Consider the following 56,439-nt stretch of genomic DNA (forward strand, 5'->3'; position numbering starts at 1 on the left):
GTTAACCGCCGGGGGCATGCCCCCGGCTTTTTTTATCTGGAGGATGAATGACTGTCACGGACATCGTACTGGTTTTATTTATTGTTGCCCTTCTGGCTTACGCGATCTATGACGAGTTCATCATGCCCCGCCGCCACGGCGAGACGCTGCTCTCCCTTCCCCTTCTGCGACGCGGACGCGTGGATGCGTTTATCTTCGCGGGTCTGATCGTCATTCTGATTTACAATAACGTTACCAGCCATGGTGCAATATTAACCACATGGTTATTATGTGCGCTGGCATTAATGGCGATTTATCTGTTCTGGATCCGCACGCCAAAAATCATTTTTAAATCCCGTGGGTTTTTCTTCGCCAATGTCTGGATAGAATATAACCGTATTAAAGAGATGAATTTATCCGAAGACGGTGTGCTGGTGATGCAATTAGAACAGCGCCGCCTGCTTATTCGGGTGAAGAATATTGACGACCTGGAAAAGATATACCACTTACTTGTTAAAACTCAGTGAGTTAGATATATAGCATCGGCTATATTCTGTGTCTGATTCGCACACGAAATATAGCCTGAGCTATATCCCCACCGTTAATTTGATCGCTTTTTTTAACGTTATTTTCACGCTTAAAGACAAATGAAAATCGTTATCAATCATCAGTCTAAATAATGCTTCTTCATTGTTGTTTTATATTCTCAAAATATGTTAAGGTTGCGCCCGTCGTTGGGGAGTAGCCGATTTCCTGTGCGCAGGAAATGTGCGTGTCAACATACTCGTTGAAAAACGTGGCACGTACGGATCGCTATCAGCACATTTTCTGTGCAGTGCGATCAGGCGAGACCATAGATACATCAACTGCTGTTTACTGGGGGCAGTGATGTGTCATATGGATATCCCCGGTCTGGACGCTGTTATGAATATCTCCGCTACGATCCTTCTCGCTTTTGGCATGTCCATGGACGCGTTTGCTGCTTCCATCGGAAAAGGCGCCACGCTTCACAAACCTAAATTCTCAGAAGCCCTGCGTACCGGTCTCATTTTTGGCGCTATCGAAACGCTGACTCCGCTTATCGGCTGGGGCCTGGGCATGCTCGCAAGCCAGTTTATATTAGAGTGGAACCACTGGATTGCATTTGTCCTGCTGGTATTTCTCGGCGGTCGAATGGTGATTGAAGGTTTTCGCGGCAGTGATGATGACGCTGAGGAGCCCCAGCACCGCCACGGATTCTGGCTGCTGGTCACGACGGCCATCGCCACCAGCCTGGATGCGATGGCCGTCGGCGTCGGTCTGGCATTCCTGCAGGTCAATATTATCGCCACCGCGCTGGCCATTGGCTGTGCCACGCTGATTATGTCCACGCTGGGCATGATGGTCGGACGGTTTATCGGCCCGCTGCTGGGTAAACGCGCCGAGATCCTGGGGGGGATTGTGTTAATTGGCATTGGCGCCCAGATCCTCTGGGCACACTTCGCTGGTTAATCTTCGCGCTGCCAGATGTGGATACTGAAATCCGTCTGGCAGCGGAATGTGGACTGCGCCGCTAGCGTTTCCCACACCTCCGGTTTTGCCCGCCACGCGAACGGCGTCATCTGCAACAGCGCGCTGGCCTCATCCCCCGTCAGCGTCATCTCATACGCGACGGTTTGCGCCTGCTTCAGGGCAAAACCGGCCAGCTGTTCTGAATGGGGAGCATGCAGACGCACCTCATCGTAGATTAGCCCCTTCAGCTCCATCAGATGACGCGGTCCTGGCGTCACGGTAACCACCCATCCGCCAGGCTTCACTACGCGCGCAAGTTCCTCGGCCTTACAGGGCGCGTAAATGCGGACAACCGCGTCCATGCTGGCATCGTCAAACGGCAGCCGGTGGCTGGACGCCACACAGAACGTCACGTCAGCGTAACGCTTTGCCGCCGCGCGAATCGCCACTTTCGAGACATCCAGACCGAAGGTCTGCGCGCCCTTCTCACGTGCAATCTCCGCAAACCGTGCGGTGTAGTACCCTTCCCCGCAGCCGATATCGAGCAGGGCGGTTGCTGAGCCAGCGAGGATGTCATTCAGTGTATGTGCGACCGTCTCACGCAGCGGCAGATAATGCCCGGCATCAAGAAACGCACGGCGCGCCTGCATCATCTCTGCGCTGTCGCCTGGATCGCGGGAGCGCTTGTGCTGCACCGGCAGAAGATTAACGTAGCCTTCTTTCGCCATATCAAACTGATGCCCCTGCGGACAGGTATAACTTTTATCTGAACGCGTCAGGACCGCGTGGCAAAGGGGACAACTGAAGGACATGGTGACTCCGGAGCATAATCAAAGGGCGAAGTGTACCGCTATTCGCCCTGGTTATAAACGCCCGGTTAGCGCATAACGATCAGGTGATCGGAGCCCGCCGGTAAGCCGTCAGGTTTCACATTTTCCAGACGTAGCACGTTACCCATAATCTCGCTGAACACGGGAGCAGAGACGGCCCCCCCATAGTATGCCCCGTTTTGCGGGTCGTTAATCACCACCACCAGGGCAAAGCGCGGATCGCTGGCAGGAGCAACGCCCGCGGTGTAGGCGACGTATTTATCGACATATTTTCCGCTATCATCAATTTTCTTTGCCGTACCGGTTTTCACCGCTACCCTGTAATCGCGCACGGCGGCCTTCACCCCGCCGCCGCCGGGTAGCGCGACGCTCTCCATCATATGCTCTACCTCATGCGCAATCTCTTCTGGCATAACGCGGTGGCCCATAACGGGGGGATCAATACGGGTAATGGAAAGAGGACGCTCAAGCCCGAAGCCTCCAATGGTGGCGTAGACGTGCGCCAGCTGCAGCGGCGTGACCATCAGCCCGTAGCCGAAAGCAAAGGTCGCGCGGTCGAGCTGGCTCCAGTATTTACGCTGCGGCAACAGTCCCGCGCTCTCCCCCGTCAGGCCAAGCTCGGTTGGGGTGCCAAAACCAAAGTTTCGATAGGTATCGAGAAGATGCTGGACCGGCATTGCCAGGGAGAGGCGGGACACGCCTGTGTCGCTCGATTTTTGCAGAATGCCGGTCATGCTCAGTTCGGGATAGTAACCGACGTCGCGGATACGATGCCCGTCAAGGGTGTACGGGTGCGTGTCAATCACGCTGTCCGGCTTGACCAGCCCCTGCTGCAGGGCGGTCATCAGCACCAGCGGTTTGACGGTCGAACCAGGTTCGAACGTATCGCTGATCGCACGATTGCGAAAATCGTTTATTGTCGCCCCTTCCCGGTTATTGGGGTTGAAATCCGGATAGCTGGCCATAGCGAGTATTTCCCCGGTGGGGATATTAATTAATACGGAGGCGCCTGACTCGGCCTTATTCCAGACCACGGCATTATCGAGTGCATCTTCGGTGATGGTTTGCAGCCGCTCGTCAATACTCAACTGGATGTTATGCGCCGGTACGGGGGCAACTTCTGTCAGGTTTTCAACCACGCGACCATAGCGGTCTTCCCTCACCTGCCGCACCCCTGCCTTGCCCGTCAGTTGCGTATTGAAGCTCTTCTCTACACCTTCAATGCCCTGCCCGTCGATGTTGGTGAAACCAATCAGGTTCGCGGCCACATGGCCGGCCGGATAAAAACGGCGGGACTCATCGCGTAAATTAATGCCGGGCAAATTCAATTTGTCGATCCACTTTGCCTGCGCGGGATCCACCTGGCGGGCCAGGTAAATGAAACGCCCCTGGGGATTGGCGTTGATGCGTGCCGAGAGGGTATCCAGCGAGAGATGCAGCGCGTTCGCTAACGCCTGCCAGCGTTCATCAACGCCGACGCCTCCTTTTGCCAGCACCGTTTTGGGATCGGCCCAGACGGCCCGGACGGGCACACTCACCGCCAGCGGACGACCTTCGCGATCCATTATCATGCCGCGCGGCGCATCAATCGCCAGCTGACGGAGGGAGCGCATATCTTCCTGCTTCACCAGATTGTCAGGCTTGACGATTTGCAGCCAGGCAACGCGGCCCAACAGAAACGCCAGACTACAAAAAATCGCCAGACAGAGCAGAGCAAAACGCGCCGGTGTGAAATTTCCAGCGGTTGTTATCAATTTCTTTTTCACCTGTACCCCAGGGCTGTAAAACAACGCCCTGATTTAACGGGAAAAGCCGACAAGAAGGTGGCGAAACAGTGCTACGAACCTCGCAGCTTTGCAACAAGTTACTAACAAGGCCGCAGATCGTAATATTTTGAAAGATAAGGGACATAAAAAAGCCCCGCGAGATGCGAGGCTTTATATCTGAGATTGAAACGCGGCGCGTTTCAGTCAGCAGCGGTTCGATCAGATAGCAGTTACGTTAACTGCAGCAGGGCCTTTCTGGCCATCCTGAATTTCGAACTCAACGTTCTGGCCTTCAGCCAGAGTTTTGAAGCCGTTACCCTGGATTGCAGAGAAGTGTACGAACACGTCTTTGCTGCCGTCAGCAGGAGTAATGAAACCAAAACCTTTAGACTCGTTGAACCACTTAACTTGACCTTTAATCTTTGCCATTTGCAAAATTCCTTAGAGTGTTTTCTTAGCCCGCAGGCATTAACTGAGATAAAACTGAGACATTACTGCATGAGGCACTAATATAAGGTTCGGCAGAGAAGCGGTATTCAACGACAACGTGTTTACTCAGGACTTCTTTACTGAAAATGCCACACATAAACAGAACTGTACCTCGTTTGACCCAAAACGTGTTATCACACACAATGTTTAATATGGCAAGCCATTTTTAAACATGTCTCGATCCGCCGCACAAATTCGAACAGTGCCTGCCAGGTTCTGCACAATTATGCGCATCGCGAACAGACAGCCCTGCTACGTTACAAAGCCCCAGCGATGCTCTCACAGTCGCTGTAATCTAAGACATTTTTAACATAGCTCAATCATTCCAAAGCGTCCAGCAAACGGGAAAAGAAATCTTACGCAATGATTGAGTTAGAACAATTTGTGAAAAGTTATGCTTAAATCATTGTAACGCGACCAAATTGTTTCAGGGAAAAAACAGTGTTAATAATCTGCCCGCTGCTGTATTAAAATGCACCAGGTTATAAACAGTGTTATGCACCAAAATAATGAAATTTTTATGACGCTGCATCAAAAGAAGGCAAGCAAAACGTTTCGATAAAAATAAAACAATCTCACGCCCCCGTTTATACAGAATATATGCTGAAACCTGTCGCTTCGTTTATAAGGATAAATATTCACCAATTTTCAATATTCTGAAGGAATGATTAACTGGTGCTAAATTATCTAGCGCAGTAATTAACTCCTGCACGGGTTCATCCAGCGCTTCATCCGCCAGCTCAAACACGCCCCAGTGAATGGGAAACGCCAGTGGAGACCCCAGTTGCTGCCATAATGCCACTGCCGATTGCGGATCCATATGATGGACAGCCATGAACCATCTTGGGGCATAGGCACCAATCGGTAATGCGGCAACATCAACCGGCCCCAGACGTTCCGGTATCAACAGCAGTTCAGGGGAATACCCGGTGTCACCGCTGAACCAGAAACGGTGGTGTCGTCCTTCCATAACCCAGCCGCACCATAACGAGCGATTGCGGTTCCACGGCGTGCGCATACTCCAGTGCTGCGCCGGTACAGCGGTGAGCGTCATTCCCTGCCAGGTGAAACTTTGCCACCAGTCGAGTTCAACCACCTGTTTTGCTCCCCGACGTCGAAACCAGGCAGCCAGGCCAAGAGGAACAAAGAGTTGCACATTGGGAAAACGCCTGAGAATACGGCGAATGGTCGCGTCATCAAGATGATCGTAGTGATTATGGGAGATCACGACCGCATCAAGTCGCTGAAGCTTGTCGACAGACAGTGCGGGAGGCGTCCTGCGCTGTGGTCCGAGAAAAGGAAGCGGAGAAGCACGCCGTGAAAATACCGGATCGGTCAGGAGGATATTGCCGTCCATCTGCAGCAACACGCTCGCATGCCCCAGCCACCATACGCCATCTTCATGCGGTTGCGTCAGCACAGCGGGTTGCCACCACTGGCGGATAAAATTGTCATAACCCAGTGTGGGCGGTTTCGGTAGACCGGCCTCTTTACGCGCTTTACGCCAGCGGTCAAGGTCGCCGGGCTGATGTCCACCAGGTTGGGTATTACGAAAACCGTTTGGGGTGTGATGGTTCAGGGAGGGGTCATACCAGGGATTTTTCCAGACCACGGCCACCTCCCAACGCAAAAAGATTAACGCTCAGCCACCAGGCGGATAAAGTCGTCTTCGTCTTTCTTGTCTTCAGCAACCGTGTCTTTCGGCGCGTCTTTTTCTTCCGGTTCGTTCGCTTCACACAAACGGCGAAGCAACGCATTCTGGCGCTTTTGCTGATCGAGCAGCGCTTCCAGCAGTTCGATCTGCTCGTTCGTACGTGAACTGGCGCGGTTCACGAAAAACCAAACGACCAGGCCCACAAGCAGCACCACCAAAGACATCATCAGGGATGCCATATTCAGCAGCCCTGAATTCAGTAACTCACCCATTTCACCACCTCAATAAAAACGTCTATTTTACCACTGGCGCGAAGGAAGGAAATCACCTTGAGAAAAAATGCGTATTACCACGGAATAAACTTATTGATTGCGCAAACGCCGCTAAAAAACTGTACATCCTGATCGCACATCACATTGATAGTCTGCGTCCATAACACCACGCACGCTATCAGCACGATAATCAGAATCACCCAGCGTATTTTTTTCACTCCACACTCCGTTTAAAGACCTGATGCCACCAGGTTAACACGCTTATCTTAAACAAGGACTAACTGTATCGCCATCACCCCTTTTTAAGAATTCTGCACTTGTTTCAGAGCGTAAACCGTTTAGGCTGAATGTATGATAACAACGATAAAAGAGGTAATGATGCGATTAATCATTCGAACAATTATTGCACTGGCCGTCGTCTGGACGGGTCTTCTGTTAACGGGTTATGGCGTGCTCGCGGGAAGCAACGAAAATGCAGCCGGACTCGGCATTCAATGTAAATACTTAACCGCGCAAGGTCTGAGCACGGCGCAATATCTGCATACTGACAGCGGGATTATTGGTTTAACCAACTGCCCTGTGCTGCGTAAAACGTCCGTTGTCATTGATAATGGCTAACCCCTCTCCTGGCCTCAGACACAAAAACGCCGCAACAGATGCGGCGTTTTTTATGCTAAGCTAACAACGATTAAAACGGGTAGTCGTGATAACCCATCTGTTCAGAAATTTTACGCGCGGCCGTGTGCAGAATCGCCACGTACTCGTGCAAACGCTCTTCGGAGAAGCGGAGGGTCGGGAAAGAGATACTCAGGCCCGCAATCACCACACCAAAGCGGTCAAACACCGGCACGCCGATGCAGCGCAGCCCTTCTTCCTGTTCTTCGTTATCCTCGCCATACCCCTGCTCACGCACCTGATCGAGCACCGTTAACAGCGCATCCGTATTGGTTATGGTTCGTTCAGTGCTGCGTTTGTACTCCACGCCCTCGAGGATCTGCTTCACCTCATCGCGATCGCGCCACGCCAGCAGAACCTTACCGATAGCGGTACTGTAGAGCGGGTTGCGACGTCCAATGCGTGAATACATACGCAGGTTATACATGGAGTCGATTTTATGGATGTAAACAATACTGTCTTCATCCAGCGCGCCGAGATGGATGGTCTCTTTGGTCAGACGCGAGATTTCACGCATCTGAATATCAGCGCTGCGGATCAGGTCAACATTTTGCAATGCACGGGCGCCCAGCTCGAACAGTTTCAGCGTCAGAGAGTATTTTTCAGACTCGCCTTCCTGGGCAACGTACCCCAGTGACTTCATGGTTTGCAAAAAGCGATAAACGGTGCTTTTCGACATCATCACACGCTGCGACAACTCTGTAATACCAATCTCACGCTCTTCCCCGAGCGCCTGTAAGATGCCAAACACCTTCAGCACGGAAGAAACAGAATCTGGCTGTTTATCCAAATCCGCAATAGCCATTTACCACCTCATAGAGAGTGTTTTATAAAAATCAGAACCGGTTTTTATTATAAGTTCCCGTCATGTCACCTGCAATCAGTCCCCGTTTACTTCGTTACAAATCTGCGACATATCGCGCCAGTAACAGTGCTAAAATAGTTACCCTGAGAATAATTTCACGCTGAGCTTTTTACTCCTGATGGAAAAGAATCTTTCCGATGGTCTGCCTTTACCCCAGCGCTATGGCGCGATAGCAACCATCATTATTGGTATCTCAATGGCCGTTCTTGACGGTGCCATTGCAAACGTTGCCCTGCCAACCATCGCCAGCGACCTGCATGCCTCCCCGGCCAGTTCGATATGGATTGTTAACGCCTACCAGATTGCGATTGTGGTTTCGCTGCTTTCGTTCTCATTCCTCGGCGATATGTTTGGTTACCGTCGGGTGTATCAGTGCGGTCTGGTGGTTTTCACTCTCACCTCATTGTTATGTGCCCTGTCGGATTCACTGCATACCCTGACGCTGGCGCGCATTGCGCAAGGTTTTGGCGGCGCGGCGCTCATGAGCGTCAACACGGCGCTGATCCGCTTAATTTATCCGCAGCGCCATCTGGGCCGCGGGATGGGGATAAACTCGTTTATTGTCGCCGTCTCTTCCGCTGCCGGGCCAACCATCGCGGCGGCGATCCTGTCCGTGGCGTCCTGGCAATGGCTGTTTGCCATAAACGTGCCTTTGGGAATGGTGGCCATCTTCTTTGCCCTGCGTTTTCTTCCCGCTAACGGCCCGAAAAGCACTATGCCGCGCTTCGACGTGGCGAGCGCGGTGATGAATGCCCTCACCTTTGGTCTGCTGATTACCGCCCTGAGCGGTTTTGCGCAGGGGCAATCGTTGATGCTTACCGGGGTGGAACTCCTCGCGCTGCTGGTGACAGGCTTCTTCTTTGTTCGCCGCCAGCTTGCTCTGCCGGTGCCTTTACTGCCGGTTGATCTGCTGCGGATCCCCCTCTTTTCACTCTCCATTTGCACCTCTGTCTGTTCGTTCTGCGCCCAGATGCTGGCCCTGGTTTCGCTGCCGTTCTTCCTGCAGAATGTGGTCGGCCGTTCAGAAGTAGAGACCGGGCTGCTGTTAACCCCGTGGCCGCTGGCAACAATGGTGATGGCCCCGCTGGCGGGCTATCTGATCGAACGCGTTCACGCCGGTTTGTTGGGTGCGCTGGGGCTGGCGGTGATGGCGACGGGGCTTTTCGCGCTGGCACTGCTGCCGTCGTCGCCTTCAGACCTGGATATCATCTGGCGCATGGTGCTGTGCGGAGCGGGGTTTGGCCTGTTCCAGTCCCCTAACAACCACACCATTATTACTTCGGCACCGCGTCATCGCAGCGGTGGGGCCAGCGGCATGCTGGGGACCGCGCGTCTGTTGGGACAAAGCACCGGTGCGGCGCTGGTCGCCCTGATGTTTAACCTCGCTGGCCAGAACGGCAACCATGCTGCACTTCTCACCGCCGGTGTACTTGCCACCCTTGCGGCTATCGTCAGCGGCCTGCGGGTGACCCAGCCCAGGGTTCAGGCATAAAAAAAGCCGGGCGGAGTGGTCTCCTGCCCGGCTTAGTACGCTGCTTTACTTACTTCAGGTATTCCCCACTGCGCAGCGCTTCAATACGCTTATCCAGCGGCGGGTGAGACATAAACAGCTCGCTCAGCGATTTTGATTTACCGTTGATGCAGAAGGCCATCATGCTGTTCGCTTCCTGCGGCTCGTAGCTGGTTTTCAGACGCTGCAGGGCAGCAATCATCTTCTCACGACCGACCAGCTTCGCAGAGCCGGCATCCGCGTGGAATTCACGGTGACGTGAGAACCACATGGTGATGATGCTGGCCAGAATACCGAATACCAACTCCAGCACCATTGAGACGGCAAAGTAGATCAGCGGGTTACCGTTGCTCTCTTCGCCTTCGTCGCGGTTCCCGCCCATAAAACCTGCCGCAATCTGCGCCAGAATACGGGAGATGAAGATAACGAAGGTGTTCACTACGCCCTGAATCAGGGTCATGGTCACCATGTCGCCGTTGGCAATATGGCTGATCTCGTGGGCAATAACCGCTTCGGCTTCGTCACGGCTCATGTTCTGCAGCAGACCGGTGCTCACGGCAACCAGTGACGCATCACGACGGGCACCCGTGGCGAAAGCGTTAATATCCGGAGCATGGTAAATGGCGACCTGCGGCATGGCGATACCGGCCTGACGGGATTGCTGCGCCACTGTATTCATCAGCCACTGTTCCATATCGTTACGCGGTTGCTCAATGACCTCACCGCCTACCGATTTCAGTGCCATCCACTTCGACATCAGCAGGGAAATGAAAGAGCCACCAAAACCAAACAGCAGCGCCATAATCAACAGACCCTGAACGCTGCTCGACTGAATTCCTGTCAGGCTTAGCACGAGCCCGAAAACCACCATCACCGCCAGGTTGGTGAGCAGGAAGAGCGCGATTCGCATCATAATTTTCTTTTTACCTCAGTTTAACAAAACGCACTATGCGATTACCCACATCGTATGGGTATTGCGGCTATTTTCAAGCATCCGGCGGGCGTAAGTCACCAGAAAGACACAACTTTACACAATTGGAAAGCTGGCTGACGGAAGGATGCAGAACAAAAAGAAACAGGCACAATGTCTTGTGCCTGTTGGGAGATTATTTTGCCGGAGCGGGCTGCTCGGCAGGCTTCTCTTTTTCCAGATTCGCCAGGTCAAGTGCGATATGCACCGTCTCGTCCAGATACGGATCCGGCTCCTGGTAATCTTTAGGCAGATCGTCCAGTTTCTTGAGCAACGGCTTGCCTTCGCGTTTGAAGCGGTCGTTGATACGCGCCAGACGGGTTGCGTCATCCTCGTTGTTCTCTTTCTCACGCTGAGCGTAGTTCAGAGAAACAATATTCCGTTTATCCTTCATGGCATTGAAGCGAGCAATGTCCTTCATGATGTACTGGAATTCAGGATCTTTCGCGATGCGTTCGTTATGGTCTTTCAGCAATTCCGGACCAAACTGGGTCATATCACCGGCTTTGACATAGGTCGCGGCATTGATGCTGTCCCACGGCAAGGCGTTATCTTCAAACTTCTCGCCGGTTTCCGTCTCTTCCGTACCTGTCGGCATGATGATGTCTGGCGTCACGCCTTTACGCTGCGTACTGCCGCCATTCACACGGTAGAATTTCTGAATGGTGTACTGAACCGACCCCAGCGCTGGCCATTCCGGACGCAGCATCTGATCGTAAATACGGTTCAGGGAACGGTACTGCTGAACGGTCCCTTTACCGAACGTCGGTTCGCCCACAATCAGCGCACGGCCGTAATCCTGCATGGCAGCGGCAAAGATTTCAGACGCGGACGCACTGAAGCGGTCAACCAGGACCACCAGCGGGCCTTTGTAGTAAACCACGCCGTCGTTGTCGGCATCTTCACGGACTTTACCGTTATTATCGCGGACCTGAACCACCGGACCAGAAGGAATAAACAGTCCAGAGAGTGAAACCGCTTCCGTCAGCGCACCGCCGCCGTTACTGCGCAGGTCGATAATTACGCTGCTGACGTTCTGCTTTTCAAGCTTCTGCAGCTGCACTTTCACATCGTCGGTCAGCCCCACATAGAAGCCCGGAATATCCAGGACTCCCACCTTCTCTTTACCCACGGTTTTCACCGACATTTTCACCGCGCGGTCTTCCAGACGGATACGCTCACGGGTCAGGGTAACGATACGGGTTTTGGTGCCTTTTCCGGCTGGCAGAATTTCCAGACGAACCTTGCTGCCTTTCGGGCCTTTGATCAGCGCAACCACGTCATCAAGACGCCAGCCGATCACATCAACCATGTTCTGGCCAGTTTGACCCACACCGACAATACGATCACCGACGCTAATCGCTTTACTCTTGGATGCCGGACCACCTGCGACCATCGAATTGATCACCGTGTAATCATCATCCATCTGCAGCACCGCGCCGATACCTTCCAGAGACAGGCTCATTTCAGTATTGAACTGTTCGGTGTTGCGCGGAGAGAGATAGTTGGTGTGCGGATCGATTTCGTGCGCAAAGGCCGTCATGGCCAGCGAGAAGACATCCTCACTGTTGGTCTGCGCCAGACGACGAATGGCAAATTTGTAACGGCGCGTCAGCGTGTCACGGATCTCTTTTTCATCTTTGCCCGTGAGCTTCAGGCTCAGTTCGTCGTATTTCACTTTGCCGTCCCACAGCGCATTCAACTCGGCTTCATCTTTCGGCCAGGGTGCTTTACTGCGGTCCAGATTAAAGGTGTCGTTGCCGGTAAAGTCCATCGGACGTTCCAGCACTTTCAGCGCGTACTGATAGCGTTCGAAGCGGCGCTTTTGCGACAGGTTGTAGAGATCGTAGAACAGATCCAGCTTGCCTGAACGCAACTCGTCACCCACCTCGGATTTGCGCTTAGCGAACTGCTCGACATCACTGGCGAGCAAAACGTTATGGCTGTAATCCAGCAAGTTCAGATAGCGGTCAAAGATTTTGGCCGAGAAGGCCTGATCGAGATCGAACTGACGATAGTGCGAACGGGTAAAACGTGAGGTCACGCGCTCGCTCACCGTCGCGTGCTGCGTCTCTTCCTTGAGTACCGGAATTTGATCAACACGGGTGATATCGTCCACTGCAAAAGCATGACCTGTTATGGCAAACAGGCCCGCCAGCGCGGTGAGCTTAAAAAAAGTGTTCATGCCAGGCTTGGCCTCCGTTTCAGAACAACAAGTGTTCTGCGCGTACAATCATTGACATACCAGAAGTCAGCTGTACACGAACGCCATCTTTGGTGATTTCCAGTACGGTGGCGTCCATAGCATTGTTACCCGCTTTCACCTTCAGTGCCTGACCTACGCTCAGAGCGTTAATGTCAGAAACTGGAGTGTGGCGCGGCTCTTCACGAGGGGCGCGCGGGGCTTTAGCTGCTGGTTTGTCAGCACGCGGTTTGCGATCGTTGTTGTCGTTGCGACGAGGCGCAGGACGAGGTTTACGCTCGCGACGAGGCGCGTCTTCCTGACCATTAGCCGCTGCGGCTTCACGTTTTTTCGCTTGCTGTTCAGCACGTTGTGCCTGAACGCGTGCTTTGGCTTCTTCCAGCTGTTTACGCGCGTGCTCTACGTGCTGCTCGTCCAGCTCACCACAAGGATTGCCGTCGAGATCCACACGGGTCGCGCCCGGTTTGATACCGTACAGGTAACGCCAGCTCGAAGTATAAAGACGTAAGGCGGAACGCAGCTGAGTTTTGCTGAGGTTCATTTCCCCCTCAACGCGCGCTACCAGATCCTGAAAAATACCGACTTTCAGGGGACGAGCTTCGCCTTCAGCGCTGAAGCACTGTGGGAAACGCTCGGCCAGAAATGCGATAACTTCTTTACTGCTATTCAACTTAGGTTGATTTTCCATGAAATTTCCTGATTACAACGGACGTTGCCAACAAGCGCAGGCATGAACAGGCGTCATTATAATGACGCTATCCGTAAATGCTACGTTATCCGTTGATTATCCTGCGACGCTCGCAAAGAATTTTTGATAATCGGTTGCTGCGAGTACGTTTTCCAGATTCGCCACCAGCTCGCGCAGCCCCTGTTCGTCCTCGGTTGTAAAGCGACTGAAGACCGTACTGTCGATGTCCAGAACGCCAATAATCTGATTTTTTACCACCAGCGGCAGAACGATTTCAGAATTACTGGCGGCATCACAGGCAATGTGACCGTCAAACGCATGCACATCTTCCACACGCTGTACCTGATTCTCAGCCACCGCGGTACCGCAGACACCACGACCAACTGGAATGCGCACGCAGGCCAGTTTGCCCTGGAACGGGCCAAGCACCAGCGTTTCCCCTTCCAGGAGGTAAAAGCCAGCCCAGTTCACGTCAGAGAGACGTTCAAACAGCAATGCGCTAGTATTTGCCAGAGTGGCTAAGAAGCTGGTCTCACCCGCCATCAATGCCTTAAAATCGCGGTTCAGATCCGCGTAGAATTCTGTTTTGTTCATTATTCAATCACTTAGTTGTCTTACAAAATTACCGCATAGCCTATTAAAATAAGCATTAAATGCGCTCATGCTCAAGATGAATCCGTTCATGAGTTATTATAACTTTCAACAATACTTATTTGTGCGCAGCTGATGGCCTTAAAAACAACCAAAATTACGCCGACAAAAAAGATAACTGTCCATACGGTAAGCCAGGCTTTGCCCCGTGCACATTATCAGCGTTGCCCTCAGTGCGATACGCTTTTTATGTTGCCGAAGATGAAATCGCACCAAAGTGCCTTTTGTCCCCGTTGCGACGCCAAAATCCGTGACGGCCGCGACTGGTCGTTAACCCGCCTCGCCGCCATGGCGGTCACCATGCTTCTGCTGATGCCGTTTGCCTGGAGCGAGCCGCTGCTTAAACTTTACCTGCTCGGCGTGCGTATCGACGCCAACGTGCTGCAGGGGATCTGGCAGATGACGCGTCAGGGCGATCCACTGACCGCGGCCATGGTGCTGTTCTGCACCGTTGGCGCACCGCTGGTGCTGGTCGCCGCCATTGCTTATCTCTGGTTTGGCAACATTCTGGGCATGAACCTGCGTCCGGTGCTGCTGATGCTGGAAAAGCTGAAAGAGTGGGTGATGCTGGATATCTACCTGGTGGGCGTGGGCGTGGCGTCAATAAAGGTACAGGACTATGCGTTTCTGCAGCCGGGCGTCGGGCTGTTTGCCTTCATTTGTCTGGTCTTGCTCAGTATCCTGACGCTGATCCACCTGAATGTGGAGCAGCTCTGGGAGCGCTTTTACCCTCAGCGCCCCGCGACCCGCCCCGATGAGAATCTTCGGGTTTGTCTGGGCTGCCACTATACCGGCTTTCCCGACGCGCGCGGCCGCTGCCCACGGTGCCACATCCCGTTGCGGCTGCGGCGCAACAACAGTCTGCAGAAATGCTGGGCAGCGCTGATTGCCTCTCTGGTCTTCCTGATCCCGGCCAATATGCTGCCCATCTCCATCATCTATGTGAATGGCGGACGTCAGGAAGATACCATTCTCTCGGGGATCATCTCGCTTGCACACAGCAACATCGGCGTGGCGGCAATCGTCTTTATCGCCAGTATTCTGGTGCCGTTTACGAAAGTGATCGTGATGTTTACCTTGCTCATCAGTATTCATTTTAAATGTGAGCAAGGTTTGCGCACCCGTATTCTGCTTCTGCGATTCGTGACCTGGATTGGCCGCTGGTCAATGTTGGATCTGTTTGTGATTTCGCTGATGATGTCGCTCATCAATCGCGACCAGCTACTTGCTTTTACAATGGGACCCGCGGCTTTTTATTTCGGCTCTGCGGTGATATTGACTATTCTTGCTGTGGAATGGCTGGATAGCCGCTTACTTTGGGATGCACATGAGTCAGGAAACCCCCGCTTCGCCGACTGAAGCGAGAATTAAAACTAAACGCCGCATTTCGCCATTCTGGTTGCTGCCTGTCATCGCGCTGATGATTGCGGGCTGGCTTATCTGGACGAGCTATGAAGATCGCGGAAGCACTGTGACGATCGATTTCCAGACCGCTGACGGCATCGTTGCCGGGCGAACCCCTGTTCGCTTCCAGGGGGTTGAAGTCGGTACGGTTCAGGACATCTCCCTTGGAAAAGGGCTGAACAAGATCCAGGTGCGGGTCAGTATCAAATCTGACATGCAGGATGCCCTGCGCAGCGAAACGCAGTTCTGGCTGGTGACCCCGAAAGCCTCGCTGGCCGGTGTCTCCGGGCTGGATGCGCTGGTGGGCGGTAACTATATCGGCATGATGCCGGGCAAAGGTGAGCCCCAGGATCACTTTGTTGCGCTGGATACCCAGCCCAAATACCGTCTCAATAACGGCGATTTGATGATCCATCTGCAGGCGCCGGATCTCGGCTCGCTGAACAGTGGCTCCCTGGTCTATTTCCGTAAAATCCCGGTTGGCCGCGTGTACGACTACGCGATTAACCCGAACAAACAGGGCGTCACCATTGATGTGCTGATCGAACGTCGCTTCACCAACCTGGTGAAAAAAGGCAGCCGCTTCTGGAACGTCTCCGGGGTGGATGCCGATCTCAGCCTGAGCGGTGCGAAGGTGAAGCTGGAGAGTCTGGCGGCACTGGTGAATGGCGCCATTGCCTTTGATTCCCCGGAAAACTCAAGCCCGGCCACCGCCGACGACACGTTCGGGTTATACGCTGACCTGGCGCACAGCCAGCGCGGGGTGATTGTCAAACTGGCCCTGCCCGATGCGAAAGGGCTAAAAGCCGGCTCAACGCCGCTGATGTATCAGGGGCTGCAGGTGGGTCAGCTCACCAAAATGACCCTCAACCCGGGCGGCTCGGTCACCGGCGAGATGACGGTCGATCCGAGCGTGGTCGATCTCCTGCGCGAGAAGACACGTATCGAAATGCGCAGTCCGAAGCTCTCCCTGAACGACGCCAACATCAGCACCCTGCTCACCGGCAATACGTTTGAGCTGATCCCCGGTGAAGGTCAACCCAGCAACAGCTTCGTCGTTGCCCCGGCGGATAAAGCCCTGCTGCAAAAACCGGGGGTGGTGACGATCACGCTCAATGCCCCGGAAAGTTACGGTATCGAAGCCGGTCAGCCGTTGATTTTGCATGGCGTGCAGGTGGGTCAGGTGCTGGAGCGTACGCTCTCTGCGAGTGGCGTGAGCTTCTCGGTCGCCATCGATCCGCAATATAGCGACCTGGTTCACGGCGACAGTAAATTCGTGGTGAACAGTCGCGTCGACGTCAAGGTAGGTCTGGACGGCGTGGAGTTCCTCGGTGCCAGCGCCAGCGAATGGGTTAACGGCGGCATCCGCATTTTGCCAGGGGATAAAGGCCCCGTGCGCGATAGCTACCCGCTATACGCGAACCTCGAAAAAGCGATTGAAAACAGCCTGAGCGATCTTCCTACCACCACGCTGACATTAAGCGCTGAGACGCTGCCGGACGTGCAGGCAGGTTCCGTTGTGCTCTACCGCAAGTTTGAAGTCGGGGAAGTGATTACCGTTCGCCCGCGTGCGGACGCGTTTGATATCGAGCTGCATATCAAGCCCGAGTACCGCAAGCTGCTGACGCCAAACAGCGTCTTCTGGGCCGAAGGTGGTGCGAAAGTTCAGCTCAACGGTAACGGGCTGACCGTGCAGGCTTCCCCGCTCTCACGCGCGCTGCGCGGCGCGATTAGCTTCGATAATCTCAGCGGTGCGGGTGCCAATCTGCGTAAAGGCGATAAGCGTATTCTTTTCCCGTCGGAAACCGCCGCGCGTGCCGTGGGGGGGCAAATTACCCTGCACGCGTTTGATGCCGGTAAGCTGGCGGAAGGCATGCCAATCCGCTATCTGGGCATTGATATCGGGCAGATCCAGAAGCTGACGCTCATCACCTCGCGCAACGAGGTGCAGGCCACCGCCGTGCTGTATCCGGAATATGTGCAGACCTTTGCGCGCACGGGTTCGCGCTTCTCCGTGGTCACACCGCAGATTTCGGCCGCGGGGGTGGAACATCTCGACACCATCCTGCAGCCGTATATCAACGTTGAGCCCGGCCAGGGCAATGCCCGTCGTGATTTTGAATTGCAGGAAGCCACAATCACCGACTCGCGCTACCTGGGTGGCCTGAGCATTGTGGTGGAAGTGCCGGAAGCTGGCTCGCTGAGCATCGGTACGCCGGTCCTGTTCCGCGGCATTGAGGTGGGTACGGTCACGGGTCTGACGCTCGGTACACTCTCCGACCGCGTGATGGTGGCGTTACGCATCAGCGAACGTTACCAGCACCTTGTCCGCAATAACTCGGTATTCTGGCTGGCATCCGGCTATTCACTGGACTTCGGCCTGACGGGAGGGGTGGTGAAAACCGGCACCTTCAATCAGTTCATCCGCGGTGGTATTGCCTTTGCCACGCCGCCGGGAACGCCGCTGGCGCCGAAAGCGCAGCCGGGTAAACACTTCCTGCTGCTTGAAAGTGAACCAAAAGAGTGGCGTGAGTGGGGAACGGCCCTGCCGCGTTAATCTGAAAGGCTCCGGTGTCAACGCGCCGGAGCCTTTATGTTACACTGCGCACCTGAACTTTTCCCTGTGGTGTGCACGTGGCTCAAAACTCCGTATTTCTTCCTGAACAATTCCTGGCGCAGATGCGCGAGGCGCTTCCCTCTCATCTCTCCTTAGACGACTTTATTGCCGCCTGCCAGCGTCCGCTGCGCCGCAGTATCCGCGTCAACACGTTGAAAATCAGCATCGATGATTTTCTGACGCTGGTCGCGCCCTACCGCTGGCAGCTTACGCCAGTCCCGTGGTGTACTGAGGGGTTCTGGATCGAACGCGATGATGAAGATGACGTGCCGCTGGGCAGTACCGCTGAACATCTGAGCGGTCTGTTCTATATTCAGGAAGCCAGTTCGATGCTGCCGGTTGCCGCCTTGTTCGCGGATGGCAATGCACCTGAACGCGTAATGGATGTTGCCGCGGCTCCTGGCTCGAAAACCACACAAATTGCCGCCCGTATGGGCAATCAGGGGGCGATCCTCGCCAACGAGTTTTCCGCCAGCCGGGTGAAAGTATTGCATGCCAACATCAGCCGCTGCGGTATTCATAATGTTGCCCTCACCCACTTCGACGGACGCGTCTTTGGCGCCGCCTTACCGGAAGCTTTCGATGCCATTCTGCTGGACGCCCCCTGCTCCGGCGAAGGGGTGGTGCGTAAAGATCCCGATGCGTTAAAGAACTGGTCGGTGGAAAGCAACCTTGAGATCGCCGCCACACAGCGCGAGCTGATCGACAGCGCCTTTCACGCCCTGCGCCCGGGTGGCACGCTGGTTTACTCCACCTGCACCCTCAACCGCGATGAAAACGAAGACGTCTGTCTGTGGCTGAAAGCGCAATACCCGGATGCGGTCGACTTTCTGCCGCTGAACGATCTGTTTGCCTCAGCCGGTGAAGCGGTCACCCCCGAAGGTTTTCTTCACGTCTTCCCGCAGATTTACGACTGTGAAGGGTTCTTTGTGGCGCGTCTGCGTAAAACGCAGGCGGTGGCTCCCCTCCCTGCACCTAAATTCAAGGTTGGCACTTTCCCGTTTGCGCCTCTTAAAGGTCGCGATGCCGCACAGCTTATCGCGGCCGCCAGCCAGGTTGGGCTGGTCTGGGATGAAAGTCTGCACCTCTGGCAGCGCGATAAAGAAGTTTGGCTTTTCCCGGCGAATATCGAACCGCTGATTGGTAAAGTGCGTTTTTCGCGCATCGGGATCCGCCTGGCGGAAGTGCATAACAAAGGCTATCGCTGGCAGCACGAGGCCGTCATCGCACTTGCCGGGGGCGAGAATACTTTTGCCCTCACGCATCAGGAAGCCGAAGAGTGGTACCGTGGTCGCGATGTCTACCCGGCGAGCACCCCGGCAGGCGATGAAGCAATCGTGACGTATCAGGGGTACCCGCTGGGACTGGCAAAAAAGGTCGGCTCCCGACTGAAAAACAGTTATCCGCGCGAACTGGTTCGCGATGGTCGTCTGTTTACCGGTAACGATCGCACCGACTAAAAAAAGCGCACTTTTTTACTGGCGATTTTGCTCTCCTTGTCTACGATAAAAAATGGGTGACCGTACTGGTCATACCAGATTTTGACAACCGACCCGGAGAGCACTATGACGAAAACCAGCGTGCGTATTGGCGCTTTCGAGATCGACGACGCAGAACTGCGCGGCGAAGCACAAGGCGATCGAACGTTAAGTATTCCCTGCAAATCCGACCCGGATTTGTGCATGCAGCTCGATGCGTGGGATGCCGACACCAGCGTCCCGGCAATACTTGATGGCGAACATTCTGTCCTTTACCGTGAGCATTACGATAGCAAAACCGATGCCTGGGTCATGCGCCTTGCCTGACCTAAAGAGAACCCGCCCGAAGGCGGGTTATTTATTACTGCAGTTGCGCCAGCGTAAAGTAACCGTCAAAAACGGCCCCCGTATCAATGTAGTGAAGATTATTAAAATCATACCGTCTGTCGACGGGCGTATGGCCAAACCAGAAATGATCCGCGCCGCTGATACCCTGCCCTTTACCCACCATAAACCCCATCAGCCGATCGCGGTCCCATAAAACGCGCTGGGCGCTGACCGGTTTTTGCCAGCGGTATTCCGCTGCCGGATAATCGGCATGGGCAATCACATTCAGGCCGTTAGCGCAGGTTATCTCAATAATATGCGGTAAATCGCGGCAGCCATCGAGCAACGACAGCGCGAGCTGTTGCTGGTCGCGTTCAAGTTGCGCAAACCACATTCCGCCATTCATCGTCCAGAGAGAAAAATCGTTATTATCCAGACTGTCGAGAGCCATTTGCTCGTGGTTGCCACGCACGGCACGAAACCATTTTTCATTGATAAGCTGTAATGATTTAACACTGTCTGGACCACGATCGATCAGATCGCCCACAGAAATCAGTAAATCCTCAAACGGGTTAAAATGACGGCATTTGAGCTCGTCTAAAAGCCGCTGATAACAACCGTGAATATCGCTGACAACCCAGACGTGACGCCACATCCGCCCCTCTATTCGCTGGTACATAAGGCCCTCCTGTTAACAGTATAGCTGCAGCAGAAATGACAGAAGATCGCCAGGGCTCTCGCAAAATCAAACAAACGCTAAACCAAACGGAAATAAAGGTCCGCGCACTATTAATCCCTTTTTACTGGCTCTTTAGAATAAGGGGAGATAAAAACGAGGGCCTTCACGTGTCTAATACAGAACTGCATAACGATGTTTTCTATCCACATCGCACACATATTATTTCTGAGCTGGTGAAAGGCAAACGGACTCCTGGGCCAATCTGGCAGAAACGCGAATATCGCCTCAAGTTCCTTCTGCGTTCGCTTCTGTTCTGGTCCTCCACCCATCGCATGCTGGAAAGCCTTGCAGGTCGCGACGATTTCGACAGACTGCTGGCCTCTCAGATGACCTTACCGAGCAAGACCCATCGGCAGTACCTGATGCGCGGCCTGACGGCGAGCGATCGCGCTGACGCTATCATTCACCACTATCACTGGATTGATAGCCTGAAAGAGAAGGGACTGGCCCAGGCGCTGACCAGCCCGCATGAGCAAGTGATTGTCCAGTTCAGGGCCAAAAACGACGCGATCTACACCGTCAATGCCTCTTGTGCCGGGAAAGCCGAGCGCGAAGGCGAAAGCACGCTGTGGCTGCGCGATAACGAGAATACGCTGCTTGCCAGCCTGACCTTTAGCGTTGCGCGCAGCAATGGCCAGCGGGTCATCGTGATAGGTGGACTTCAGGGCCCCCGCCGCAACGTCTCGCGGGATGCCATTAAGCAGGCCACCCGCGCCTGCCACGGTCTGTTCCCAAAACGGCTGCTGATGGAGGTGATTTTCCAGCTGGCGGCACAGTCGTCAGTGCGGGCAATTTTTGCCGTCAGCGATGAAGGACACGTTTTCCGCGCCTTGCGCTATCGCCTCAGTAAAGGTCGCCACTTCCACGCCAGCTATGATGAGTTCTGGGGATCGCTGGACGGTAAAAAACTGTCCGCCTTCTGCTGGCAACTCCCCCTGCAGATGGAGCGCAAATCCCTTGAGGACATTGCCAGTAAAAAGCGAGCCGAATACCGCCGTCGCTTTGAACTGCTTGATGAAATTGAGGCGTCCGTTAAATCGCGCTTTTAAGCCCGGCATTGCCATTTACTGACGCGACACGAAAATTTAACAAAACAGGCAAAAAGGGCTGGACTTCCGCATGCTGTGTTGTGTTATGTTTTAGCTGGACGTACAGGAAGTGCGCGCTGTATGAGAAAGACATTACCGGGATTATTCTTTCACTTTCATACAGATAAAAAGAGACCGAATACGATTCCTGTATTCGGTCCAGGGAAATGGCTCTTGGGAGAGAGCCGTGCGCTAAAAGTTGGCATTAATGCAGGCTAAGTCGCCTTGCCTTTTAAGAATAGATGACGACGCCAGGTTTTCCAGTCAACAGTTAAAGCGGCTGGAAAAAAAGCGTCAGAGCATCATTAAACGAAAAAAACCGCAGTGCTTTCGCAAGCATCTGCGGTTTTTTATTGGAAACCTGTACGTTAGCAGAGCTTATCCGCGCGCTCAATAAACGGTGCCAGACTCATCTTCTGCCCCGGGTGGGAAGGATCGTCAATCTGGATCACGCTGATGGGCTGCCCGCTACTCTTCCCGCTGGCCACCTGCTGCTCGGCGGTATCATTCAGCGGGTATTGCACCAGCGTACTCGGGTTGATGGCATACAGCGCATGGCCCGGACGGCAGGTCAGCATCACCTCTTCGCGATTAAACGCCCATTTGTCCTTACCCACTTCGAAACGGCTGACGGTGATAACCTGTGGTGCAGCAAGCGCGCTCCCCGTGCAGGCCAGCAATACAAAAGAAAGTACTGTCTTTTTCATATGATATTTAACCTTGTCAGAAGGGTTCCCAGGTGGCGAACAGGCTTACCGTTGCCAGTACCAGCGCCCCCAGCACCACTTCTGCCTGTGTCATCCTGATAAAAATCTGTTGTGCCCGTCCGGTTTCCGGACGGAACCGTGGCACCAGAAAATACCGATTTGCCAGCGCAATTACCACCATCAACGCCACCAGCGCACATTTGAACAACAATAACTGTACATAACCAGCCTCCCAGGGAATCTGGAGGCCGAGTATCATTAGCGCGTTAACCTCCCCGGTGAGCAGCACGCCGGCGACGGCGTAATGGCCCACGCGTGAGAAGCGCATCATGGTGTAGATGGCGGCAGTCTGCCAGCGCCCTTTGGCCAGACGCATGCAGAACAGCAGCGGCAGTAATCCCCCCAGCCAGGTGGCGGCACAGATCAGGTGAACAGCATGATTAAGACGCTGCAAAGCCCCCATCGCCCCCTCCAGCATCGCCGCGTGTCCTACCCCGGCCAGCAGGATAAGCTGCCCCATTGCCAGCAGCAGCAGTCGCGACCCTTTCAGTGGCGCGAGCCATGCGGCGCCGACCGCGATCGCCGCGAGAATAATCTGCCACAGCCAGACGCTACCAAACTGCGTTCCCAGCACGCTTTGCCAGACCTGCGGGGCAAACACATCTCCCCACCCGCTTCCCATCAATCCGCCCTGAAGCATAAACATGAGAAGTGCGGCCGCCAGGCTGATTAGGGAGGCCACTTTCTGCTGCGCCTGAAAACGCCGTGACATTAAACGCTGGAGAGAGGAAGGTGCAAACCAGACGCTGTAAAGCGCATTGCCAAAAACCAGCATCAGCGCCCCAAAGTGGATAAAGCGCAACCCGATGTAAATCAGCGACAGCATGCTATTTCACGCTAAAGTGATAGCTGCCTTTGGTTTTATGGCCATCAACCGAGACCACATGCCAGTCGACCTGGTAAGTCCCTGGCGTCAGCGGTTGTTCCAGCGGTACGGTAAGCTGAGTTTTATTCTTTTCGTCTCGCGTAGCGGTACCGGCCCTGATGACCTGTTTTTGCGCATCCGTTACCACTACACCGCTAAAACCGGGTTCGATACCCTCCGAAAAATTCAGCGTCAGGGTCTGCGGTGCGCTCACCAGGCTGTCTGCCGCCGGGATAGTCTGTTGAAGATGCGCATGCGCAAGCACCGAGGGAGAAATCACTGTAGAGGCGAGAAAAACCAGTGCGCATGCCGCGCGGGAAGCGGAGAAACCCATCGCAATCATTCCTTTTTGTTATGTCTGTATGCTAAAGAATAACGCTGTATAATAAACGAGTCGAGGATCATCCCGCCTCCGCTTGTCATCGTCGCGCAATCGCGGTAACGTTGCCGCCGCATAATAAGGAGAAGGTAATGAAGATCAATCTGGCCGCCCTTCCTCAGGACGAGATGGATAAAGTGAATGTCGATCTCGCTGCCGCTGGCGTCGCTTTTAAAGAGCGTTACAACATGCCCATCGTGGCGGAAGTTGTTGAACGTGACCAACCTGCCCATCTGCGGGACTGGTTCCGTGAAAGATTAATCGCCCACCGTCTCGCCTCGGTCAATCTCTCCCGTTTGCCGTACGAACCTAAAGTTAAATAAGCTTAACGACTCGTTACACTTCCTTACGCTGAATCTGGCAGGATAAGAAAACCCTGATTAAATTAGGTGTATTCTTAAATCCCTGCGACTCAGTGTATAAGGAAGTCACGATGTCACATTGGAATATAGCGGCAGCCCAGTATGGCGGGCTACACCAGAGTATTGATGACCATGTTACGCACCACCTTCGCTTCATTGCGGAAGCCGCACGGCAACGGTGTGATTTGCTGGTCTTCCCTGAACTCTCATTAACGGGATCCGGGACGTCGACGTTACCTCCCCCACCCGGCGACGCCCAGCTGGATCCCCTGCTTGACGCGGCCCATTTTTACCGGATTACGGTGATTGCCGGGCTCCCCGTTGAGCGCAATGGTCTGCGCCAGAAAGGCCTCGCGCTGTTTACCCCCTCTCGCCAGCGCGTTTTGCGCTATCCGCAAGGCAGCGGTGCCAGCCTGATGCCGGGGGATAAACACCTGAGCATCATGGATGCCCATGCCGATTCGCCGAATCTCGACCCGAGTGCAACACTCTTCACCAGCTGTCAGTCGGTGCGGGATTACCGCTGGCGACAGTCCATCAGCACCCTTCAGCGCTTCGCGCATAAATATGCCATTGCTGTGCTCATGGCGAATGCCGGTAGCGGCAGCGCGCTGTGGGATGATAAAGGCCAGCTGATTGTCCGCGCGGATAACGGTGAGTTACTGTTGACGGGCTCGCTCGGCAGACAGGGTTGGCAAGGCGATATCATTCCTTTAGGCTAGGCGTTTTAAGCTCAGGAGTGTTCAATGCTGCGCGTCATCGATACCGAAACTTGCGATCTTCAGGGCGGAATAGTGGAAGTGGCCTCTGTCGACGTGGTTGACGGAAAAATCGTCAACCCAATGAGCCATCTGGTGCGTCCCGATCGCCCCATCAGCCCTCAGGCGATGGCTATCCATCGCATTACCGAATCGATGGTGGCGGATAAACCGTGGATCGAAGACGTGATTCCCCACTATTACGGTAGCCCGTGGTACGTCGCGCATAACGCCAGCTTTGACCGTCGCGTGCTGCCGGAGATGCCCGGGGAATGGATTTGTACCATGAAGCTGGCGCGTCGCCTCTGGCCGGGGATCAAGTACAGTAACATGGCGCTGTACAAGTCCCGCAAGCTCAGCGTCCGCACGCCTGAGGGGCTGCATCATCACCGCGCCCTGTATGACTGCTATATCACCGCCGCGTTACTCATCGATATTATGAACACCTCCGGCTGGACGCCGGATGACATGGCGACCATTACCGGACGCCCCGCGCTGCTGACCACGTTTACCTTTGGTAAGTACCGGGGCAGAGCGGTGTCTGATATTGCCGATAAAGACCCGGGCTATTTGCGCTGGCTGTATAACAACCTCGACAAAATGAGCCCGGAGCTGCGTCTGACGCTGAAACATTATCTGGGCGAAGCTTAACGCTCTGCACGGCCTGGCAGCGTCTCCTGCGCCAGGCCAATCAAAAAGGCATACTCCAGCGCCACCCCTTCATACGATTTAAACCGTCCCGATTTCCCGCCGTGTCCGGAATCCATATCGGTACAGAGCAACAACAGATTATCGTCGGTTTTCAGCTCCCGCAGTTTTGCCACCCATTTTGCCGGCTCCCAGTATTGCACCTGAGAGTCATGCAAACCGGTGGTCACCAGCATATGAGGGTAGGCTTTCGCCTCGACGTTATCGTACGGGCTGTACTCTTTCATATAGCGGTAGTAAATCTCATCCTGCGGATTGCCCCACTCCTCAAACTCCCCGGTGGTGAGAGGAATGGATTCATCGAGCATGGTGGTAACCACATCAACAAACGGCACCTGCGCGACGATGCCTTTGAAGCGGTCGGGACGCTGGTTGATAACTGCCCCCATCAGCATGCCGCCCGCACTGCCGCCCATGCCAAAGCAGAGCTGCGGATCGCCATAACCCTGTTCAATCAGCGCATCGCAGACGTCAAGGTAGTCATTAAAGGTGTTTTTCTTTTTGAGGAATTTCCCGTCTTCATACCAGTGCTGCCCCAGTTCGCCGCCGCCGCGAATATGGGCGATGGCGAAAACAAAGCCGCGATCGAGCAGGCTTAATCTGCTGCTGCTGAAATCGGCGTCCATGCTTGAGCCGTAGGAGCCGTAGCCGTAGACGAGGATCGGGTTTTTCCCTTTCTGAAAATGCGCTTTGTGATAGACGAGCGAGACGGGAACCTCCACGCCATCCCGGGCGGTGACCCACACGTGTTCGCTTCGGTAGTTTTCGGATTCGAACCCTTTGACCTCGGTCTGTTTAATCACCTGACGCTGCCCGGTGTCCATATCCAGTTCAAACAGGGTGTCCGGTGTGGTCATGGACGAGTAGCCGTAGCGCAGCCGAGAGGATTCCGGTTCCGGGTTGAATCCAATCCATGTCACATAGGCCGGGTCGTCAAACGCAATCCCCACCACTTCCCGGGTTTTACGGTTGATTTGCCGGATGCTGGTCAGCCCCCGCTGGCGCTCTTCCACCACCAGCCAGTCAGTAAACAGGGTGAAGCCTTCCAGCATCACCTGATCCCGCGCGGGGATCAGCACTTCCCACTTGCGCTCATCGCGCACTTTGGTTTTATAAAGACCGAAGTTTTTGCCCTCGCGATTCGAACGCACATAAAAACTGTGCTGGAAGTGATCCAGGCTGTACTCGTGGTCCTTGCGGCGCGGCAGAAAGCAGAGCGGCTGGGCATCAGGCAGTTCGGCATCCAGCAGCAGAACTTCGGATGTCGTCGCGCTGGCCAGGAAGATAATGACATAGTGGCGTGAGGAGGTTTTATGCAGGCTGACATAAAAGGTTTCGTCCTGCTCTTCATAGACCAGCTCGTCGTCCGCGGAGTCGGTCCCCACGGTGTGTCGCCAAACCTGGTAAGGCAGCAGAGTGGAGGCGTGTTTTTTGACGTAGTAAACCGTTTCGGAGTCATTTGCCCAGACAAAATCCGGGGAGACGTTTTCCAGCATTTCCGGATACCAGTTACCGGTGTCGAGATTGCGAAAACGCAGGCCGTACTGGCGACGGGAGAGATAATCCTCCGCCAGCGCCATCACCGCGTTATCCGGTGAAATGGACATGCCGCCCAGGGTATAAAATTCGCTGTGGGCCGCGCGCTGGTTGGCGTCCAGCAGAATATCCCACTCGTCCCACTCGGCGCTCAGCCCCGACTGACGCTGGTAGATGGGGTACTCGTTGCCGGGCTCGTAGATATGGCGATAGCGGTAGCCGTTTTTGGTCCAGGGCGCGGAGATATCACGCTGAGGAATACGCTGTACCATTTCATTCAGCAGCTGGTCCTGAAGCGTCTGCTGGCTGGACATGACCTTGCGGCCATAGTCGTTTTCCTCGTGCAGGTAGTCGAGTACCTCTGGCCGGGAACGCGAATCGTCCCGTAGCCAGTAATAGTTGTCTATGCGCGTATCGCCATGCGTGGTGATTGCATAAGGTATACGTCGGGCTTTCGGTGGCATGTCATCATTCTTTTTAGTTTTACACCCTATAAGGTTGGCAAAACCCACGCATGATGCAAGCGAAACCGTGACCCCGCCGCGACGTTATCCCTGTAACGCCTGTTTTTGCTCCCGGATATCCTGCTCAATGCCTTCGCGCACATCCTGGGGGATCTTCAGCGCGTCGCCAAGCGCGTTCAGGTAGCTGCGTTCCATAAAGTGATCGATATCGATAGCGGCACAGCTGAGGAAATAGAGTTCAAGCGCCTCTTCCTCATTTTTCACACTCTGCGCAAGACGCTGCGGGTCAAGCGGCTGTTCAATCGCCTGCGCCACCAGGGCTCTGCCCTTCTCTTCGACACCGGCTTCACGCAGTTGCTGCTCAATCGCCGATCGTTCTTTATCGTCGATGTGCCCGTCGCTTTTCGCGGCAAAGACCAGCGCAAGGATAAGCCGTTCGGTACGCAGATCCAGCGGCGAGGTGTGTTCACCATACTGCGGTTCATCCCTGTGCGCAGTGCGTACCCTGTCTTTGTATTTATTCCACATAACGGTCCCCGCGATGGCCCCGCCACCGGCCAGCAGCGCGCCGGTGCCATACTTTGCCAACAGCTTGCGCGAGGACTTATTCGCCACCAGCAGGCCCGCCAGCCCGCCGAGCGCGCCAGGTACCAGCAGGTTACTGAGCCCCTGCTCGCCGGACGATGCCGTTTTCTGCCCTAACAGTGATTGCAATTGATTCAGCCAGCCTGACATGGTTTCCCTCACTTAACGGTGAACATGTTCCACAGCGTAAGCGAGCAGGCGTCAGGAAATGTCTGGTCGGACTAAAGAAGCGCAAATTTCTTCCTGCCGCACTGAGCCGTGCGCGAGACAGACGCAAACGTTTTCGTTTATACTGCCCGCAACTTTTTCAGGGGGATTGTTATGATTCGTTTAGGAACCGCGCTGCGGCCATCGGCTACACGAGTGATGCTGTTGGGATCGGGCGAGCTGGGAAAAGAAGTCGCCATTGAGTGTCAACGTTTAGGCGTGGAAGTCATTGCCGTTGACCGCTACGCTGATGCACCCGCCATGCACGTCGCCCATCGTTCTTATGTGATTAACATGCTGGACGGCGATGCCCTTCGCGAACTGATTACGCGTGAAAAACCGGATTTTGTGGTGCCGGAAATTGAAGCCATCGCTACCGATACGCTGATCGCCCTTGAGCAGGACGGCCAGCGCGTGGTGCCCTGTGCAAAAGCCGCAAAGCTGACCATGAACCGCGAAGGGATCCGTCGCCTGGCGGCGGAGGAGCTCGGGTTGCCTACGTCGGGCTACCGTTTTGCTGGCGATAAAGCCGCATTCCTGCGGGCTGTCGAGGAGATCGGCTACCCGTGCATCATTAAGCCGGTCATGAGCTCCTCCGGTAAAGGGCAGAGTTTTATCCGCGACAGCAGCACGCTGGACAAGGCGTGGGATTATGCCCAACAGGGTGGTCGCGCCGGAGCCGGTCGTGTGATCGTTGAAGGTGTGGTGAAGTTTGATTTCGAGATCACCCTGCTGACCGTCAGCGCCGTGGATGGCGTCCATTTCTGTGACCCGATTGGCCACCGTCAGGAAGATGGCGATTACCGTGAATCCTGGCAGCCGCAGCAGATGAGCCCCCTGGCGCTGGAACGCGCGCAGGCAATAGCTCGTAAGACCGTCCTGGCGTTGGGCGGCTATGGCCTGTTCGGCGTGGAGCTGTTTGTTTGCGGTGACGAGGTGATTTTCAGCGAAGTCTCCCCTCGCCCGCATGACACCGGCATGGTCACGCTCATCTCGCAGGACCTCTCGGAATTCGCCCTGCACGTGCGCGCCTTCCTCGGTCTGCCCGTCGGCGGTATCCGTCAGTACGGCCCGGCCGCCTCGGCGGTGATCCTGCCGCAATTAACCAGCCAGAACGTCACCTTTGATAACGTCGACGCTGCGGTGGGCGCAGGTCTGCAGGTGCGCTTATTCGGTAAGCCGGAGATCGACGGCTCCCGTCGTCTTGGCGTGGCATTAGCCACCGGGGAGAACGTGGACGACGCCGTGACGAGAGCGAAAGCGGCCGCCGCAGGCGTTAAGGTAGCAGGATAAAAAAACGGGCCCCGGGGCCCGTTTTTCATGCGGCGAATAACTTACTGCTTCGCGCCTTCAACCGCTTCACGAGCCAGTCGGGTAATGCGGTCCCAGTCGCCAGCTTCCAGTGCATCCGCCGGCACCAGCCATGAGCCACCGATGCACAGCACGCTTTTCAGCGCCAGGTAGTCACGGTAGTTGGCAGGAGAGATACCGCCCGTCGGGCAGAAACGCACCTGAGAGAATGGGCCCGCAATGGCCTGCAGCGCTTTGGTGCCGCCGTTGGCTTCTGCCGGGAAGAATTTGAACTCTTTCAGACCGTAGTCCATGCCCAGCATCAGTTCAGATACGGTGCTGATACCCGGGATCAGGGGAATCGTGCCTTCGGTGGCGGCTTTCAGCAGCGACTCGGTCAGACCCGGGCTGATGGCGAACTGTGCACCCGCTTCGGTCACTTCAGCCAGCTGTTTTGCGTTCGTCACGGTACCCGCACCAATGATGGCGTCCGGTACTTCTTTAGCGATAGCGCGAATGGCATCCATCGCGCAGGCGGTACGCAGGGTCACTTCCAGAACGCGAACGCCGCCCGCAACCAGCGCTTTCGCCATCGGTACCGCGTGCTCCAGCTTGTTTACCACGATAACCGGCACGACAGGGCCAGTGGTCAGGATTGCTTCTGCACTTGTTTTCCAGTTTTTCATCAGAGTCTTCTCTCGCCAGATCGTTAAAATCAAGTCATCTTAAAACGTAATACAGGTTGCGCCCTGCTCAGCACCGGAGAGTTTCTCACGCAGCGCACCAAACATTTCGCGCCCTGTCCCCACGCGCGAGGCGCTCAGGTCAGGAATATGAGGGTTACGTGCCGCCAGCTCTGCGTCATCGACCAGCAGGGTTAACTCGCCTGTCTGTCCGTTTACGCGGATCATGTCGCCGTCACGCACTTTCGCCAGCAACCCGCCGTCATAAGCTTCCGGCGTCACATGGATGGCGGAAGGCACTTTACCGGATGCGCCTGAGAGGCGTCCATCGGTCACCAGTGCAATTTTGAAACGGCGGTCCAATAATACACCAAGTGGTGGCATAAGTTTATGTAATTCTGGCATCCCGTTGGCTTTCGGCCCCTGATGACGCACTACCACCACGCAATCTTTGTCGAGAAGCCCGGCGTCAAAGGCAGGTAATACGTCATGCTGGCTTTCGAACACCACCGCCGGCGCTTCGATAACCTGATTCTCTTCCGGTACGGCAGAGGTTTTCATCACCGCGCGCCCAAGGTTACCGCTCAGCACTTTGGTGCCACCGTGAGGAGAGAACGGTTTGTCGATGGTGGCAATTACCTGTGGGTCAAGAGAGGCGCTCGCGCCATCGCGCCAGTCCAGTTCGCCGTTGTTCAGCCACGGCTCCTGGGTGTAGCGCTTCAGGCCGAAGCCCGCCACGGTGTTTACATCTTCATGCAGCAGACCGCCCTTCAGCAGCTCGCGCATCAGCAGCGGTACGCCGCCTGCGGCCTGGAAGTGGTTAATGTCCGCCGGACCGTTCGGGTACAGGCGCGCCATCAGCGGCACCACGGATGAGATCTCGGAGAAGTCATCCCAGTTAATCAGAATACCCGCCGCACGCGCCATGGCCACCAGGTGCATGGTGTGGTTAGTTGACCCCCCGGTTGCCAGCAGTGCGACGATACCGTTGACGATGACTTTTTCATCAACCATTTTGCCCATCGGCATCCATTCGTTGCCGTTCCCGGTCAGACGCGTGACCTGACGGGCCGCCGCCTCGGTCAGCGCTTTGCGCAACGGGGCATCCGGCTGGATAAAGGACGAGCCCGGAAGCTGCATCCCCATAAACTCCACCACCATCTGGTTCGTGTTCGCGGTACCGTAGAACGTACAGGTGCCCGGCGCATGGTAAGACGCGGCTTCCGCCTCCAGCAGCGCCTGGCGATCGGCTTTACCTTCGGCATACAGCTGGCGGATACGCACTTTTTCTTTGTTCGGCAGACCGCTTGCCATCGGGCCTGATGGTACAAAGATCGCAGGCAGATGACCAAACGACAGCGCAGCCATGACCAGACCCGGGACAATCTTGTCGCATACGCCGAGATACAGCGCGCCATCAAACATGTTGTGTGACAGCCCCACCGCCGCAGACATCGCAATTACTTCACGGCTCAGCAGTGACAGCTCCATACCGTCCTGCCCCTGCGTCACGCCATCGCACATGGCAGGCACCCCGCCCGCTACCTGACCAACGGCATTCACGCTGTGCAGCGCTTTACGGATGATGTCGGGATAGACCTCATACGGCTGGTGCGCGGAAAGCATGTCGTTATAGGAGGTGATGATGGCGATATTGTTACGCAACATGCTTTTCAGCGACGCTTTATCTTCAGGCTGGCAGGCGGCGAAGCCGTGTGCCAGGTTACCGCAGGCCAGCTGCGAGCGGTGGACGGTGTTGCTCTTTGCCTGTTCAATCCGGGCGAGGTAGGCCGAACGGGTCTCTTTCGAGCGCTCGATAATGCGCTGTGTTACGCGTAACAATGTCGGATTCATAAAAGCTCCTCTCATTTATCTGTCCGGGCTCGGGAGTTTACAAAGTCGCTGGCAGTTGTTAACAACGCTGAAACGCTTGCTGTCCGGAGCTCAGGGGCAAAATCACTTCCGGCAGTGTAATAAAAAAAGCTCCGCGGGTGAATCCACACGGAGCTTAAAAGTCAAAAATTATGCCGCGAGCTGTGTTAGATCATGTTACCGGTAAAATAACACTTTCGGTCTAGCGGATTATCTTACTCAAACTCGTTCCAGGAGCGACCATCGCGGGTGATCATCGCCACTGACGCAACAGGTCCCCAGGTGCCTGCCTGATACGGTTTTGGTGCATCCTGATCGGCAGCCCAGGCTTCGGTAATGGAGTCGACCCATTTCCATGCCTCTTCCACTTCATCGCGACGCACGAACAGCGCCTGGATACCGCGCATGGTTTCCAGCAGCAGACGCTCGTAAGCATCCGCCAGGTGCGTCTGGTTGAAGGTTTCGGAGTAGCTCAGATCCAGCTTGGTGGTCTGCAGGTTGTGTTTATGATCCAGGCCCGGCACTTTGTTCAGGATCTGGATATCGACCCCTTCGTCCGGCTGCAGACGAATGGTCAGCTTGTTCTGCGGCAGCTCCTGCCAGGACTCTTTGAACAGGTTCAGTTCCGGGTTTTTAAAGTAGACCACCACTTCGGAGCACTTGGTCGGCAGACGTTTACCGGTGCGCAGGTAGAACGGTACCCCCGCCCAGCGCCAGTCGTCGATGTCCACGCGGATCGCCACAAACGTCTCGGTGTTGCTGGACTTGTTCGCGCCCTCTTCTTCCAGGTAGCCTGGCACTTTTTTGCCTTGCGCAAACCCGGCAGTGTACTGACCACGCACGGTCTTCTCACGCACGTTGGAGCGGTCGATGCGGCGCAGCGACTTCAGCACTTTCACTTTGGCGTCACGAATGCTGTCCGCCGTCAGATCGGACGGTGGCGACATGGCAATCATGCACAGGATTTGCAGCAGGTGGTTCTGGATCATGTCGCGCATCTGACCGGCCTGGTCAAAGTAACCCCAGCGACCTTCAATGCCCACCTCTTCCGCCACGGTGATTTCCACGTGGTCGATGGTGCGGTTGTCCCAGTTATTCACAAACAGGGAGTTAGCGAAACGCAGCGCCAGCAGGTTCAGAACCGTCTCTTTACCGAGGTAGTGGTCAATACGGTAAACCTGGCACTCTTCAAAGAACTCGCCCACCTGGTCGTTGATTTCACGCGAGGTGGCCAGCGACGTCCCCAACGGTTTTTCCATCACGACGCGAGCCGGCTTGGCGTTCAGTTTGGCTTCGCCTAGCCCTTTGCAAATGGCGCCGAAGGTGCTTGGCGGCATGGCGAAATAGTTAATGGTGACACGGTTTTTCTGATCCAGCATCGCGCCTAAACGGCTAAATGCGCTGACGTCATTCACGTCCAGATTGCAGAAATCGAGACGGCCACTCAGGGTATCCCACAAACTTTCATCAATTTTTTCTTTCATGAAAGTTTCGAGCGCCTCGCGGACAACTTTGGTGTAAGCGTCCTTGTCCCAGTCGGCGCGCCCAACACCCAGGATACGGGTATCCGGATGAATTTGGCCCGCTTTCTCCAGTTGATACAGGGAAGGCAGCAATTTTCGGCGTGCAAGATCGCCTTTCGCGCCGAAAATGACCAGGTCACATGCCTGGGCTGTTTGCGTTACCGCCATGTCATTCTCCTCAGTTGGATCACCTGGTACTTCCGCCAGGTATCGTTGTAATTTTATTACAATGCACTGTACTGCTTTTACGTCATTCCCGAAACCATTAGCGCTTATCGTCGCGTGCGATACCGCGATTTTTCACCCTTCAGACGATTACGATGGCGTAATGACGCAACAACCGTCGATTCTTTGCGCAACAGGGCCGCAGCAAAACCCGACACCGATCAAGTTATGAAAAAAAACAACAACATTATCTTGTCGATTGTTACCCTTTCTGGAAGTCACAGGGGTAATATCGGCTAAATCGAATTACGATTTCATCAATTTATGAAATCGTTTACACCCATGAGCGTCCTGTTAACATGAACATGCTGGAAAAAATCCAGTTTCAACTGGAACACCTTAGCAAATCCGAGCGTAAAGTGGCCGAGGTCATTCTGGCTTCTCCCGCGCAGGCGATCCATTCAAGCATCGCCGCTCTGGCACAGGAAGCGGGTGTGAGCGAACCGACGGTCAACCGCTTTTGCCGCAGCCTGGAAACACGCGGCTTCCCTGATTTTAAACTGCATCTGGCACAAAGTCTGGCTAATGGCACCCCCTATGTTAATCGCAATGTGGATGAAGACGACAGTGTTGATGCCTATACCGCGAAAATATTTGAATCAGCCATGGCCTCGCTTGACCACGTCCGCCAGTCTCTGGATATGAGCGCCGTGAATCGCGCGGTGGATCTCCTTACCCAGGCCAAGCGGATTGCGTTCTTTGGTCTCGGGTCGTCGGCGGCCGTGGCGCATGATGCCATGAACAAATTTTTCCGCTTTAACGTCCCGGTGATTTATTCCGATGACATTGTGCTGCAACGCATGAGCTGTATGAATTGCAGTGAAGATGACGTCGTGGTACTGATTTCGCATACCGGCCGCACTAAGAGTCAGGTCGAGCTGGCGCAGCTGGCCCGTGAAAACGATGCCATGGTTATCGCGCTTACCACGGCGGGCACGCCGCTGGCCCGTGAGGCGACGCTGGCGATCACGCTCGACGTACCGGAAGACACCGATATTTATATGCCGATGGTCTCCCGCCTGGCGCAGCTCACGGTGATCGACGTGCTGGCGACCGGTTTTACCTTACGTCGGGGGGCAAAATTCCGGGATAACTTGAAGCGGGTCAAGGAAGCGCTTAAGGAATCGCGTTTTGATAAAGAATTGCTTATAAAGAGCGATGTTCGATAGTTGATAACGAAGACGTAACGAATAATTACGATGTAACGATTTACGGCATTCGGTCCACTCGCTGCTGCCTTGCGGCAGATGAAGGCCGATTCAATGTTCACGCAACACCAAAGTTGTTTCAGTCAACGGAGTATTACATGTCCAGAAGGCTTCGCAGAACCAAGATCGTAACCACCTTAGGCCCGGCCACCGATCGTGATAATAATCTCGAGAAAATTATCGCCGCTGGCGCCAACGTGGTGCGTATGAACTTCTCTCACGGTACGCCAGAAGACCATAAATTACGTGCCGATAAAGTGCGTGAAATCGCAGCAAAACTGGGCCGCCACGTCGCAATTCTTGGCGATTTGCAGGGTCCTAAGATTCGTGTTTCAACCTTTAAAGAGGGGAAAGTTTTCCTCAATATTGGTGATAAGTTCCTGCTTGATGCCAACCTGGGCAAAGGCGAAGGCGATAAAGAGAAAGTCGGTATCGACTATAAAGGCCTGCCAGCGGATGTGGTACCGGGCGATATCCTGCTGCTCGACGACGGTCGCGTACAGCTGAAGGTGCTGGAAGTTCAGGGCATGAAGGTGTTCACCGAAGTCACCGTCGGCGGCCCGCTCTCCAACAATAAAGGCATCAACAAACTGGGCGGTGGACTCTCTGCGGAAGCGCTGACTGACAAAGACAAAGCGGACATCGTGACCGCGGCGCTGATTGGCGTTGACTACCTGGCAGTCTCCTTCCCGCGCTGCGGCGAAGACCTAAACTATGCGCGTCGTCTGGCACGTGATGCTGGTTGTGATGCCAAAATCGTTGCGAAAGTTGAGCGTGCGGAAGCCGTTTGCGATCAGGATGCCATGGACGATGTGATCCTCGCGTCTGACGTGGTGATGGTTGCGCGTGGCGACCTGGGTGTGGAAATCGGTGACCCTGAGCTGGTCGGGATCCAGAAAGCGCTGATCCGTCGCGCACGCCAGCTGAACCGCGCGGTGATCACCGCCACTCAGATGATGGAATCCATGATCACCAACCCGATGCCAACCCGTGCGGAAGTCATGGACGTGGCCAACGCCGTACTGGACGGTACCGATGCGGTGATGCTCTCGGCGGAAACCGCTGCGGGTCAGTACCCTGCAGAGACCGTGGCCGCCATGGCGCGCGTCTGCCTGGGCGCTGAAAAGATCCCGAGCATCAACGTTTCTAAACACCGTCTGGACGTGCAGTTCGACAACGTGGAAGAAGCGATTGCCATGTCCGCCATGTATGCCGCGAACCACCTTAAAGGCGTAACGGCGATCATCACCATGACCGAATCCGGCCGTACCGCGCTGATGACCTCGCGTATCAGCTCCGGTCTGCCGATCTTCGCCATGTCTCGTCACGAACGTACGCTGAACCTGACGGCGCTGTACCGCGGTGTGACGCCGGTACACTTCGACAGCACCAATGACGGCGTGGCTGCGGCGCACGATGCCGTAAACCTGCTGCGCGACAAAGGTTATCTGGTCTCAGGTGATATCGTTATCGTGACCCAGGGTGATGTGATGAGCACTATCGGCTCAACCAACACCACGCGCGTACTCACAGTCGAATAATAACGGAAATGTGCGATCCCCTCTCCCCTGTGGGGAGAGGGACAGGGTGAGGGGTGTTTTTTATTTCGTTGGATACAGCTCTTTGCGTTTATACGGCTCTTTTTCACCCGGCTTACGCGTTTTGAGCAACTTCAGGATCCACGTGTACTGCTCAGCATGCGGTCCCACCAGAATCTCAACCTCTTCATTCATACGGCGGGCGATGGTGCGATCGTCCGCGGTGAGCAGATCGTCCATCGGCGGACGCACCTCAATGCTCAGGCGATGGGTGTTGCCATCGTAGGTCGGGAAAAGCGGGATCACGCGGGCGCGGCACACTTTCATCAGACGGCCAATCGCGGGCAGTGTCGCCTTATAGGTTCCGAAGAAATCCACAAACTCACTGTGCTCCGGGCCGTGGTCCTGATCCGGCAAATAGTAGCCCCAGTATCCCTGACGCACAGACTGAATAAACGGTTTAATACCGTCGTTTCGCGCATGCAGGCGGCCACCAAAACGACGACGTACGGTATTCCAGACGTAATCGAAGATCTTGTTGCCCTGGTTGTGGAACATTGCCGCCATCTTCTGACCCTGAGAGGCCATCAGCATGGCAGGAATATCCACGCCCCAGCCGTGCGGAACGAGAAAGATGACTTTCTCCTCGTTGCGTCGCATCTCATCGATAATCTCCAGCCCTTTCCAGTCAACGCGCTCCATGACTTTCTCGGGCCCTTTCAGCGCCAGCTCTGCCATCATCGCCATTGCCTGCGGGGCGGTGGTATACATTGCGTCAATAATGGCCTCGCGCTCGGCGTCGCTCTTTTCCGGGAAGCAGTAATAAAGGTTAATTTGCGCGCGGCGACGGGCGCTTTTGCCTAAGCGTCCGGCCAGTCGGCCTATTTTGCCCAGCACAGGATCGCGAACGGAGGCCGGCAGCATCGCGATGCCCGCAAAGGCGTAAACGCCAAGCCAGGCGCCCCAGTTGCGCGGATGACGAAAGGATTTTTCAAACTCAGGAATGTATTCAATATTGTTTTTTTGGGTTTCCATGCTGGATCCAGGGTCTGATGACGCAAAATTTAATGCAGATAGTGTAGCGAGGCAGTCGCCCACGCACAAAAGAAAAAGCCGGCGCATACTGACGCCGGCTTTTTTAACAAAAACAGGAAGCTTAGTTTAAGCTCAGCTGCGGCACCACCTCTTTTACCTGCGCCAGGTAATCAGTACGATCTTTACCCGTCAGGCCTTCGGTGCGCGGCAGTTTCGCCGTCAGCGGGTTCACCGCTTGCTGGTTGATCCACACTTCATAGTGCAGGTGCGGGCCGGTGGAACGTCCGGTATTGCCGGAGATGGCGATACGGTCGCCACGCTTCACTTTCTGGCCCGGTTTGACCAGCAGCTTACGCAGGTGCATATAGCGGGTGGTATACGTACGGCCATGACGCACCGCGACATAATAACCGGCTGCACCGCTACGTTTAGCGACCACCACTTCACCATCCCCTACCGCCAGTACCGGCGTGCCCTGCGGCATAGCGAAGTCAACGCCACGGTGCGGTGCGACGCGTCCGGTGACCGGGTTCAGGCGACGCGGGTTAAAGTTAGAGGAGACGCGGAACTGTTTGGCTGTCGGGAAGCGCAGGAAACCTTTCGCAAGTCCCGTACCGGTGCGGTCATAGAACTTACCGTCCTCGGCACGGATCGCGTAGTAATCTTTGCCCTCGGAGCGCAGACGTACCCCCAGCAGCTGGCTTTGTTCGCGCTTGCCATCCAGCATTTCGCGGGACATCAGGACGGAAAACTCATCGCCCTTCTTCAGTTTGCGGAAATCCATTTGCCACTGCATGGCTTTAATTACCGAACTGATTTCAGCGCTGGTCAATCCTGCATCGCGCGCGCTGGAGACAAAGCTCGCGCCCACGGTACCTTTCAGTACGCTGTTAACCCAGTCGCCCTTCTGCATTTCGCTGGTCATCTTGAAACCGTTTGCAGTGCGATCGTAGGTGCGGGTTTCACGGCGGGACATTTCCCAGGTCAGGCGTTGCAAATCCCCGTCCGCGGTTAATGTCCAGGAGAGCTGTTGCCCGATTTTCAGGTTGCGAAGATCTTTATCAGCAGCCGCCAGCTGGCTGATATTGCCCATGTCGATGCCGTACTGGTTCAGCACGCTGCTGAGCGTGTCCCCGGTTGAAACAACGTATTCGTGGATACCCGCTTCGTTTTCGGTTTTATCGTCCAGCTCATCCTGCGGGATGGCTTCATCTTCCTGGGCCGCCTGGTCAATCGGTTCACTGGCTTCAGGCAGCAAAGAACGGATTTCGCTCTTCTCAAGCTCTATGGTTTTGATGATAGGGGCAGAACTCGGGTGGTAAACATAGGGCCGCCAGACGGCGACCGCTAAGGTGAGAACTGTAAGCGACCCCAGCATAACGCGGTGGGGTCGAGGCAGATTGTTAAATGCCAGAGCGACAGAGCGGGCTATCTGTTGCACGTATTCACTTCCTCGTTAATCTCCTTTCAGGCAGCTCGCATACTGGTTCGCCAGTTGGCTGAGGAACTGCGAATAGCTCGCTTTGCTCAACTGGATATTCGTTCCTAGCGGGTCAAGGGTCCCCATGCGCACGGATGTCCCCCTGGCCACGGCTTCTACGACCGCTGGCCTGAACTGTGGCTCAGCAAAAACGCATGTTGCTTTTTGCTCAACCAGCTGTGTTCTGATTTCATGTAAACGCTGCGCACCAGGCTGAATTTCAGGGTTGACGGTGAAATGACCCAGCGGGGTCAGGCCGTAATGTTTCTCGTAATAGCCGTAGGCGTCATGAAAAACGAAATACCCTTTTCCTTTCAACGGTGCGAGCTCATTACCTACCTGCTTATCGGTTGCGGCTAATTGTGCCTCAAAATCCTTCAGGTTGGCGTCAAGTTTGGCTCGACTTTGCGGCATAAGTTCCACTAATTTGTCATGGATTGCAACCGCCGAAAGCCGCGCTATCTCTGGGGAAAGCCAAAGATGCATGTTGTACTCGCCGTGATGGTGATCCTCATCACCTTTTTCACTGTCAGCATGATGATGGTCATGTTCGTCACCGTCGTCATCCGCGCCTTTCATGAGCAGCGGTTTCACTCCGGGAAGTGTGGCAATCGCAACCTGTTTTTCGCCCGCGATCTGTTTTGCCGACTTCTGCATAAACGCTTCCATTTCTGGTCCAATCCAGACCACTAAGTCTGCGTTTTGTAAGCGTTTTACATCCGAAGGGCGCAGGGAATAGTCATGCTCAGATGCCCCATCCGGGAGTAAAACCTCAGTCTGTGTCACCCCATCAGCAATGGCCGACGCGATGAACCCGAGCGGTTTAAGCGAAGCGACAACGGCAGCGTTAACATCTTGTGCGGTTGTACCCCAAAGGGCAGCGGATAATGCTGCGAAAAGAAGCGTATTTTTATGTAACATAATGCGACTAATCATCGTAGTGAATGCGTGAAATGTGATATTATAACATTCGTTGACTTCTTCAAGCTTAAAATGACATGACGACATTGGTTTCTCTTGAAAATATTTCGGTCTCATTTGGTCAGCGCCGCGTCCTCTCTGACGTGTCGCTGGATCTGAAGCCCGGTAAAATTCTTACGCTGCTCGGCCCCAATGGCGCAGGTAAATCGACCCTGGTGCGCGTGGTGCTGGGTCTGGTCGTCCCCGATGAAGGCGTGATCGCGCGCGAGGAAAAATTGCGAATCGGCTATGTGCCGCAAAAACTTCACCTCGATGCCACGCTGCCCCTGACGGTCAGCCGTTTCCTGCGTTTGCGTCCCGGCACGCGGAAAGCGGATATTCTCCCGGCACTGAAACGCGTGCAGGCGGGTCATCTTATCGATGCGCCGCTGCAAAAACTTTCCGGCGGCGAAACGCAACGTGTTTTACTTGCCCGCGCGCTGTTGAGCAGCCCACAGCTGCTGGTTCTGGATGAACCCACCCAGGGGGTGGATGTTAACGGCCAGGTCGCGCTGTACGACCTCATCGACCAGCTGCGCCGGGAACTGAACTGCGCGGTGCTGATGGTCTCCCACGATTTACATCTGGTGATGGCGAAAACCGATGAAGTGCTGTGCCTCAACCATCATATCTGCTGTTCCGGCACGCCTGAAGTGGTGTCAATGCATCCGGAATTTATCTCCATGTTCGGCCCTCGCGGCGCTGAACAGCTGGGCATTTATCGCCATCATCATAATCATCGCCATGATTTACAGGGACGAATCGTTCTGCGTCGGGGAAATGGACACTCATGATTGAATTATTACTGCCCGGCTGGCTGGCCGGGATTATGCTTGCCTGCGCCGCGGGGCCGCTGGGCTCGTTTGTGGTGTGGCGCAGAATGTCCTATTTCGGTGATACCCTGGCGCATGCGTCTCTGTTGGGCGTTGCCTTTGGCCTGCTGCTGGATGTAAATCCCTTCTATGCGGTGATTGTCGTCACGCTGCTGCTCGCGGCCGGTCTGGTCTGGCTGGAAAAACGTCCTCACCTTGCCATCGACACGCTGCTGGGCATCATGGCGCACAGCGCCCTGTCCCTGGGTCTGGTGGTGGTCAGTCTGATGTCGAATATTCGTGTCGATCTGATGGCCTACCTGTTCGGCGACCTGCTGGCCGTGACGCCGGAGGATCTGATCGCTATCGCCATTGGCGTGATCGTGGTCCTGGGGATTTTGCTCTGGCAGTGGCGTAATCTGCTGGCGATGACCGTCAGCCCCGATCTGGCGTTTGTCGACGGCGTGAAGCTGCAGCGTGTAAAACTGCTGCTGATGCTGGTGACGGCGTTAACCATAGGCGTGGCGATGAAGTTTGTCGGTGCGCTGATTATCACCTCACTGCTGATTATTCCGGCCGCCACGGCGCGTCGTTTTGCGCGTACGCCGGAACTGATGGCCGGCGTGGCGGTTATCGTCGGCATGATTGCCGTGACGGGGGGATTAACCTTCTCGGCGTTCTATGACACGCCTGCGGGGCCGTCCGTGGTGCTGAGCGCGGCGGTGTTGTTTATTTTCAGTATGATGAAAAAGACCGCGCAGTAGTCAGTATGTCCCCGGTGGCGCTTCGCTTACCGGGGCGACAAAACCCCTCCTCGCTCAGGGCATTGCCGGCGGCGTAATGCCGAAATGATTCCACGCCCGCACCGTTGCCATGCGTCCACGCGGGGTGCGCTGCAGGAACCCCTGCTGGATGAGATACGGCTCAAGCACATCTTCGATCGTTTCGCGCTCTTCACCGATCGCCGCCGCCAGGTTATCCAGCCCGACCGGACCGCCAAAGAACTTGTCCAACACCGCCAGCAGCAGCTTGCGGTCCATATAGTCAAAACCTTCAGCATCAACGTTCAGCATATCCAGCGCCTGCGCGGCAATCTCGGCTGAAATCGTGCCATCATGCTTTACTTCAGCAAAGTCGCGCACGCGGCGCAACAGACGATTAGCGATACGCGGCGTGCCGCGGGAGCGCTTCGCCACTTCAAACGCCCCTTCTTCGCTCATATCCAGCCCCATGTAGCGCGCGCTGCGTCCCACAATATGTTGCAGGTCCGGCACCTGATAAAACTCCAGGCGCTGCACGATCCCAAAGCGGTCACGCAATGGAGAGGTTAACGACCCGGCACGGGTGGTGGCACCAATCAGGGTAAACGGCGGGAGGTCGATTTTGATGGAGCGCGCAGCCGGCCCTTCACCGATCATGATATCCAGCTGGTAATCTTCCATCGCCGGATAGAGCACCTCTTCCACCACCGGTGACAGGCGGTGGATCTCATCAATAAACAGCACGTCATGCGGTTCGAGGTTGGTCAGCATCGCCGCCAGATCGCCCGCCTTCTCCAGCACCGGGCCGGAGGTGGTACGCAGGTTGACGCCCATCTCATTGGCGACGATATTCGCCAGCGTGGTTTTCCCCAACCCCGGAGGACCAAAGATCAGCAGGTGATCGAGCGCATCGCCGCGCAGTTTTGCCGCCTGGATGAAAATTTCCATCTGGGAACGGACCTGCGGCTGGCCGATATACTCATCAAGCAGTTTCGGGCGGATCGCGCGATCCACCACATCTTCTGCCTGAAGGGTGCCTGCCGATACCAGGCGATCTGCTTCAATCATCCTTTACCTCACAATGCAGCGCGCAGCGCTTCACGAATCAGGGTTTCACTGCTGGCATCCGGTTTGGCAATTTTGCTCACCATACGGCTGGCCTCCTGAGGTTTATAGCCCAGCGCCACCAGCGCAGCAACCGCTTCTTGCTCGGCGTCATCATCCGTCGCAGGCGCGCCAGGAGACGTCAGTACCAGATCGGCAGCCGGGGTGAAGAGATCGCCATGCAGTCCTTTAAAGCGGTCTTTCATCTCGACAATCAGGCGCTCGGCGGTTTTTTTGCCGATGCCAGGAAGTTTAATCAGCGCCGCAGGATCTTCACGCTCAACGGCATTCACAAACTGCTGGGCTGACATGCCGGATAGAATTGCCAGCGCCAGTTTCGGCCCCACCCCATTAGTTTTAATCAACTCGCGGAACAGGGTGCGTTCCTGTTTGTTATTGAAACCGTACAGCAGTTGCGCATCTTCACGCACCACAAACTGGGTAAAGACAATCGCCTCTTTGCCCGCGTCCGGCAGCTCGTAGAAACAGGTCATCGGCATATGGACTTCATAGCCCACGCCACCCACTTCCAGCAGCACTAACGGGGGTTGTTTTTCAATGATGATGCCTCTGAGTCTGCCTATCACGTGACGCTCCTGCGTTCTGGAAGAAATTAACTGCCGACATAATAAAAAAAGGCTGGATAAACATCCAGCCTGATTTGTCATTATCGTAACCTGCCTCGCGCCAGATTGAGCCGCGACTCGCTCATTTGCATCGCGTTCTGGCTGACGTGGCAGTGGGTAATCGCGATAGCCAGCGCATCCGCGGCGTCGGCCTGCGGGTTCGCGGGAAGCTTCAGCAAGGTCCGCACCATGTGCTGCACCTGGCTTTTCTCCGCGCTACCAATCCCCACCACCGTCTGCTTGACCTGTCTTGCCGCGTATTCGAATACCGGCAAATCCTGGTTCACCGCCGCCACAATGGCCACCCCCCGCGCCTGACCGAGCTTTAACGCCGAATCGGCGTTTTTCGCCATAAAGACCTGCTCGATGGCGAAATAATCTGGCTGAAACTGGGTGATGATCTCCGTTACGCCTGCATAGATAAGCTTCAGGCGTGACGGCAGATCGTCCACTTTGGTGCGAATACACCCGCTGCCAAGGTAGGTTAGCTGGCGTCCTACCTGACGGATGACGCCATAACCGGTGACGCGTGAGCCAGGGTCAATCCCGAGGATAATCGACATCACGCGTCTCCTGTAACGGATTTACACGCTCTCATCAGAGAGTCGCTGCAACCTCATCAGAGATTTCACCGTTGTGATACACTTCCTGCACGTCGTCACAGTCTTCCAGCATGTCGATCAGACGCAGCAGTTTCGGCGCGGTTTCCGCATCCATGTCTGCTTTGGTGGAAGGGATCATGGAGACTTCCGCGTTGTCCGCTTTCAGCCCCGCCGCTTCCAGCGCATCACGCACGGCACCCATCTCTTCCCACGCGGTGTAAACATCGATTGCGCCATCATCGTAGGTCACGACGTCTTCCGCACCGGCTTCCAGCGCCGCTTCCATGATCACATCTTCGTCGCCTTTCTCGAAGGAGATGACGCCTTTTTTGCTGAACAGGTAGGCCACGGAACCGTCAGTCCCCAGGTTACCACCGCATTTGCTGAAGGCATGACGCACTTCTGCAACGGTACGGTTACGGTTGTCAGACAGACATTCAACCATCACCGCGGTACCGCCAGGGCCGTAACCTTCATAAATGATGGTTTCCATGTTCGCGTCTTCATCACCGCCCACGCCACGTGCGATAGCACGGTTCAGGGTGTCACGCGTCATGTTGTTAGACAGCGCCTTATCCACCGCCGCGCGCAGACGCGGGTTAGAAGCCGGATCGCCGCCGCCCAGACGCGCTGCAGTCACCAGCTCGCGAATAATTTTAGTAAAGATCTTACCGCGCTTGGCATCCTGTGCCGCTTTGCGGTGTTTGGTGTTGGCCCACTTACTATGACCTGCCATAAAAAGTTCTCCAAAAATCGCGCCTTCTCAGGCTGCGTTAATTACAAATTCTTCAATCGCCTGCCGGTTGCTCCACGACTTGGTCAGTGCGGCGGCATCCGCCGCATTCACCCAGCGGTAGGTCAGGTGTTCGGTAAACACGATCTCCCGCTCATGGGGAAGCGCGAGACAGAACCACGACTCCGTATTGCGCTCGGTACCCGGCGCGTAGCGATGACGTAAATGGCTAAAAATTTCAAACTCCACCGTACGCTGACAGTCCTTCAGGGTCAGTTGCTCGCGGGCAACATCAATGGCGACCTCTTCCTTTACTTCGCGCGCGGCGGCCTGCAACGCGGTTTCCCCCTCTTCCAGACTGCCGGTAACCGACTGCCAGAAATCAGGGTCATCGCGCCGCTGCAACATCAGCACCCGCTTCGTGTCTTCTGCATAGATGACCACCAGGACCGAAACGGGAAGCTTATATGTCATATCAGTTTTTCTCTTCCTTCTTCACCACGTCAATGCCCAGCTCAGCCAGCGCGGCCGGGTTGGCAAAGCTTGGCGCTTCGGTCATCAGACACGCTGCTGCGGTGGTTTTCGGGAAGGCAATAACATCACGGATGTTATCGGTGCCGGTCAGCAGCATGGTCAGACGGTCAAGACCGAAAGCCAGACCCGCATGCGGAGGCGTACCGTATTTCAGCGCGTCCAGCAGGAAGCCGAATTTCTCGCGCTGCTCCTGCTCGTTGATGCCCAGGATACCGAACACGGTCTGCTGCATTTCACCGCTGTGAATACGCACGGAACCGCCGCCCACTTCGTAGCCGTTGATGACCATATCGTAGGCGTTGGCGACCGCATCTTCCGGTGCCGCTTTCAGCTCTGCAGCCGTCATGTCTTTCGGCGAGGTGAACGGGTGGTGCATCGCGGTCAGACCGCCTTCACCGTCATCTTCGAACATCGGGAAGTCAATCACCCACAGCGGCGCCCATTTGGACTCGTCGGTCAGGTTCAGATCTTTACCCAGCTTCAGACGCAGCGCGCCCATCGCATCCGCAACGATTTTCTTGTTATCTGCGCCGAAGAAGATCATATCGCCGTCCTGCGCGCCGGTGCGCTCAAGGATCGCTTCCACGATCTCCGCGTTCAGGAATTTCGCGACCGGGCTGGTGATCCCTTCCAGGCCTTTCGCGCGCTCGGTGACTTTAATATAAGCCAGACCTTTCGCGCCGTAGATCTTGATGAAGTTGCCGTAGTCGTCAATCTGCTTACGGCTCAGCGCCGCACCGCCCGGTACGCGCAGCGCAGCGACACGACCTTTGGCGTCGTTAGCCGGGCCGGCAAAGACCGCAAACTCCACGGATTTCACCAGGTCCGCCACGTCCACCAGCTCCATCGGGTTACGCAGGTCCGGTTTATCAGAGCCGTAGCGACGCTCGGCTTCGGCGAAAGTCATGATCGGGAAGTCGCCCAGCTCAACGCCTTTCACGTCGTTCCACAGGCTACGCACCAGGGCTTCCATCACTTCACGCACCTGTTCGGCGGTCATGAAGGAGGTTTCCACATCGATCTGGGTAAATTCTGGCTGGCGGTCAGCACGCAGGTCTTCGTCACGGAAGCATTTCACGATCTGATAATAGCGATCGAAGCCTGACATCATCAGCAGCTGTTTGAACAGCTGTGGAGACTGTGGCAGCGCGTAGAATTTGCCTTTGTGAACGCGGGATGGCACCAGGTAATCGCGCGCGCCTTCCGGCGTGGCTTTGGTCAGCATCGGGGTTTCGATGTCGAGGAAACCGTGGTCATCCATAAAACGGCGCACCAGGCTGGTGATTTTCGCACGCGTTTTCAGGCGCTGAGCCATTTCCGGGCGACGCAGATCCAGGTAGCGGTATTTCAGACGAGCTTCTTCAGTGTTGACGTGGTTGGAGTCCAGCGGCAGCGCTTCAGCACGGTTGATGATCGTCAGATCGGACGCCAGCACTTCAATGGCACCGGTCGCCATGTCCGCGTTGACGTTTTTCTCGTCACGCGCACGTACGGTGCCGGTGACCTGAATGCAGAACTCATTACGCAGCTCAGAAGCCAGCTTCAACGCGTCCGCACGATCCGGATCGAAGAACACCTGAACGATACCTTCGCGGTCGCGCATATCGATGAAGATAAGGCTACCAAGATCACGACGACGGTTGACCCAACCACACAGGGTTACCTGCTGTCCGACGTGGGACTGACGCAGCTGCCCGCAATATTCTGTACGCATGAGATATCCCTTAATTAGCCGCAGGCTAAATGTCGCCTGGTGTGCAGGCTACTATGTCGCAGCTTTCTGTATGTCACAACTGGATGAAAAAAGGCGGCTATTATACTGGAAATTCCGCCGGACGATAAGAGCGAACCACGGCCAGACGGTCGTTTGCTGCACGCTTATTGTCTATTCTCACAAAAATTAACAAAATTATCCGACCGATAACAGGCCATCACGTCGTATGGTGTCTGGAAGTGGTTAATTTAACGGGAGTAACGATGTTAACATTTGATGCCAGCAAAACCGCGCTTGTGGTGATTGATTTACAGGAAGGCATACTGCCCTTTGCCGGTGGCCCGCACAGCGCGGACGACGTGGTAAGCCGCGCCGCTCGCCTGGCGGAAAAATGTCGCGCCAGCGGTGCCCCGGTGGTTCTGGTCCGTGTCGGCTGGTCAGCCGATTACGCCGAAGCGTTAAAACAGCCCGTTGACGCACAGGCTCCTGCGCGTGCCCTGCCGGAAAACTGGTGGACGTACCCGGTCTCACTCGGCAAACGCGACAGCGACATTGAAGTGACTAAACGTCAGTGGGGCGCATTTTACGGCACCGATCTCGAGCTACAGCTGCGCCGTCGCGGCATCGACACCATTATCCTGTGCGGCATTTCCACCAACATCGGCGTGGAATCTACCGCCCGTAACGCATGGGAGCTGGGCTTTAATCTGGTGATTGCCGAAGATGCCTGCAGCGCAGCCACCGCGGAACAGCACCAGGGCAGCATGACCCATATCTTCCCGCGCATTGGCCGCGTGCGCAGCACGGATGAGATTTTACGCGCGCTATGATGTATGTCGGTTTGCCCCAGTGGTCGCACCCGAAATGGGTGCGCCTTGGCATCACCAGCCTTGAGGAGTATGCCCGACACTTCAACTGTGTCGAGGGTAACACCACCCTGTATGCGCTCCCCAAAGCAGAGGTTGTTGCGCGCTGGCGGGAACAAACGACGGATGACTTCCGCTTTTGCTTCAAGTTTCCGGCCACCATTTCCCACCAGGCCGCGCTGCGCAACTGCGGAGAGTTGACCGAAGAATTTTTTACGCGCATGTCGCCGCTGGCGAACCGCATTGGTCAGTACTGGCTCCAGCTTCCCGCCACGTTTGCCCCGCGCGATCTGCCTGCGCTCTGGCAGTTCCTGGATGCCCTGCCCCGTGACTTCACCTACGGCGTTGAAGTCCGACACCCGCAATTCTTTGCGAAGGGCGAAGCGGAAAAAGCCCTCAATCGCGGCCTGCTTGAGCGTTCCGTTAACCGGGTGATCCTCGACAGCCGCCCCGTCCACAGCGCTATCCCGCACAGTGAAGCGATTGTGGATGCCCAGCGCAAAAAACCGAAAGTGCCGGTTCACGCCATTGTGACCGCGCAGAACCCGATGGTCAGGTTTATCGGCAGCGATAATATGCAGCAAAACCAGGCGATGTTCGCCGTCTGGCTGCAGACATTAGCGAAGTGGGAACAGACCACCACACCGTATCTCTTTTTGCACACGCCGGATATCGCCCAGGCACCGGAACTGGTCGATGCTCTGTGGCAGGCCTTGCAGGCTGCGGTCCCGTCCGTAGGAAGCGCCCCTTCCATTCCACAACAATCTTCTCTTTTCTGATATCACCCCCTATCATAGGGAGGTGCCATCTGCCAAAAACAGGGAGTTTGTATGGTCAGCGCGCTGTATGCGGTGTTAGGTGCATTACTGCTGATTAAGTTTTCATTTGATGTTGTGCGCCTCAGAACGCAGTACCGCGTCTCTTACGGCGACGGCGGATTTTCCGAGCTACAAAGCGCTATCCGCATTCACGGCAATGCGGTTGAATATATCCCCGCGGGATTAATTCTGTTGCTTTTTATGGAGATGAATGGCGCAGAAACGTGGATGGTACACATCTGTGGCCTGCTGCTGATTGCTGGCCGGCTAATGCATTATTATGGCTTTCACCATCGCCTGTTCCGCTGGCGTCGTTCCGGCATGAGTGCGACCTGGTGTTCACTTTTGCTGATGGTGCTGGCTAACCTGTGGTATATGCCGTGGGAGTTGGTTTTCTCCCTCCATTAGCGCACAATACGCCACTTTATTTTTCCCGGATTTTTACGTTATGTCAGATCGCGACACGCTTTTTTCCGCGCCTATCGCCAGCCTGGGCGACTGGACCTTCGATGAACGGGTAGCTGAAGTCTTCCCGGATATGATCCAGCGCTCTGTTCCCGGTTATTCCAATATTATCTCTATGATCGGCATGCTGGCTGAGCGCTTCGTTCAACCCGGCACGCAGGTCTATGACCTGGGCTGCTCGCTCGGCGCGGCAACGCTGTCGGTTCGTCGTAATGTTCACCACGAAGGCTGTCGGATCATCGCCGTCGATAATTCCCCGGCCATGGTGGAACGCTGCCGTCGCCATATTGACGCGTACAAAGCCCCTGTTCCGGTGGACGTGGTGGAAGGCGATATCCGTGATATCGAGATCAATAACGCGTCGATGGTGGTGCTGAATTTCACCCTGCAGTTCCTGGTGCCTGAAGACCGCCAGCGTCTGCTGGACAAAATTTATCAGGGGCTGAATCCTGGCGGCGCGCTGGTGCTCTCAGAGAAATTCAGCTTTGAAGATGCCGAGGTTGGCGAGCTGTTGTTCAATATGCACCACGATTTCAAGCGTGCGAACGGCTACAGCGAGCTGGAGATTAGCCAGAAACGCAGCATGCTCGAAAACGTAATGCTGACGGACTCCGTGGAAACCCACAAAGCGCGCCTGCGTCAGGCCGGTTTTGAGCACAGTGAACTGTGGTTCCAGTGCTTTAACTTTGGCTCTCTGGTGGCGCTGAAAGCGGGGAATGCGGCATGATTGAGTTCAGCAACTTTTATCAGCTGATTGCCAAAAGCCCGCTCTCCCACTGGCTGGAGACGCTGCCTGCGCAAATTGCCGCCTGGCAGCGGGACCAGCAGCACGGCCTGTTAAAACAGTGGTCGAATGCGGTGGAATACCTGCCCGAGCTGACCCCGCATCGTCTGGATCTCCTGCACAGTGTGACTGCCGAGAGCGCAGAGCCGCTTCCGGCAGGTCAGGTCAACCGCATCGAAACGCTGATGCGTAACCTGATGCCGTGGCGTAAAGGGCCATTTTCCCTTTACGGCGTGAACATCAATACCGAATGGCGCTCTGACTGGAAATGGGATCGCGTTCTGCCGCATCTTTCCGACCTGACCGGGCGCACCATTCTGGACGTCGGCTGCGGCAGCGGTTACCACATGTGGCGCATGATTGGCGCAGGGGCGCATCTGGCAGTGGGTATTGACCCGATGCAGCTCTTCCTGTGCCAGTTTGAAGCGGTGCGTAAACTGCTGGGTAACGACCAGCGCGCGCACCTGCTGCCGCTGGGCATTGAGCAGCTCCCGGCTCTGAAAGCCTTTGATACCGTGTTCTCCATGGGCGTGCTTTACCATCGCCGCTCTCCGCTGGAGCATTTATGGCAGCTTAAGGATCAGCTGGTCAGCGGCGGTGAACTCGTGCTGGAAACGCTGGTGGTGGAAGGTGACGAAAATACCGTTCTGGTACCGGGTGACCGCTACGCGCAGATGCGCAACGTCTACTTCATCCCTTCCGCGCTGGCGCTGAAGAACTGGCTGGAGAAGTGCGGGTTTGTGGATGTACGGATTGCCGACGTCAGCGTGACCTCCATCGAGGAACAGCGCCGCACCGACTGGATGGTCACCGAATCGCTGGAGCAGTTCCTCGACCCGGCCGATCGCAGCAAAACCATTGAAGGCTATCCGGCCCCGATGCGTGCGGTGCTGATTGCCACTAAGCCGTAGTATTTATCCCCTCACCCTAACCCTCTCCCCACAGGGGAGAGGGGCGAATGGCGAATAAAAAAAGGCCCCTGTTGAAATTGCAGGGGCCTGGTACAAGCAAGCATCATATTGGGCGACATGATGCGCGGTAAAAATCGGTACGTTGCTACACGTGATGGCGCTCAATCAGCGACTTCATTTCCGCAACCGACTCTCCCTCTACACCGTAGCGTGAGTACTCATCCGCTTCAGCATCCGTCGACATTGACAATCCTGTATTGCGATAACGCATGGGCGACGGCATCCATTTGCCTGCCGAGCTGTGCAGCTCTTCAACCCCGGCGTTTAAAAACCGTTCCAGATTGCTGGCACGGACACCCGCACCCGCCATTATTATTGGAACACCGGAATGGGCTTTTAGTTCCGTAATTAATTGCAGTCCTTTTTCAGCAGACGCCTGCTGCCCGGATGTCAGAATGCGCGCCACGCCCAGTTCGCCCAGCGTATCAAAGGCTTGCAGGGGGTTTTTACACATATCAAACGCACGATGAAACGTGACGGCCATTCCTTTCGCGGCGTCCATGACCTGACGCATACGCGGCAGATCGATTTCACCGTCTTCATTAAGCAGACCAATGACCAGACCGGGGAACCCCAGATCGCGCACGAGGGCGATATCGTCAAGCATGGCGCCGAACTCACCCGGCGTGTAACAAAAATCGCCGCCGCGAGGACGAATAATCGGGTGAACGGGAACGGTGATGGCCTCACGGGCAGACGTCAACACGCCGTACGAGGGCGTCAGCCCGCCCTCTTTGGGTGCCGCACACAGTTCGATGCGGTCAGCTCCGTGTTTTTGCGCGGTCACAGCACACTCCACGCTGTAACAACAAATCTCCAGCAGCGCCATTTAATCCTCCTGAAATCCCACTTAACGAATCATCATGACACGCCGGCCGTTTTCAGTCCCGGCGTGAACTCACATCTCTTACGCTTCACTGGCAACAATCTGCTCAATGGTCCACGGATGAAACTTCACCGTGACCTGTCCGTCAGTGACGGCAAGCGTCGAGTTAGGTAACCGCTCGCGTTCGCCTTTGGGTGAGCTCGTTTTCACATAAATCCCCGGCTGGCTTAAGCCTTCGTCAGATAACAGCGCCAGCGCACGCGCGTTCAGTGTTTCAGACTCACCCGGCAGGACAATTTCGATGTGTTCCCAGCCTTCGTGCGGATAGCGTTTCTCGCCCGGCCACGGCAGTTCAACCACGGTAAATTGCCAGTGCGCCACGCAGACCGGCTGGTGCAGTTTGAACAGGCAAATCGGACGGCCATTGATGATGTTCTCAGAGAGTAACTCACCACACTGTTCGAACCCGCGACGCCAGCGCTCGGCGGTCGCATTCTGATGGCAGCGCAAAGAGATGTGATCGGCCTCAAGCGGCGCGATATCCAGTCCAAGACGGGTGGCAAGTTCTGTGAACGCCTGGGTGAAGCGCGGTAAATCTGCGGAAATATCATGCAGTTCGTCAATGGATTGCCAGTTCGCCATAAGTCAGTCTCTTATCGTGTCGCAAAGCCGCTAATTTACTCTGTTGCCCTGTTTTGACCAACCGCTGAATACGGCTTTTTATGACTGCATGATTATGCACACCTTCTTAGCCTGGATTCTGAGCAATCTTCGGCCCCCGCGATGCTGACGCCAGAAGGCATTTGCAGTATACTCCCGCCCTAAATTCTTTAACTGGCGCGGGCGGTTGTAGGCCCGCATCAAAAACGTAAGGTATCCAGGTGAATATTCAGGCTCTTCTCTCCGAAAAAGTCAGTCAGGCACTGATTGCCGCAGGCGCGCCTGCGGATTGCGAACCGCAGGTTCGTCAGTCAGCAAAAGTACAGTTTGGCGACTATCAGGCTAATGGCGTGATGGCAGTGGCTAAAAAACTGGGCATGCCGCCGCGACAACTCGCTGAGCAGGTACTGACGCATCTGGATCTCTCCGGCATTGCCAGCAAAACTGAAATTGCCGGCCCGGGCTTTATTAATATCTTCCTGGATCCTGCGTTCCTGGCAAGCCACGTTGACGCGGCACTGAAATCTGACCGTCTGGGTGTTTCCCGGCCACAGGCGCAGACCGTGGTCATCGACTACTCTGCCCCGAACGTGGCGAAAGAGATGCACGTTGGCCACCTGCGCTCCACCATCATCGGTGATGCCGCGGTGCGTACGCTCGAATTCCTTGGTCACAAGGTGATCCGTGCGAACCACGTGGGCGACTGGGGTACGCAGTTCGGCATGCTGATTGCTTACCTGGAAAAACAGCAGCAGGAAAACGCGGGTGAAATGGCGCTGGCGGATCTGGAAGGGTTCTATCGCGAAGCCAAAAAACACTACGACGAAGACGAAGCCTTTGCCGAACGCGCGCGCAGCTACGTGGTAAAACTGCAGGGCGGCGATCAATACTTCCTCGAGATGTGGCGCAAGCTGGTTGACATTACCATGTCTCAGAACCAGCTCACCTATAACCGTCTTAACGTCACCCTGACCCGTGACGACGTGATGGGTGAAAGCCTGTACAACCCAATGCTGCCGGGTATTGTGGCTGATCTGAAAGCGAAAAACCTGGCGGTTGAGAGCGAAGGCGCAACGGTTGTGTTCCTTGATGAGTACAAAAATAAGGAAGGCGAACCGATGGGCGTGATCATCCAGAAAAAGGATGGCGGCTACCTCTACACCACCACTGATATCGCCTGCGCGAAATACCGTTACGAAACACTGCACGCCGACCGCGTGCTGTACTACATCGACTCCCGTCAGCATCAGCACCTGATGCAGGCGTGGACGATTGTGCGTAAAGCCGGTTACGTACCGGATAGCGTGCCGCTGGAGCACCACATGTTCGGCATGATGCTGGGTAAAGACGGCAAGCCGTTCAAAACCCGCGCGGGCGGTACCGTGAAACTCTCCGATCTGCTGGACGAAGCGCTGGAACGCGCCCGCCGTCTGGTGGCCGAGAAGAACCCGGATATGCCTGCCGATGAGCTGGAAAAACTGGCCAACGCCGTGGGTATCGGTGCGGTGAAATACGCGGATCTTTCCAAGAACCGTACCACCGACTATATCTTCGACTGGGATAACATGCTGGCCTTTGAAGGCAATACCGCGCCATACATGCAGTACGCTTACACCCGCGTGCTGTCTGTATTCCGTAAAGCCAATATTGACGAAAGCGTGCTGGCGAATGCGACAGTGACCCTCACCGAAGATCGTGAAGCGCAGCTGGCGGCGCGTCTGCTGCAGTTCGAAGAGACGCTGACGGTTGTCGCGCGTGACGGCACACCGCACGTGATGTGTGCTTACCTGTACGATCTGGCGGGCCTGTTCTCCGGCTTCTACGAGCACTGCCCTATTCTGTCTGCGGAAAATGAAGCGGTCCGTAACAGCCGCCTGAAGCTGGCGCAGCTGACGGCGAAGACCCTGAAGCTGGGTCTGGATACCCTCGGTATCGAAACCGTAGAGCGTATGTAAAAAAAGAAACCCGGCAATCGCCGGGTTTTCTTTTATGCCCTGACGGTGCGACCGTCAGCGGTAGTTCACGATAACGGAATTACTCTGCACTTTCAGCGCCGGGATCAAACGTCCACCGCCCGGAACTTCCCAGATAAAACGTAAAGGTTCGATTGCCGGCACGCCGTTAAACGCCTGGGTCGTACCACTTTCGCCATCGATTTCCGTACAGCGCGTCTGAGAGCAGAGACGCACCTGCAGCCCGGCGGGGGTGGGGCCAATCAGCCTGTAGTTCCAGACCACCAGCCCCATCAGACCGGAAACCGCTTCAGACGGCGACAGCGGGTTAGACGACATGGCGACGCCCCGGTTGCTGAGCGTCACACCCATGCTGCTTGCCTGCCAGGTGCCTTCCCCGGCAGCCTGTGCCGCCAGCGGGAAGAACAAAACCCATAACCATTTACGCATTATTTTCCTCCAATCGTGGCTGTCATGCGGATATGACGGTTATCCGACAATTCCAGATTCGACAGCACCACCAGCTGATTCAGGCTACGACGCAGGAAGCGCGACAGCAGCGGACGCAGCGCATGATTCACCAGCAGCACCGGTGGCGCTCCCAGCATCTCCTGACGCGCCAGCGCCTCCTGCGTTTGCGCCAGCAGACGATCCGCCAGACCCGGCTCCAGCCCGCCGCCGCCCTGCAGGGCCTGCAGCAGCAGACGCTCAAGCGGCGTATCGAGGCCAATAACCTGCACTTCTCCGGTTCCCGGGAACCACTGCTGGGTGATCGCCCGACCCAGCGCCACACGCACCACCGCCGTCAGCTCGTGCGGATCGCTTTGTAACGGCGCATGCTCGGCCAGGGTTTCCAGAATGGTACGCATATCGCGGATCGGTACTTTTTCGTCGAGCAGGTTTTGCAGCACCTTGTGCAGCGTGGTTAACGTCAGCACGCCCGGGACCAGATCTTCGGTCAGCTTCGGCATCTCCTGGGTCACGCGGTCCAGCAACTGCTGCGCTTCCTGACGGCCAAACAGCTCCGCCGAGAATTGTCCAATCAGGTGGTTAAGATGGGTCGCCACCACGGTACTGGCTTCTACCACCGTATACCCCTGGATCTGCGCCTGCTCTTTCAGGGCGCTTTCAATCCAGATAGCGGCCAGACCAAAGGCCGGATCGGTCGTTTGTTCCCCCGGCAGCGTGCCTGCGGCAGTGCCCGGGTTAATCGCCAGCCAGCGGCCTGGATAGGCATCGCCGCTGCCAATTTCGACACCTTTCATCAGAATGCGGTAGCGAGCAGGCGGAAGATCCATATTGTCCCGGATGTGTACCACCGGCGGCAGGAAGCCCATATCCTGGGCGAATTTTTTACGGATACTGCGAATTCGGCCAAGCAGCTCGCCATCCTGCTGGAAATCGACCATCGGGATCAGGCGATACCCCACCTCCATGCCCAGGGAATCTTCCAGCTGCACATCGTTCCAGGTGGCTTCGACGGCCTGGGTGTTCTCCGGCATCTTGACCGGAACAGGTTCCGCCGACGGTTTGGTTTCACGGCCGCGCATCCACCAGGCAAGCCCCAGCAGAGCTGCCGTAAACAGCAGGAAGACGAGGTTTGGCATCCCCGGCACCAGACCGAGTAACCCGAGAACCGCCGCAGCCAGCAGCATGACGCGCGGGTTGCTGAATAGCTGGCCCACCATCTGCTCGCCAACGTCCTGATCGGTACTCACGCGGGTGACAATCACACCCGCAGCGGTGGAGATCACCAGCGCCGGGATCTGGGCGACCAGACCGTCACCAATGGTCAGCAGCGTATAGCTTTCCGCCGCGTGGCCCATGTCCATCCCGTGCTGCAGTACCCCCACCAGCAGGCCGCCGACCACGTTAATCACCATGATCAGAATGCCGGCGATGGCGTCACCGCGCACAAACTTACTCGCACCGTCCATCGAGCCGTAGAAGTCCGCCTCCTGGGTCACTTCCGCACGGCGTTTTTTGGCTTCATCTTCGGCGATAAGCCCGGCGTTCAGGTCGGCGTCGATCGCCATCTGCTTGCCCGGCATCCCGTCCAGCACGAAACGC

Annotated in this window: 56 protein-coding genes, 1 pseudogene and 1 riboswitch (1 of these 58 only partly in view); of the genes and pseudogenes, 23 read left to right on the forward strand and 34 right to left on the reverse strand. The window is 55.6% G+C overall.

Annotation, left to right across the window (positions count from 1 at the left end):
• The first annotated feature begins 47 nt into the window (after positions 1-47).
• Positions 48-506 carry a DUF986 family protein gene (locus LDK53_RS03785; RefSeq protein WP_045285474.1) on the forward strand — a complete coding sequence of 153 codons (459 nt, stop codon included), beginning with the start codon at positions 48-50 and terminating at the stop codon, positions 504-506.
• Between the two features lie 197 nt (positions 507-703).
• A riboswitch (yybP-ykoY riboswitch) is annotated at positions 704-893 on the forward strand.
• 10 nt (positions 894-903) lie between these two features.
• Complete coding sequence (gene mntP, locus LDK53_RS03790; RefSeq protein ID WP_025756892.1) at positions 904-1,470, forward strand: manganese efflux pump MntP; 567 nt, start codon at positions 904-906, stop codon at positions 1,468-1,470.
• Here mntP and rlmA read toward each other — a convergent pair.
• The 7 genes and pseudogenes from rlmA to mgrB all read right to left on the reverse strand — a co-directional run bounded on the left by rlmA (position 1,467) and on the right by mgrB (position 6,699).
• Positions 1,467-2,282, reverse strand: coding sequence for a 23S rRNA (guanine(745)-N(1))-methyltransferase (rlmA, locus tag LDK53_RS03795; protein WP_225284545.1), 816 nt, complete (start codon positions 2,280-2,282; stop codon positions 1,467-1,469). The two genes, mntP and rlmA, sit on opposite strands and share 4 nt — an antisense overlap.
• Positions 2,283-2,347: 65 nt before the next feature.
• Complete coding sequence (gene ftsI, locus LDK53_RS03800; RefSeq protein WP_225284557.1) at positions 2,348-4,066, reverse strand: peptidoglycan glycosyltransferase FtsI; 1,719 nt, start codon at positions 4,064-4,066, stop codon at positions 2,348-2,350.
• Positions 4,067-4,285: 219 nt separating this feature from the next.
• Positions 4,286-4,495: a transcription antiterminator/RNA stability regulator CspE gene (cspE, locus tag LDK53_RS03805; protein WP_001062678.1), complete on the reverse strand. Its 210-nt coding sequence runs from the start codon at positions 4,493-4,495 to the stop codon at positions 4,286-4,288.
• A gap of 12 nt (positions 4,496-4,507) precedes the next feature.
• Positions 4,508-4,652, reverse strand: a pseudogene (locus LDK53_RS03810) (DUF2627 domain-containing protein).
• Between the two features lie 525 nt (positions 4,653-5,177).
• On the reverse strand, positions 5,178-6,167 hold the full coding sequence (locus LDK53_RS03815; protein WP_095451545.1) for an MBL fold metallo-hydrolase: 990 nt from the start codon (positions 6,165-6,167) through the stop codon (positions 5,178-5,180).
• Positions 6,168-6,190: 23 nt separating this feature from the next.
• A complete protein-coding gene (locus LDK53_RS03820; protein WP_025756896.1) occupies positions 6,191-6,481 on the reverse strand; it encodes a YebO family protein in 291 nt (96 codons plus the stop codon).
• Between the two features lie 74 nt (positions 6,482-6,555).
• Entirely contained in the window at positions 6,556-6,699 is a 144-nt protein-coding gene (mgrB, locus tag LDK53_RS03825) for a PhoP/PhoQ regulator MgrB (protein WP_006175995.1), read from the reverse strand.
• A 160-nt stretch (positions 6,700-6,859) separates the two neighbouring features.
• Here mgrB and LDK53_RS03830 point away from each other — a divergent pair, with 160 nt between their 5' ends.
• Positions 6,860-7,099: a YobH family protein gene (locus LDK53_RS03830; protein ID WP_025756897.1), complete on the forward strand. Its 240-nt coding sequence runs from the start codon at positions 6,860-6,862 to the stop codon at positions 7,097-7,099.
• A gap of 70 nt (positions 7,100-7,169) precedes the next feature.
• Here LDK53_RS03830 and kdgR read toward each other — a convergent pair whose 3' ends face one another.
• Positions 7,170-7,961: a DNA-binding transcriptional regulator KdgR gene (kdgR, locus tag LDK53_RS03835; protein ID WP_025756898.1), complete on the reverse strand. Its 792-nt coding sequence runs from the start codon at positions 7,959-7,961 to the stop codon at positions 7,170-7,172.
• A gap of 178 nt (positions 7,962-8,139) precedes the next feature.
• Between kdgR and LDK53_RS03840 the strand changes: the two genes are divergently transcribed.
• On the forward strand, positions 8,140-9,513 hold the full coding sequence (locus tag LDK53_RS03840; protein ID WP_225284562.1) for an MFS transporter: 1,374 nt from the start codon (positions 8,140-8,142) through the stop codon (positions 9,511-9,513).
• A 49-nt stretch (positions 9,514-9,562) separates the two neighbouring features.
• On the opposite strand, the gene htpX is transcribed toward LDK53_RS03840, so the two are convergent.
• The 4 genes from htpX to LDK53_RS03860 form a co-directional block, all read right to left on the reverse strand.
• Positions 9,563-10,444, reverse strand: a complete 882-nt coding sequence (gene htpX, locus LDK53_RS03845) for a protease HtpX (RefSeq protein ID WP_014884290.1) — start codon at positions 10,442-10,444, stop codon at positions 9,563-9,565.
• A gap of 193 nt (positions 10,445-10,637) precedes the next feature.
• Positions 10,638-12,686, reverse strand: coding sequence for a carboxy terminal-processing peptidase (gene prc, locus LDK53_RS03850; protein ID WP_025756900.1), 2,049 nt, complete (start codon positions 12,684-12,686; stop codon positions 10,638-10,640).
• 19 nt (positions 12,687-12,705) lie between these two features.
• The gene (gene proQ, locus LDK53_RS03855; protein ID WP_025756901.1) at positions 12,706-13,392 is read right to left on the reverse strand and encodes an RNA chaperone ProQ; all 687 of its coding nucleotides are present in this window, start codon (positions 13,390-13,392) and stop codon (positions 12,706-12,708) included.
• Between the two features lie 96 nt (positions 13,393-13,488).
• A complete protein-coding gene (locus LDK53_RS03860; RefSeq protein WP_008500476.1) occupies positions 13,489-13,986 on the reverse strand; it encodes a GAF domain-containing protein in 498 nt (165 codons plus the stop codon).
• Positions 13,987-14,118: 132 nt separating this feature from the next.
• On the opposite strand from LDK53_RS03860, the gene yebS reads away from it, so the two are divergent.
• The 4 genes from yebS to LDK53_RS03880 all read left to right on the forward strand — a co-directional run bounded on the left by yebS (position 14,119) and on the right by LDK53_RS03880 (position 19,869).
• Positions 14,119-15,402: a membrane integrity lipid transport subunit YebS gene (gene yebS / locus LDK53_RS03865; protein WP_045286382.1), complete on the forward strand. Its 1,284-nt coding sequence runs from the start codon at positions 14,119-14,121 to the stop codon at positions 15,400-15,402.
• Positions 15,371-18,004 (forward strand): PqiB family protein, encoded by a 2,634-nt coding sequence (locus LDK53_RS03870; RefSeq protein ID WP_225284613.1) that lies wholly within the window; start codon positions 15,371-15,373, stop codon positions 18,002-18,004. The genes yebS and LDK53_RS03870 overlap by 32 nt, the downstream gene beginning before the upstream one ends.
• 77 nt (positions 18,005-18,081) lie before the next feature.
• Positions 18,082-19,524, forward strand: a complete 1,443-nt coding sequence (gene rsmF, locus LDK53_RS03875; protein WP_225284614.1) for a 16S rRNA (cytosine(1407)-C(5))-methyltransferase RsmF — start codon at positions 18,082-18,084, stop codon at positions 19,522-19,524.
• A 105-nt stretch (positions 19,525-19,629) separates the two neighbouring features.
• Positions 19,630-19,869, forward strand: coding sequence for a YebV family protein (locus tag LDK53_RS03880; RefSeq protein ID WP_008500472.1), 240 nt, complete (start codon positions 19,630-19,632; stop codon positions 19,867-19,869).
• Positions 19,870-19,903: 34 nt separating this feature from the next.
• On the opposite strand, the gene pphA is transcribed toward LDK53_RS03880, so the two are convergent.
• Positions 19,904-20,548 carry a protein-serine/threonine phosphatase gene (pphA, locus tag LDK53_RS03885; protein WP_225284616.1) on the reverse strand — a complete coding sequence of 215 codons (645 nt, stop codon included), beginning with the start codon at positions 20,546-20,548 and terminating at the stop codon, positions 19,904-19,906.
• Positions 20,549-20,715: 167 nt separating this feature from the next.
• Here pphA and LDK53_RS03890 point away from each other — a divergent pair, with 167 nt between their 5' ends.
• Positions 20,716-21,657: a VirK/YbjX family protein gene (locus LDK53_RS03890; RefSeq protein WP_225284618.1), complete on the forward strand. Its 942-nt coding sequence runs from the start codon at positions 20,716-20,718 to the stop codon at positions 21,655-21,657.
• 407 nt (positions 21,658-22,064) lie between these two features.
• Here LDK53_RS03890 and LDK53_RS03895 read toward each other — a convergent pair whose 3' ends face one another.
• Genes LDK53_RS03895 through yobA form a run of 3 tightly spaced genes read right to left on the reverse strand, consistent with a single transcriptional unit; the run spans position 22,065 to position 23,662 of the window.
• Entirely contained in the window at positions 22,065-22,403 is a 339-nt protein-coding gene (locus tag LDK53_RS03895; RefSeq protein WP_225284619.1) for a YebY family protein, read from the reverse strand.
• Between the two features lie 16 nt (positions 22,404-22,419).
• On the reverse strand, positions 22,420-23,289 hold the full coding sequence (copD, locus tag LDK53_RS03900) for a copper homeostasis membrane protein CopD (protein ID WP_225284620.1): 870 nt from the start codon (positions 23,287-23,289) through the stop codon (positions 22,420-22,422).
• 1 nt (position 23,290) lies between these two features.
• Positions 23,291-23,662 (reverse strand): CopC domain-containing protein YobA, encoded by a 372-nt coding sequence (yobA, locus tag LDK53_RS03905; protein WP_225284621.1) that lies wholly within the window; start codon positions 23,660-23,662, stop codon positions 23,291-23,293.
• 137 nt (positions 23,663-23,799) lie between these two features.
• Between yobA and LDK53_RS03910 the strand changes: the two genes are divergently transcribed.
• From LDK53_RS03910 to exoX, 3 genes are all read left to right on the forward strand, one after another.
• The gene (locus LDK53_RS03910; RefSeq protein WP_225284623.1) at positions 23,800-24,030 is read left to right on the forward strand and encodes a DNA polymerase III subunit theta; all 231 of its coding nucleotides are present in this window, start codon (positions 23,800-23,802) and stop codon (positions 24,028-24,030) included.
• A 110-nt stretch (positions 24,031-24,140) separates the two neighbouring features.
• Positions 24,141-24,791: a carbon-nitrogen hydrolase family protein gene (locus LDK53_RS03915; RefSeq protein ID WP_025756910.1), complete on the forward strand. Its 651-nt coding sequence runs from the start codon at positions 24,141-24,143 to the stop codon at positions 24,789-24,791.
• A 24-nt stretch (positions 24,792-24,815) separates the two neighbouring features.
• Positions 24,816-25,478 carry an exodeoxyribonuclease X gene (exoX, locus tag LDK53_RS03920; protein WP_025756911.1) on the forward strand — a complete coding sequence of 221 codons (663 nt, stop codon included), beginning with the start codon at positions 24,816-24,818 and terminating at the stop codon, positions 25,476-25,478.
• Here exoX and ptrB read toward each other — a convergent pair.
• Together ptrB and LDK53_RS03930 are read right to left on the reverse strand one after the other, a co-directional pair.
• Positions 25,475-27,535: an oligopeptidase B gene (gene ptrB / locus LDK53_RS03925; RefSeq protein WP_225284624.1), complete on the reverse strand. Its 2,061-nt coding sequence runs from the start codon at positions 27,533-27,535 to the stop codon at positions 25,475-25,477. The two genes, exoX and ptrB, sit on opposite strands and share 4 nt — an antisense overlap.
• A gap of 84 nt (positions 27,536-27,619) precedes the next feature.
• The gene (locus tag LDK53_RS03930; RefSeq protein WP_225284625.1) at positions 27,620-28,270 is read right to left on the reverse strand and encodes a tellurite resistance TerB family protein; all 651 of its coding nucleotides are present in this window, start codon (positions 28,268-28,270) and stop codon (positions 27,620-27,622) included.
• Positions 28,271-28,441: 171 nt separating this feature from the next.
• On the opposite strand from LDK53_RS03930, the gene purT reads away from it, so the two are divergent.
• Positions 28,442-29,620, forward strand: a complete 1,179-nt coding sequence (purT, locus tag LDK53_RS03935; RefSeq protein WP_225284626.1) for a formate-dependent phosphoribosylglycinamide formyltransferase — start codon at positions 28,442-28,444, stop codon at positions 29,618-29,620.
• 41 nt (positions 29,621-29,661) lie between these two features.
• Here the strand turns inward: purT and LDK53_RS03940 are convergent, their stop codons facing one another.
• The 3 genes from LDK53_RS03940 to zwf form a co-directional block, all read right to left on the reverse strand.
• Positions 29,662-30,303: a bifunctional 4-hydroxy-2-oxoglutarate aldolase/2-dehydro-3-deoxy-phosphogluconate aldolase gene (locus LDK53_RS03940; protein ID WP_025756915.1), complete on the reverse strand. Its 642-nt coding sequence runs from the start codon at positions 30,301-30,303 to the stop codon at positions 29,662-29,664.
• A gap of 39 nt (positions 30,304-30,342) precedes the next feature.
• Complete coding sequence (gene edd / locus LDK53_RS03945; protein WP_045286373.1) at positions 30,343-32,154, reverse strand: phosphogluconate dehydratase; 1,812 nt, start codon at positions 32,152-32,154, stop codon at positions 30,343-30,345.
• A gap of 233 nt (positions 32,155-32,387) precedes the next feature.
• Positions 32,388-33,863 carry a glucose-6-phosphate dehydrogenase gene (gene zwf, locus LDK53_RS03950; protein WP_028013613.1) on the reverse strand — a complete coding sequence of 492 codons (1,476 nt, stop codon included), beginning with the start codon at positions 33,861-33,863 and terminating at the stop codon, positions 32,388-32,390.
• A 356-nt stretch (positions 33,864-34,219) separates the two neighbouring features.
• Between zwf and LDK53_RS03955 the strand changes: the two genes are divergently transcribed.
• Positions 34,220-35,089 (forward strand): MurR/RpiR family transcriptional regulator, encoded by an 870-nt coding sequence (locus LDK53_RS03955; RefSeq protein WP_025756918.1) that lies wholly within the window; start codon positions 34,220-34,222, stop codon positions 35,087-35,089.
• Between the two features lie 137 nt (positions 35,090-35,226).
• Positions 35,227-36,669 carry a pyruvate kinase gene (gene pyk, locus LDK53_RS03960; protein ID WP_020883399.1) on the forward strand — a complete coding sequence of 481 codons (1,443 nt, stop codon included), beginning with the start codon at positions 35,227-35,229 and terminating at the stop codon, positions 36,667-36,669.
• A 60-nt stretch (positions 36,670-36,729) separates the two neighbouring features.
• Here the strand turns inward: pyk and lpxM are convergent, their stop codons facing one another.
• From lpxM to znuA, 3 genes are all read right to left on the reverse strand, one after another.
• Complete coding sequence (gene lpxM, locus LDK53_RS03965; RefSeq protein ID WP_045286372.1) at positions 36,730-37,701, reverse strand: lauroyl-Kdo(2)-lipid IV(A) myristoyltransferase; 972 nt, start codon at positions 37,699-37,701, stop codon at positions 36,730-36,732.
• Positions 37,702-37,822: 121 nt separating this feature from the next.
• Positions 37,823-39,142, reverse strand: a complete 1,320-nt coding sequence (gene mepM, locus LDK53_RS03970) for a murein DD-endopeptidase MepM (protein WP_025756921.1) — start codon at positions 39,140-39,142, stop codon at positions 37,823-37,825.
• A 15-nt stretch (positions 39,143-39,157) separates the two neighbouring features.
• A complete protein-coding gene (znuA, locus tag LDK53_RS03975; RefSeq protein ID WP_047959829.1) occupies positions 39,158-40,102 on the reverse strand; it encodes a zinc ABC transporter substrate-binding protein ZnuA in 945 nt (314 codons plus the stop codon).
• Between the two features lie 77 nt (positions 40,103-40,179).
• On the opposite strand from znuA, the gene znuC reads away from it, so the two are divergent.
• Positions 40,180-40,935 carry a zinc ABC transporter ATP-binding protein ZnuC gene (znuC, locus tag LDK53_RS03980; RefSeq protein ID WP_047958960.1) on the forward strand — a complete coding sequence of 252 codons (756 nt, stop codon included), beginning with the start codon at positions 40,180-40,182 and terminating at the stop codon, positions 40,933-40,935.
• Positions 40,932-41,717: a zinc ABC transporter permease subunit ZnuB gene (znuB, locus tag LDK53_RS03985; RefSeq protein ID WP_225284632.1), complete on the forward strand. Its 786-nt coding sequence runs from the start codon at positions 40,932-40,934 to the stop codon at positions 41,715-41,717. Before znuC ends, znuB begins: the two co-directional genes overlap by 4 nt.
• A gap of 54 nt (positions 41,718-41,771) precedes the next feature.
• Here the strand turns inward: znuB and ruvB are convergent, their stop codons facing one another.
• From ruvB to aspS, 6 genes are all read right to left on the reverse strand, one after another.
• The gene (ruvB, locus tag LDK53_RS03990) at positions 41,772-42,782 is read right to left on the reverse strand and encodes a Holliday junction branch migration DNA helicase RuvB (RefSeq protein WP_025756924.1); all 1,011 of its coding nucleotides are present in this window, start codon (positions 42,780-42,782) and stop codon (positions 41,772-41,774) included.
• 8 nt (positions 42,783-42,790) lie between these two features.
• Positions 42,791-43,405 (reverse strand): Holliday junction branch migration protein RuvA, encoded by a 615-nt coding sequence (gene ruvA / locus LDK53_RS03995; RefSeq protein ID WP_025756925.1) that lies wholly within the window; start codon positions 43,403-43,405, stop codon positions 42,791-42,793.
• Between the two features lie 80 nt (positions 43,406-43,485).
• A complete protein-coding gene (gene ruvC, locus LDK53_RS04000; protein ID WP_014832404.1) occupies positions 43,486-44,007 on the reverse strand; it encodes a crossover junction endodeoxyribonuclease RuvC in 522 nt (173 codons plus the stop codon).
• Positions 44,008-44,041: 34 nt separating this feature from the next.
• Positions 44,042-44,782: a YebC/PmpR family DNA-binding transcriptional regulator gene (locus tag LDK53_RS04005; RefSeq protein ID WP_045286369.1), complete on the reverse strand. Its 741-nt coding sequence runs from the start codon at positions 44,780-44,782 to the stop codon at positions 44,042-44,044.
• A 27-nt stretch (positions 44,783-44,809) separates the two neighbouring features.
• Positions 44,810-45,253, reverse strand: coding sequence for a dihydroneopterin triphosphate diphosphatase (nudB, locus tag LDK53_RS04010; RefSeq protein ID WP_025756926.1), 444 nt, complete (start codon positions 45,251-45,253; stop codon positions 44,810-44,812).
• Position 45,254: 1 nt separating this feature from the next.
• The gene (gene aspS / locus LDK53_RS04015; RefSeq protein ID WP_045286368.1) at positions 45,255-47,027 is read right to left on the reverse strand and encodes an aspartate--tRNA ligase; all 1,773 of its coding nucleotides are present in this window, start codon (positions 47,025-47,027) and stop codon (positions 45,255-45,257) included.
• A gap of 263 nt (positions 47,028-47,290) precedes the next feature.
• Here aspS and LDK53_RS04020 point away from each other — a divergent pair, with 263 nt between their 5' ends.
• From LDK53_RS04020 to cmoB, 5 genes are read left to right on the forward strand one after another with little or no spacing between them, the layout of a single operon-like run.
• A complete protein-coding gene (locus LDK53_RS04020) occupies positions 47,291-47,857 on the forward strand; it encodes a hydrolase (RefSeq protein WP_025756928.1) in 567 nt (188 codons plus the stop codon).
• A complete protein-coding gene (locus LDK53_RS04025; protein WP_225284634.1) occupies positions 47,854-48,672 on the forward strand; it encodes a DUF72 domain-containing protein in 819 nt (272 codons plus the stop codon). The genes LDK53_RS04020 and LDK53_RS04025 overlap by 4 nt, the downstream gene beginning before the upstream one ends.
• A 51-nt stretch (positions 48,673-48,723) precedes the next feature.
• Positions 48,724-49,119 (forward strand): MAPEG family protein, encoded by a 396-nt coding sequence (locus tag LDK53_RS04030; protein ID WP_025756930.1) that lies wholly within the window; start codon positions 48,724-48,726, stop codon positions 49,117-49,119.
• Between the two features lie 40 nt (positions 49,120-49,159).
• Positions 49,160-49,903 (forward strand): carboxy-S-adenosyl-L-methionine synthase CmoA, encoded by a 744-nt coding sequence (gene cmoA / locus LDK53_RS04035; RefSeq protein WP_025756931.1) that lies wholly within the window; start codon positions 49,160-49,162, stop codon positions 49,901-49,903.
• Positions 49,900-50,871 carry a tRNA 5-methoxyuridine(34)/uridine 5-oxyacetic acid(34) synthase CmoB gene (gene cmoB / locus LDK53_RS04040; protein WP_025756932.1) on the forward strand — a complete coding sequence of 324 codons (972 nt, stop codon included), beginning with the start codon at positions 49,900-49,902 and terminating at the stop codon, positions 50,869-50,871. Before cmoA ends, cmoB begins: the two co-directional genes overlap by 4 nt.
• A 145-nt stretch (positions 50,872-51,016) precedes the next feature.
• Here the strand turns inward: cmoB and cutC are convergent, their stop codons facing one another.
• Both cutC and LDK53_RS04050 read right to left on the reverse strand, forming a co-directional pair.
• Positions 51,017-51,760 carry a copper homeostasis protein CutC gene (gene cutC, locus LDK53_RS04045; RefSeq protein ID WP_128339122.1) on the reverse strand — a complete coding sequence of 248 codons (744 nt, stop codon included), beginning with the start codon at positions 51,758-51,760 and terminating at the stop codon, positions 51,017-51,019.
• Between the two features lie 78 nt (positions 51,761-51,838).
• The gene (locus LDK53_RS04050; protein WP_225284637.1) at positions 51,839-52,399 is read right to left on the reverse strand and encodes a VOC family protein; all 561 of its coding nucleotides are present in this window, start codon (positions 52,397-52,399) and stop codon (positions 51,839-51,841) included.
• A 239-nt stretch (positions 52,400-52,638) separates the two neighbouring features.
• Here LDK53_RS04050 and argS point away from each other — a divergent pair, with 239 nt between their 5' ends.
• A complete protein-coding gene (argS, locus tag LDK53_RS04055; protein ID WP_095441567.1) occupies positions 52,639-54,372 on the forward strand; it encodes an arginine--tRNA ligase in 1,734 nt (577 codons plus the stop codon).
• A gap of 54 nt (positions 54,373-54,426) precedes the next feature.
• On the opposite strand, the gene flhE is transcribed toward argS, so the two are convergent.
• Together flhE and flhA are read right to left on the reverse strand one after the other, a co-directional pair.
• Positions 54,427-54,819, reverse strand: a complete 393-nt coding sequence (gene flhE / locus LDK53_RS04060; protein ID WP_059386782.1) for a flagellar protein FlhE — start codon at positions 54,817-54,819, stop codon at positions 54,427-54,429.
• Positions 54,819-56,439 carry the 3' portion of a flagellar biosynthesis protein FlhA gene (gene flhA / locus LDK53_RS04065; protein ID WP_045285655.1) on the reverse strand. 458 nt of this gene lie beyond the right edge of the window, so only the last 1,621 of its 2,079 coding nucleotides appear in the window; its start codon lies off the right edge, out of view — the gene reads right to left on this strand; the stop codon is at positions 54,819-54,821. Before flhA ends, flhE begins: the two co-directional genes overlap by 1 nt.

This window comes from Enterobacter sp. K16B (assembly GCF_020216105.1).
GTDB classification, from domain to species: domain Bacteria; phylum Pseudomonadota; class Gammaproteobacteria; order Enterobacterales; family Enterobacteriaceae; genus Enterobacter; species Enterobacter sichuanensis.

Bases quoted from the DNA above. Each gene is read 5' to 3' on its own strand.
- LDK53_RS03785 (WP_045285474.1), top strand. From the start codon at position 48: ATGACTGTCACGGACATCGTACTGGTTTTATTTATTGTTGCCCTTCTG.
- mntP (WP_025756892.1), top strand. From the start codon at position 904: ATGAATATCTCCGCTACGATCCTTCTCGCTTTTGGCATGTCCATGGAC.
- rlmA (WP_225284545.1), bottom strand. From the start codon at position 2,282: ATGTCCTTCAGTTGTCCCCTTTGCCACGCGGTCCTGACGCGTTCAGAT.
- cspE (WP_001062678.1), bottom strand. From the start codon at position 4,495: ATGGCAAAGATTAAAGGTCAAGTTAAGTGGTTCAACGAGTCTAAAGGT.
- LDK53_RS03820 (WP_025756896.1), bottom strand. From the start codon at position 6,481: ATGGGTGAGTTACTGAATTCAGGGCTGCTGAATATGGCATCCCTGATG.
- LDK53_RS03830 (WP_025756897.1), top strand. From the start codon at position 6,860: ATGCGATTAATCATTCGAACAATTATTGCACTGGCCGTCGTCTGGACG.
- kdgR (WP_025756898.1), bottom strand. From the start codon at position 7,961: ATGGCTATTGCGGATTTGGATAAACAGCCAGATTCTGTTTCTTCCGTG.
- LDK53_RS03840 (WP_225284562.1), top strand. From the start codon at position 8,140: ATGGAAAAGAATCTTTCCGATGGTCTGCCTTTACCCCAGCGCTATGGC.
- htpX (WP_014884290.1), bottom strand. From the start codon at position 10,444: ATGATGCGAATCGCGCTCTTCCTGCTCACCAACCTGGCGGTGATGGTG.
- prc (WP_025756900.1), bottom strand. From the start codon at position 12,686: ATGAACACTTTTTTTAAGCTCACCGCGCTGGCGGGCCTGTTTGCCATA.
- proQ (WP_025756901.1), bottom strand. From the start codon at position 13,392: ATGGAAAATCAACCTAAGTTGAATAGCAGTAAAGAAGTTATCGCATTT.
- LDK53_RS03860 (WP_008500476.1), bottom strand. From the start codon at position 13,986: ATGAACAAAACAGAATTCTACGCGGATCTGAACCGCGATTTTAAGGCA.
- yebS (WP_045286382.1), top strand. From the start codon at position 14,119: ATGGCCTTAAAAACAACCAAAATTACGCCGACAAAAAAGATAACTGTC.
- LDK53_RS03870 (WP_225284613.1), top strand. From the start codon at position 15,371: ATGAGTCAGGAAACCCCCGCTTCGCCGACTGAAGCGAGAATTAAAACT.
- LDK53_RS03880 (WP_008500472.1), top strand. From the start codon at position 19,630: ATGACGAAAACCAGCGTGCGTATTGGCGCTTTCGAGATCGACGACGCA.
- pphA (WP_225284616.1), bottom strand. From the start codon at position 20,548: ATGTACCAGCGAATAGAGGGGCGGATGTGGCGTCACGTCTGGGTTGTC.
- LDK53_RS03895 (WP_225284619.1), bottom strand. From the start codon at position 22,403: ATGAAAAAGACAGTACTTTCTTTTGTATTGCTGGCCTGCACGGGGAGC.
- copD (WP_225284620.1), bottom strand. From the start codon at position 23,289: ATGCTGTCGCTGATTTACATCGGGTTGCGCTTTATCCACTTTGGGGCG.
- yobA (WP_225284621.1), bottom strand. From the start codon at position 23,662: ATGGGTTTCTCCGCTTCCCGCGCGGCATGCGCACTGGTTTTTCTCGCC.
- LDK53_RS03910 (WP_225284623.1), top strand. From the start codon at position 23,800: ATGAAGATCAATCTGGCCGCCCTTCCTCAGGACGAGATGGATAAAGTG.
- LDK53_RS03915 (WP_025756910.1), top strand. From the start codon at position 24,141: ATGTCACATTGGAATATAGCGGCAGCCCAGTATGGCGGGCTACACCAG.
- exoX (WP_025756911.1), top strand. From the start codon at position 24,816: ATGCTGCGCGTCATCGATACCGAAACTTGCGATCTTCAGGGCGGAATA.
- ptrB (WP_225284624.1), bottom strand. From the start codon at position 27,535: ATGCCACCGAAAGCCCGACGTATACCTTATGCAATCACCACGCATGGC.
- LDK53_RS03930 (WP_225284625.1), bottom strand. From the start codon at position 28,270: ATGTCAGGCTGGCTGAATCAATTGCAATCACTGTTAGGGCAGAAAACG.
- purT (WP_225284626.1), top strand. From the start codon at position 28,442: ATGATTCGTTTAGGAACCGCGCTGCGGCCATCGGCTACACGAGTGATG.
- LDK53_RS03940 (WP_025756915.1), bottom strand. From the start codon at position 30,303: ATGAAAAACTGGAAAACAAGTGCAGAAGCAATCCTGACCACTGGCCCT.
- edd (WP_045286373.1), bottom strand. From the start codon at position 32,154: ATGAATCCGACATTGTTACGCGTAACACAGCGCATTATCGAGCGCTCG.
- zwf (WP_028013613.1), bottom strand. From the start codon at position 33,863: ATGGCGGTAACGCAAACAGCCCAGGCATGTGACCTGGTCATTTTCGGC.
- LDK53_RS03955 (WP_025756918.1), top strand. From the start codon at position 34,220: ATGAACATGCTGGAAAAAATCCAGTTTCAACTGGAACACCTTAGCAAA.
- pyk (WP_020883399.1), top strand. From the start codon at position 35,227: ATGTCCAGAAGGCTTCGCAGAACCAAGATCGTAACCACCTTAGGCCCG.
- lpxM (WP_045286372.1), bottom strand. From the start codon at position 37,701: ATGGAAACCCAAAAAAACAATATTGAATACATTCCTGAGTTTGAAAAA.
- znuA (WP_047959829.1), bottom strand. From the start codon at position 40,102: ATGTTACATAAAAATACGCTTCTTTTCGCAGCATTATCCGCTGCCCTT.
- znuC (WP_047958960.1), top strand. From the start codon at position 40,180: ATGACGACATTGGTTTCTCTTGAAAATATTTCGGTCTCATTTGGTCAG.
- znuB (WP_225284632.1), top strand. From the start codon at position 40,932: ATGATTGAATTATTACTGCCCGGCTGGCTGGCCGGGATTATGCTTGCC.
- ruvB (WP_025756924.1), bottom strand. From the start codon at position 42,782: ATGATTGAAGCAGATCGCCTGGTATCGGCAGGCACCCTTCAGGCAGAA.
- ruvC (WP_014832404.1), bottom strand. From the start codon at position 44,007: ATGTCGATTATCCTCGGGATTGACCCTGGCTCACGCGTCACCGGTTAT.
- LDK53_RS04005 (WP_045286369.1), bottom strand. From the start codon at position 44,782: ATGGCAGGTCATAGTAAGTGGGCCAACACCAAACACCGCAAAGCGGCA.
- nudB (WP_025756926.1), bottom strand. From the start codon at position 45,253: ATGACATATAAGCTTCCCGTTTCGGTCCTGGTGGTCATCTATGCAGAA.
- aspS (WP_045286368.1), bottom strand. From the start codon at position 47,027: ATGCGTACAGAATATTGCGGGCAGCTGCGTCAGTCCCACGTCGGACAG.
- LDK53_RS04020 (WP_025756928.1), top strand. From the start codon at position 47,291: ATGTTAACATTTGATGCCAGCAAAACCGCGCTTGTGGTGATTGATTTA.
- LDK53_RS04025 (WP_225284634.1), top strand. From the start codon at position 47,854: ATGATGTATGTCGGTTTGCCCCAGTGGTCGCACCCGAAATGGGTGCGC.
- LDK53_RS04030 (WP_025756930.1), top strand. From the start codon at position 48,724: ATGGTCAGCGCGCTGTATGCGGTGTTAGGTGCATTACTGCTGATTAAG.
- cmoA (WP_025756931.1), top strand. From the start codon at position 49,160: ATGTCAGATCGCGACACGCTTTTTTCCGCGCCTATCGCCAGCCTGGGC.
- cmoB (WP_025756932.1), top strand. From the start codon at position 49,900: ATGATTGAGTTCAGCAACTTTTATCAGCTGATTGCCAAAAGCCCGCTC.
- cutC (WP_128339122.1), bottom strand. From the start codon at position 51,760: ATGGCGCTGCTGGAGATTTGTTGTTACAGCGTGGAGTGTGCTGTGACC.
- LDK53_RS04050 (WP_225284637.1), bottom strand. From the start codon at position 52,399: ATGGCGAACTGGCAATCCATTGACGAACTGCATGATATTTCCGCAGAT.
- flhE (WP_059386782.1), bottom strand. From the start codon at position 54,819: ATGCGTAAATGGTTATGGGTTTTGTTCTTCCCGCTGGCGGCACAGGCT.